Below are 56,575 nucleotides of genomic sequence, written 5' to 3'. Positions count from 1 at the left end.
TCACGCAACTGGATCGCGGCGCCGGCAAAGCGTGAGAGAACCAGCACGCCGGGATCTTCGGGGTCTTGCGCCGCGACATATTCCTTGGCGACCAGGTTCATGCCGTCGCGCAGCGGCGTCACCAGCCCGATCCGGGCGGACCGATAGATGCCGGCAAGCTTGTCGCGCGGATAGCCCTGGTTGACGTAGCGGATCGGCGTCCAGTCGACATCGCTATATTCGCCGTTGATCCGGCCCGCGAGCGAGTCCAGCGTGGCGCGGATCTGCTGATAGCTTTCCACTTCGCCGCGCGAAGGCGGCGCGATCTGGGTCAGCACGACCTTGCGATGATGTTCGGGATGATCTTTCAGGAACCGGGCATAGCCGTTGAACCGCTCTTCCAGCCCCTTGCTGTAATCGAGCCGGTCGACGCCGATGATCAGCGACCGGTCCTGCAAGGATGCGCGGACCTGCGCATACATGCCCGTTGCCGCATCGCTCACGGCGGCGTCGGCGAATTCCTGCGCGCTGATGCCGATCGGGCAGGCAATGGCCTGGATCGTGCGGTCGCCCACGGTGACGAAATCGCCGTCGACCGTCCCCCCCATTTCCTTTTCCACATAGTGGCGGAAGGATTCGAGCCATTCTTCGGTATGAAAGCCGACCACATCATAGGCGAACAGCGAACTGACCAATTTGGTATGATGGGGCAGCGACACCAGCAAGCGGGTCGGCGGCCAGGGGATATGCAGGAAAAAGCCCATCCGGTTCTTGAGACCCCGGTCGCGCAGCATCTCGCCCAGCGGGATCATGTGATAGTCATGGACCCAGATGATGTCGTCAGGCTCGATCAGAGGACTGGTGGTTTCCGCGAAACGCTTGTTGACGCGGTTGTAGCCACCCTCGAAATCGCGGGCATATTCGGCCAGGTCGATGCGGAAATGGAACAGCGGCCAGAGCGTCTTGTTCGCATAGCCATTATAATATTCGTCGACATCCTGTTCTTCCAGGTCGATCGTGGCCGTCTTGACGCCGTCAAATTCGCTAAAGCCTATATGGCCGGTGAAATTGTCGGTGGTCTCGCCGGACCAGCCGACCCAGATGCCACGGCTTTCACGCAGTGCCTGTGACAAGGCGACGGCCAGCCCGCCCTGCGCGCCGGACTTGCTGGGCCGGCTGACCCGGTTGGATATGATGATCAGGCGGCTCATCGCATGGCGCTCCATGGTTTGCTCAACAAGACGGCGCAGTTGATGATGCCGACCAACGAGTAGGTCTGGGGATAGTTTCCCCACAATTCCCCGGTCGCGGGGTCGATATCCTCCGATAGCAGGCCCGCGGCGGTGCGACGCGACAGCATCTCCTCGAACAGTGCGCGCGCCTCCTCCGAACGGCCGGTGCGGTGCAGCGCTTCGATCAGCCAGAAGGTGCAGACGTTGAATGCGGTGACCGGCTCACCGAAATCATCGGGGGTGCTGTAGCGCAGCATGTCATTACCACGTCGCAGGTCGGCTTCGAGCGCGGCGAGCGTGCCGGTGAACTTCGGATCGTCCGCCGTCAGGAAACGCAGGTCCAGCAGTTGCAGCAATGATGCGTCGCGCGCGTCATCCTCGAAATTGGCGGAGATGGCGTTGCTGTCGACGCGCCATGCGGCCTCCAGGATGCGGGCCTTCATGGTCTCGGCGCGGTTTTGCCAATAAGCGGCGCGCAGGTCGAGGCCAAGCGCGGTGGCCGCATGGGCGAGCCGGTCGCATGCGGCCCAGCACATCACCGCGCTATAGCTGTGGACATGGGCGCGGGTGCGCAATTCCCACAGCCCCGCGTCGGGCTGGTCATAGACCTGCCACGCCCGTTCGCCCACCGCTTCCAGCGCCTCGAAATCGGTATGACCCGCCATGCGCAGCAACCGCTGGTCGATGAAGCCCTGCACCGACGACAGCACGATCTGGCCATAGGCGTCATGCTGGATCTGATTATAGGCCGCATTGCCGACGCGCACCGGCCCCATGCCGCGATAGCCGGGCAGGCTGTCCGGCTCCCACTCGGTCAGCGTGGCATTGCCCCGGACATCGTAAAGCGGCTGGATATGCCCGCCCTTGGCGCCATCGACGATGTTGCGCAAATAGACGAGATAGGTTTCCAGAACGTCGAGCGCGCCCAGCCGGTTGAGCGCTTCGACGGTATAATAGGCGTCGCGAATCCAGCAGTAGCGATAATCCCAGTTCCGCCCGCTGTCGGCATGTTCGGGAATGGAGGTGGTGAGCGCGGCGACGATCGCGCCGGTTTCCTCATGCTGGCAAAGCTTGAGGGTGATGGCCGAGCGGATCACCGCTTCCTGCCATTCGGCCGGGATGGCGAGGCCGCGCACCCAGACCTGCCATTCGTGAATGGTGTCGTCCAGCATCCGCTCGATCGCCGGGCGCAGCGCGTCCGAAAAGCCTTCGTCCGGCCCCATGAAGAAATGCATGTCCGCTTCCAGCCGGAACCAGCTTTCCTGCGAAATCAGGCCGATGGGGGCGTTGGTCGACACGCGCATCGCCATGTAGGACAGCACCATGCGAATATGATTGGAGCCATAGCTGATCGGCACTTCGTCCGCGTTCCAGCTCGTCGTCGGGCGCAACCGGACGCGGATGCGCGGTGATCCGGCGACCGGCCGCACGATGCGGACAAAGCCGACCGGCCGGTACATGCGGCCCTTGTGCCGATGGCGCGGGCAGAAATCATAGGTTTCGATCGCATTGCCCTGCGCATCGCGCTGGCGCGTGACCAGGATCGGCGTGTTGCGGATATAATGTTGTTCGACCGCGACCACATTTTCCAGTTCGATCGCCCAGAAGCCGCGCGCTTGCGGATCATCCCAGTCCTGATGGTCGAGCAGCGCGGAAAAGACGGGGTCGCCATCCACCCGCGGGACGCAGGCCCATATGAAACGACCCGCGCGGTCGATCAGCGCGGAAGCCTGGCAATTGCCGATGGGCCAGAGGTCGAGCGTCTGCTCGTTCTGGGATGAAAGCATGTCGTCCTTGGTGCTGATATTCTGCCCCCTTATTGCCTGTCGCCCAAAGGAATGGGCTACCGTTCAGCCAAGCCGGGCAGCCCCCTCGCCGAGATAATGCCTGACAGCGGCCACCTGTTCCAGTCCGAAGGCGGCAAAAGTGGTGCGGGGCGCCCCCACCAATATACCCGCGCCGCCCTGTTGGGCGGCAGCGGCGAAGCCTTCCTCGTCCGTGACGTCGTCACCGATGAAGAGGGGGGTGCCGCCTGCCATCGGCGCCTGGGTCATCAGCCGCCGCACAGCGCTGCCTTTGTCCGCGCCGCCGGGACGCAGTTCGAACAGCATCTTGCCGCGCTGAAGGGCGAGGTCATGATTTTGCGCGAGTTGTGCGGCCAGAACGCCGGCATCCTCCCCCCATTGCGGTGCGCCCCGGAAATGCAGCCCGACGCTGATCGATTTGCGCTCGACCAACAGGCCCGGCTTGCCGTCGATGAACTGTTGAAACGCGTCTTCCACCGCGTCGATGGCTGGCAGTCGGGGCGGCGCGTCCACGCCGGCGCCGGGATGGGCGAACTCCAGGCCATGGGTGCCGGCGAGCAGAAAGTCGCCCAGGCCCAGCTCACGCAACGTCGCGATGGACCGACCGCTGACGATTGCCAGTCGCCCGTCGAGCGCCGTTCGCAGGCGACGCAGCGTCGTGAGCAGGTCATCGTCCACATCGACACCGCAGGGCGTATCGGCGATGGGCGCCAGCGTCCCGTCGAAATCGAGAAACAGCGCCGCGCCTTCCAGCAAGGCGGGCGGCGGCGGCGGCAGCGGGGGAAGAGCAGAATCAGGCACGGGCGCAACGTGGCGTCTTCCCCCAAAATCGCAACCCCTGTTCTGTCTTTTCGCCCCTATCGGCCGGGGCAATTCCGCTGGTCCGCCCAGGGCGCGGCCCAGTGAATCCGGTGCAGGACGCGAAAGGCCTGCATGATCCGGGCCAGCAGGCGGTCGATTCCCGCGCGGGTTTGTTCATGGCTGTCGTTCCACAGCCGGGCGTCATATTGATCGCGCATGACGATCTCCTTTCTGCATGGATGGGCTGGCAGACGCTTTGGTCCGCACCGCCGCTTATCGTCCGTTTCATGGAGAAGGGCCAACAAAAGCATGGACAGATTACATAAGCTCAGCTTATCCATGAAAGATGCAGAACCTCCCGCCCCTGGCCGCCGTCCGCGTGTTCGAGGCGGCCGCGCGCCTCGAAAATTTCACGGCCGCAGCGCAGGAACTCGGCATGACGCAAGCGGCGGTCAGCTATCAGGTGAAATTGCTGGAAGAGCGCCTGGGTCTCAGCCTTTTCCAGCGATCCGGGCGCCGCGTCGCGCTGACCGAAAAGGGGCGGGAGATCGCGCCAGTCATCATCCGCGCTTTCGACCAGATGCGGCAGGGATTTGCAACCTTGCGACAGGATCATGCCAGCGTCCTCACGATAAGCTGCACCAACAGTTTTGCCCATCTCTGGCTGGCGCCCAACATCGGCAAATTCCAGATGCGGCATCCCGGACTGGCGGTGCGCATTCAGGCGGATGATGCCGTGGTGGACCTGGCGCGCGATGGTGTCGATCTTGCGATCCGCGGGGGCAAGGGAGAATGGCCGGACCTTGAGGCCAAGCTGCTAAGCCATAATCGCCTGGCGCCGCTATGCAGCCCGGACTGGCTGGCGGCGCATGGTCCGATCGCGGATGCCGGCGCGCTCCGTGCCGTGCCTCGGCTGTCGCCTGACGATCAGTGGTGGGGCGAATGGTTCTCGTCCATGGGTGTCGAAGGGGAAGCGGCCCTGACGCTGCCTGGCATTGCGCTCGACAGCCAAGTGATGGAGGGGCGCGCAGCTCTCGCCGGGCAGGGGGTGGCCATCGTCAACCTCTTTCTCTGGAAAGCCGAGGTTGAGGCCGGATTGCTGGTCGAGGCGGTGCCTTCTTACGTGCGCGAACAGGCAAGCTACTGGATTGTCTATCCCCTGCACGCCCGCAACGCGCCGAAGGTCAAGGCGTTTCGTGACTGGATCATCGCCGAATTCGCCGCCGCGATCGCCCAGGACGCGGACGCCTATTTTTTACCACGTTGAACTATTCGCCGGCCGGTGGGCGCCTGAGCAATGTCGCCAGGCGTCCACCGAACCGACGATGGAAAAATAGCAGCAGAGCGCCGAGCAAGATCCAGGGGAGGGCGAGGGCGATCAGTTGAATCAGGACGGCCAGGCTGGCGCCGGCGACTTCGCCCATCGTGTGGAGGGACGTGCGCAGCGGCGCGAGAAAGCCGCTGCTGTCGCTGCCGGCATAACGGATTTCGATGCTGCTCATCGCCACGCGCCCGCGCATTTCAGCCAGCCAGCTCTGCGCTTCATCAATCTCCTCCTGAACCGCTGCAACGCTCCTTTCGGCTTCAACCAGTTCGGCGACGCTCCGCTTGCGGCTCTGGAGCAATTCGGTCAGTCGCGTGGCGAGCAACTGTCTGGAGTGCAGTCGCGCCTGCGTATCGACGATTTTCTTCGACAGATCCTCTGCGCTGATGTTGCTGTCGCGCTTTCGAGCAAAGCCGTTTCCGTTTCGTGCTCCTGCTGCTAAGTCGAACGCAATGACTGATTTCCGCGACCCGTTCGACACCATCAAGGATCATCCATTCGACGAAGCGCTCTCGCAGCGCTACCTCGTCTACGCGCTTTCCACCATCACGGCGCGGTCGCTGCCCGACCTGCGCGATGGGTTGAAGCCCGTGCATCGCCGACTGCTCTGGGCGATGCGGTTGCTGCGGATGGAGCCGGGCGGGGCCAGTCCCGACGTGCTGGTCGCCAATCCGGCCCGCAACACCACCTCCTACAAGAAATGCGCGCGCGTCGTCGGCGACGTCATCGGCAAATATCACCCTCATGGCGACTCATCGGTCTATGACGCGATGGTCCGGCTGGCGCAGGATTTCTCGCTGCGCACGCCCTTGGTCGATGGGCAGGGCAATTTCGGCAATATCGACGGCGATAACGCGGCGGCCATGCGCTATACCGAGGCGCGGCTGACCCAGGCGGCGGCTGACCTGATGGCGGGCCTGGACGAAGGCACGGTCGATTTCCGCCCCACCTATAATGGCGAGGATGAGGAGCCGGAGGTTTTTCCGGGCCTTTTCCCCAATTTGCTGGCCAATGGCGCCAGCGGCATCGCGGTCGGCATGGCGACGAGCATTCCGCCGCATAATGTCGCCGAACTGATCGACGCCGCGAACCTGCTGATCGAAAATCCCGATGCGGATCATGCTGCGTTGATGGAGATTGTGAAGGGGCCGGACTTTCCGACCGGCGGCGTGCTGGTCGACAGTCCCTCGATCATCGCCGAAGCCTATGCCACCGGCCGCGGCGCGTTCCGCACGCGGGCGCGCTGGCACAAGGAGGATGGCGGGCGCGGCACCTGGATCGCGGTGGTCACGCAAATTCCCTATCAGGTCCAGAAATCCAAGCTGATCGAGCAGATTGCGGCGCTGATCAACGACAGGAAATTGCCGATCCTGGCCGATGTGCGCGATGAATCCGACACGGAAATCCGCATCGTCCTCGAACCGCGCGCCCGTACGGTCGATGAACAGGTGCTGATGGACAGCCTGTTTCGCCTGACCGACCTCGAAAACCGTTTTCCGCTCAACCTCAATGTGCTGGATGCGACGCATACGCCGCGCGTGCTGGGGTTGAAACCGCTGCTGATCGAATGGTTGCGGCATCAGATCGACGTGTTGGTCCGCCGCGCGCTGCATCGGCTCGACAAGATCGCGGCGCGGGTGGAACTGCTCGACGGCTATATCATCGCCTATCTCAATCTCGATCGGGTGATCGAGATCATCCGCACCGAGGATGAGCCAAAGGCGCTGATGATGGCGGAATTTTCCCTGACCGACCGGCAGGCCGAGGCCATTCTCAACATGCGGCTGCGCTCCCTGCGCAAGCTGGAAGAGATGGAATTGCGGCGCGAACATGCCGAACTGCTCAAGGAAAAGGACGAGCTGGACAAGCTGGTCGAAAGCCCCGCGCGCCAGCGCACCCGCCTCAAGAAGGATCTGGCCGCGCTGCGCAAACGCTATGGGCCGGAAACGGAACTGGGTCGCCGCCGTTCGCTGGTGGAGGAAGCCGCGCCCGCCCGTGAAATCCCGCTGGAGGCGATGATCGAGCGCGAACCGATCACCGTCATCCTGTCCGAACGCGGCTGGATTCGCGCGATGAGCGGGCATCGCGATCTGGCCGCCGCCGATACGCTGAAATTCAAGGAAGGCGACGGGCCGCAATTCGCCTTCCACGCCTATACCACGGACAAGCTGCTGCTGGCGACATCGACCGGGCGCATCTTCACGCTGGCATCGGACAAGCTGCCGGGCGGACGCGGCTTTGGCGATCCGGTCCGTTCTCTGGTCGATATGGACAATGAAGGCGCGATCGTGGCTTTGCTGCCGGCGAAGACGGGCGGCGAACTGCTGCTGGCTTCGTCCGACGGCCGGGGTTTCCTGGCATCGACCGCCGACATCATAGCCGAGACCCGCAAGGGCAAGCAGGTGGTGAATATCCGCACGGGTGCGCGGCTCGCGATCGTGCATCCGGTTGCGGCGGACGCGGACAGCATTGCGGTGATCGGCGAAAATCGGAAATTGCTTGTCTTCGCCATCACCGAAATGCCGAAAATGGCGCGCGGCCAGGGCGTGCAGTTGCAGCGTTATCGCGACGGGGGCTTGTCCGACGCCATCGCTTTTCGTCTGGACGATGGCCTGAGCTGGACAATGGGCGGTGAGTCGAAACGAGTCCGAAACGAGGCCGATATGACGCCGTGGAAAGTCGTGCGCGGCGCCGCCGGTCGGATGCCGCCCAATGGTTTCCCACGCGATAACCGTTTTTAATTCATCGCATTTTCGATCGACGTTTCCAGAAAATTTACTGCTTTGCCCTAGGCGGAAGCTATGGAATCCGTGTCCGTGCGCAATTGGCCGGTCGTAACGACCCGCGGCGAGCCCCTCTGCGGGGACGATGGCGCACATCCCGCATTGAGCTATGATGTGGAGCATTGGCTTGCGGCCTTTCCGCAATCCGCTGCAATCTTGGCGTTCAAGGATGATGTGCTGTCGATCGTGGCCGGCAATGCCCGGTTCCTGGACGGACTCCGTGTGCATAATGGGCGGCTCGACGACTCGAGCGCCTATCATGTATGGCTGGAGCGTATCCGCACGTTCATCGGCTCCGAGCGCGACACCGCCTTTTTCGAAACGCGACGCGACGGTAAGCTCGGCCCCGAATATTTCATGTGCACCATCGGTCGCCTGCCGACCGACGAGTCCGACAGCAGCTTATTCCTGTTCACGGCTACCGACCGGACCAATGAGCGCACGATCGAGAAAAATCTGCGTCGCGAGCTGCTCTCCGACGGCCTGACCGCGCTGCCCAATCGCACCGGTTTCGGCGAGGAGATTGACGATCGGCTGAAGAATAACGTCTGGCCGGAGAAGGCGCAGTTCGGCATCATCGCCATCGACCTCAGCCGCTTCAGCCGGGTCAATGAGTCGCTTGGGCCGATGGCCGGCGACGAATTGCTGATCACGGTGGCCAAGCGCCTCAAATCCAGCCTGCGGCAGGGCGACGTGCTGGCCCGCATCGGGGGCAATGACTTCGCAATATTTGCGTCTCTTAACAATGGCTTATCCGACATTCTTCATATCGTCCAGCGCATCCAGGATGCGCTCGGTTCACCCATTCGCCTCAGCGGCCTTCAGATCCGGGTGGATTGCGCGATCGGCTGCGCCCTGTCGCTCAGCCTGGACGAAGATCCCGACGATGTCGTTCGCAAGGCGCAGGCGGCGGTCAAGATCGCCAAGCGCAGCGGGAAGGTCGAAATCTATCGCAACGGCGTGCTCAAGGAAGCGCAGCGGCGCTTCTCGATTGAGAGCCGGCTGCGTGACGCGCTCACCCAGGGGGGGCTGACCCTGGCCTATCAGCCGCTCATCCACCTTCAGACTGGAGAGGTCACCGGCTTTGAGGCGCTGGCGCGCTGGGACGACCCGGAATTGGGCAATGTGCCCCCGACCGAGTTCATCGCCGTTGCCGAAGAAAGCGGGCTCATCACCACCCTTGGCCGCTGGGCCGCCTATGAAGCGGCACAGGCGCTGTCCCGCTGGGATGTGAAATATGGGCAACCGCTACCCGTCGGCGTCAATGTGAACCTGTCCGCCATTCAGATCGCGCGGGACGATGTTGCCTCGATGTTCGAGGAAGCACTGCGTTATGCCGGCATCGCGGGTGATCGCATGACCGCCGAACTTACCGAAAGCGCCATCGTCGCCGACCCGGACAAGGCGCGCAAATGGCTGTTCGCGCTCAAGGATCTCAAAATGTCGATCGCCATGGACGATTTCGGCACCGGCTTTTCCAACCTGGCCAGTCTGCACAGCCTGCCGATCGACATATTGAAGATCGACCGCAGCTTCGTCTCCTCCATGCTGGAGGATCATGACAAGGCCGTGATCGTCCGCACCATCCTGTCGCTCGCCGAATCCTTGAATCTCAAGGTCACGGCAGAGGGAATCGAGACGCAGGATCTGGCGCTCCAACTGCAAAAGCTGGGTTGCTGGCAGGGGCAGGGCTATTATTTCGCACGGCCGATGAATGAGGCGGACGCCTTCGATTATTGGCGCGCGCGCTGGAATTTCGAGACGATCTGATCGGCGATTTCGCCAACCCGCGCGCCGTCGGGGAAATCCTCCGCGACCCAGAGCTTCTGCACCTCCGCCAGAGCCTTGGCGACATCCGGCCCCGGCTCCAGGCCGCGCGCGATCAACGCGCCGCCGCTGATCGGCAATTTGGGCGGCGTCCATCCCTCCAGCCCGGCAAGCGCCGTCACCTGTCGAAGCGGATCAAGCAGCAGCTGGTCGATGGCGCCTTCGATGCCGATTCGATAGGCCAGCGCGCGCAACGGTTGCGCTTGCTCCCCCCGTTCCAGCGCGACGACCAGCCGCTTGCGCGCCTTGTTCGACAGTTTGAGCCGTGCGCCGATCTGGTCCGCAAGCACCGGATCGGGCGGCAGCAGCGCGGCAAGGCGGCGGAGCGCTGACGGAGCGATGCCGCTTTCCGCTTCACGCGCGATCAGTCGCTCCACGCGATCCACACCGCTCATGTCGACTTCGGGCAGCACCGGTTGCAATATGCCGCCCTCGATCATCAGCCGCAGGCCGGAGATGGGTGCGGCCACCCCCAGCAATTTCATCAGTTCGTCGGCGATCCGCTCGCGCGACAGGGCCATCAGGCTGTTGGCCGCCGCGACGCACGCAGCATAGGCGGAGCTGTCCACTTCGTTGTCGCCGTAACGGGCGAGGAAGCGGAAATAGCGCAGGATGCGCAGATGGTCCTCGGCAATGCGAGCGGCTGCATCGCCGATGAAACGCAGCCGCCGCGCCTCCAGGTCGGCGATGCCGCCGAAGAAATCCGCAATCTCGCCGGTCAGCGGATCGGCGTAGAGCGCATTGATGGTGAAGTCGCGCCGCGCCGCATCCTCCTGCCAGTCGTCCGTATAGGCGATGGTGGCGCGGCGACCATCGGTGCTGACGTCGCGGCGCAGCGTGGTGATCTCCACCGGGCCATCGGGCAGGACAGCGGTGATGGTGCCATGGTCGATGCCGGTCGGCACCGCCTTGATGCCTGCCGCCTTGAGCCGGTCGACCACATCGTGCGGATCAAGCTTGGTCGCGATGTCGAGATCATTGACGGGAAGGCCGAGCAGCGCGTCGCGCACTGCGCCGCCGACATAGCGACTCTCGCCCTCTGCCGCGCCCAGCGCCACGAGCAGATGGTCTAGGCCCGGACGGTGCCGCCACGCGGCGTCAGGCAGCAACATGGTCATGCCCCAGCCTGCGCGACAGATTGGCGAGAATGGCGGCGGTGATGCCCCAGATGCGGCGCTCTTCCCAGAAGATTTCGTAATAATGGCGCGTCGCGCCGGCGAACTCCACCTCCCGCCTTATCCGGTTGGCAGGGTCGAGCGCATAGGCGAGCGGCAGTTCGAACCAGTCGGCCACTTCCCCTTCCTGCGCGCGCAGCGGCAGGTCGGGCGGGATGACGCCCAGCACCGGCACAATGTCGAAGCCTGTAAAAGTATGGTAGCGGTCGGACGTGCCGATCACCTGGACCTGATGAGGGGGCAGGGCGATTTCCTCCTGCGCCTCGCGCAGCGCGCCGGCAATCTCATTGGCATCCGCCTCATCCACGCGCCCGCCGGGAAAGGCGATCTGGCCCGCATGTTTGCGCAGGGCGGACGAACGCTGGGTCAGGATCAGGCCCGGATCGGGCCGGTCCGTGACCGCCACCAGCACCGCTGCGGGGGCAAGCAGGATGTCGCCTTCGATCCGCGGATCGCGCGTATCCGCCAGGGGCAGCGCATCGGTCCCGCGATGACCTTTGTCCAGCGCGACGCGCAGTCGCTCCGCCAGCGTCATTGCTCGCCGTCCAGCGGGAAAAAGGCGCCGTTGCTCCAAAGGCCGACTCGCTCGCCGTTCTCCTCCAGCGCCATATTCATCAGCTCATAATAAACGCTGCGCGCGACCAGCGCTTCCAACCCGCCGCGCACATGCAGATAGGGGTGCGGGCCATCGGGCGTTTCCCTCAGGACCAGGCCATTGTCTGGACCGGCCGCCACAAGGTCGCCTGTGTTCAGCCGGAAGGCGAGGGCGCGGGTCCGGCCTTCGCCCTCGCTCTTGAGTTCGACCGCGACGAAGGGGGCATCCTCAACGGCGATCGTCAGCTTTTCCACCGGCGTCACCAGCACATGGCTGCCGTCGGGTTCGCGCCGCAGGATGCTGGAAAACAGCCGCACCATGGCTTCCCGGCCGATGGGCGATCCCTGATGGAACCAGGTGCCGTCGCGCGCGATCCGCATCTCGCTATCGCCGCAATGATCCGGGTTCCATTGGTCCACTGGCGGCAGCCGTCGTTCCGCCAGCAGGCGCGCAATTTCGGACAGGGACAGGGTGGCGAGATCGGGAAGGGGCTCCATGGGCATGGCCGGGAGATAGGAGCGTCCGGCCCCGAAGGCAAAGGGGGATTCAGGCGGCGACGGCGATCCGCGGCGCCAGCATCCCCACGCCCCCGACCGGGCGGCCATCGACCGACAGGGCCAGCAGGCGGCGCTTCTCGAACGGGCCGGGCGCATCCCAATCGCCGGTGCCCTCATCGGAAAAGCCCCAGAAACGGCCATAATATTCGGGATCGCCAATCATCATCAGCGGTTCGGTGTGCAGCGCGCGGGCGGCCGCGATCACGGCGTCCATCATCGCGCGGCCATGGCCGTCCTGCTGATGCGCCGGCGCGACCGCCACCGGACCGACCATGATGAGCGGCAATTGGCGGCCATCGGCCTGGGTCAGCGCCACCGGCCAGCTTTGCAGCGATCCGATCAGCGTGCCGTCCCCATCCACCACTGCGAAGGAAAGGGCGGGAAGCCATGGCATCCCCTCACGGATGCGATAGGCGGTGCGGCCGTGCCGGTCCGTGCCGAAGGCGGCGTCCAGCAACCGCTCGATCGCGTCGTCAGGCTGGCTGTCCAGGGGAACAATGTGAGACACGTCTTGCCGATCCGCCATCAATGGCGCATGGGGCAGCGCCGGAAGCGGGGGCTTTAGCGCCCGCTTCGCAAAATGAAAGACTAAATAGGCCTCGACGCACGGCAGCTTCGCGGGCCGCATGTGGCGAGCTATGCACACTGGATTTGACGATTTTCTGACGCTGGAGGTCAACAACCTGCACGTCGACGTGCTCACGGGCATCTATTCGGAGGAGACGCATCTCCCCCAGCCGCTGCGCATCTCCATCCGCGCGCGACTCAGGATCGCCGATCATTATGAGCCGGCCACGCCGCTCAACCGGTCCAAAAACTATATGGACCTGAAACATGCCGCCTCGACCGCGCTGCCCGAAGGCGTGCATTTCACACTGATCGAGGCGGTGGCCGACCATATCATCGACACCATCTTCCTTCAGGACGACAAGGTCAGCCATGTCGAAGTGAAGATCGTGAAGCTGGCGCTGTCCGAACGCGGCGAGGAAATCGGCATCACCCTGGGACGCGGGCGCAAATAGCGAGCGATCAGCCTTTCTTGATCAGCCCGATCTCGATCAGCCGTTCCGTCAGATAATCATGCGCCGAAATCGGCGCATCCCGGCGGGGATTGTCCGGCGTCACGCATTGCGGCAGCGCGTCGATCATGAAATCGGGCCGCAGATGCAGGAAAAAGGGCATGGAATAGCGCGACCGGCCGCGCCGTTCGGGTGGCGGGTTGACGACTCGGTGGCTGGTCGATGGCAGCACATGGTTGGTCAGGCGCTGGAGCATGTCGCCGACATTGATCGCCAGTGCGCCGGCCGGCGGGACCACCGGCAGCCAGTTGCCGTCCCGGTCCTTGAGTTCCAGCCCGCCTTCTTCCGCCCCCAGCAACAAGGTGATGAGGTTGATATCCTCATGCGCGCCGGCGCGGATGCCGGGCGCCTGTGGCGATACCGGCGGATAATGGAGCAGGCGCAGGATCGAATTGCCATTTTCGATGGGACCGTCGAACCAGCGCTCGGGCAGCCCCAGATAGAGGGCGATGGCGGACAGCAGCTCCGCGCCGACCCGGTCGAATTCGCGATACAGGTTGGCGAAGACCGGCTGGAATTCCGGCATTTCGCTCGGCCAGATATTGGGTGGCATCGTCGCCGCCAGCGGATCGCCATCGGGCAGGTCGCGGCCGACATGCCAGAATTCCTTGAGGTCATTCTCGCTCGCGCCCTTCGCGATTTCCGTCCCGAAAGCGGTATAGCCGCGCTGGCCGCCATTCACCTTGGCGTCGTAGCGCTGCTTGACGTCTTCGGGCAGTGCGAAGAAACGGCGGGCCAGCGCCCAGCCTTCGTCGGTCAACTGAGGGTCCATGCCATGGTCGCGCACCATGGCGAAGCCGAAGCGTTGAAAGGATTCGCCGAACGCCTGGGCGAAATCCGCCTTGGGCATCTGCGCCATGGACAGGACAGGCACCTGATCAAGCACCGTTTGCGACACGTCTTCATCTCCAAATATCAAAAAATGGGGCTTGGCCCGCCGATGGAGCCGCCCGCGCATGGACGCATCCTTGATCGCGCCGGGCCGCTGTTGCAAGGAGGCAAAATGCACTATTGGCTGATGAAATCGGAACCCGACGCCTTCTCCTATGACGACTTGGTCGCAAAGGGAAAGGCTGAATGGGACGGCGTGCGCAATCACGCGGCGCAGGGTCATATGAAGGCGATGCGCAAGGGCGACCTCGCCTTTTTCTACCACAGCAATATCGGTGTCGAGGCGGTGGGCATCATGACCATCGTCGAGGAAGCAGCCCCCGACAGCACGGACGAGACCGGCAAGTGGATTGCTGTCCATGTCGCGCCCAGGGAAAAGCTGGCCAAACCGGTGACGCTGACGGCGATGAAGGCCGATCCGGCGCTCGCCGACATGGCGATGCTGCGTCAATCGCGCCTTTCCGTCTCCCCGCTGACCAAAGAACAGTTCGACCATATCGTCGCAATGTCAAAGGCTTGACAGCAGCGGTGAGGCGCGGTTGCATCTGATGCAACCGGAATGTCATGCTTTGCGATTGTCGTCTTGCCGCAGTGCAACATATGACGGTCTCAACAAATGAGAAAAATAACAAGAGGTGTTTGATCGGCATTCACAAGGAGAAAACCCATGCGAATGCTGTCCAAGTTCATTGTCGCCGGCGCCCTGAGCGCCATTGCCGCCACCGCCGCCCATGCCCAGGAAGACGCCAAGCAGCGCTTCAGCCATGAAGGCTACACCTATGTCTATCAGGTGAAGGACACCAAGGCTGGCAAGGTGATTTCGGGTCGTCGTTATCCTGACGCCGTCGCGTTCAACCTGTCGGTCAAGAACGGCAAGGTGTCGGGCGTGTCGGGCGGCCAGCTGGTCAACTTCAAGGTCGAAGATGCGCGCGGCGCCGCTTCGAACTGAGGTTTACCGTTCAAAAGCATAAAGGGACGGCATCCGACGGGATGCCGTCCCTTTTTCGTGCGCGGCTGATCTGCTTCGAGCGAAGACGGATCATCCTCTGACGCATGGATCAGCGGCAACGACGCTTGCTGTCGATTTCCTTGCCGAGCAGCGCGCCGCCGGCGGCGCCCAGGATGGTGCCGGTGGCGCGGTCGCCCTTGGTGTCGATCGCCCGGCCCACCAGCGCGCCGCCGACGCCGCCGACGATCAGTCCGGTCGTGCCGTCAGATTTGCGGCAATAGGTGCGGCCGTCACGACCGCGCCATTCCTTGTAGCGATGATTTTTGCGCGCCTGGGCGCCATCGGTCGGCACCGCCATGGACACAGGGATGGCCAACGAAACGGCGGCCAGGGCCAGCAGGACTTTACGCATGAGTATCTCCTCCATTAGCGTGATTTGACGCTTGAACCCCCTACTATTGATCGAGGTTGCATGAACCTGCGGCAACGATCCAAGCCACTGTTTCTCAAGCAATAAAATTTGAGGTGAAGCGATGCGCGCCGACGATGAGCGGGATGGACGGACATTGGTCGAAAGCCTGGGGCTGGCGCCGCACCCCGAAGGCGGATGGTATCGGGAGACATGGCGAGCCGCCGCCGCGCCGGGTGAACGGCCCGCGGGCACGGCGATTCTCTTCCTGCTGGAAGCGCATCAGCGGTCGCACTGGCATCGGGTGGATGCCGACGAACATTGGTTCTGGCACGCAGGCGCGCCATTGCGTCTTTCGATCGCGGCAGAGGGGGACTCGGCGCGCGACATGATGCTCGGCCCGGACGTGGTGGCGGGGCAGACGCCGCAGGGCTGGGTGCCCGCGCATCATTGGCAGGCGGCCGTGCCGCACGGAGGATGGACGCTGGTCAGTTGCACGGTGACGCCGGGCTTTGATTTTGCAGGCTTTATCCTGGCGCCGCCAGATTGGTCGCCGCCCGGCTGACGGCGCGGCCAAACTTATCCACAGTTATCCACAATTTTAGCGACCCGATCGTCAAAAAACCGTCCGATTTCGCTTTGAACGACTCGAAGATGGTGAGACCATCAACTGGTCGAGACGATGGAAGCGGAGCGATCCGGGTCCATAAATGGAAGAGAAATCAACCATTTAAATCGCGTCGATGTTCGCCGGTAGGCAATATCCGCAAGGATGGAGCCGGACTGACGAACAGGCCGTTTGAAACCGTTGCCGAGTGCGCGCGAAAGTGAACGTCGGGTATCGGGGACAATCGACCAGCATCGGGTAGGCGGCCCTTGGCCAAGAACCGATGCACAGCCTGGACGGCGCCCTCGCCTGTGAGGGAGGACGGACAGGATACGCCGGGCCGATGATCGCATCTCGCCAGGGACGCGGATCGACAGACCTGACGGAAATGGGGACCGGCAGCGATGCCGGCCCCCATTTTGCGTTTTGGCGGTGCGCATTGGGGCTGGTGCTGCCGTTTTCGACTGGTGCCGGATGAGGGGATCGAACCCCCGACCTTCGGTTTACAAAACCGCTGCACTACCGCTGTGCTAATCCGGCGCACCGTCTCGGGCGGCCAGCCCTTACTATCAGACTATGCCGAAGGTCCAGCCCTCTGTTCGTGCTATTTCTTCGGTCAGGGACGTCGGCGACCACAGCGCGGGGCGCAGCGCCGCCGTCCGCATCCACGCGGCGGTCACGATGGCGTCGGCGCCATGGTCGTCCGGCATCGGCCCGACATGGGGCGCCGACGCCAATGCCGTGAGCGCGGCTTCGAGCGCCGCTGCATCCCGCATCTTGGTGCGCCCCTTGGGCCGCCCTGCGGCGCGGGCGGCGATGCTGGTATAGATTTCGACCACCAGCGACCCAGTGGTGGGCAGCGGATCGAACGGCCACACCGGGACATGCGGTCGCACATGATGCAACAATCGCATCCCCGCAAAGCTTGCCTTGGCCACCTGCGCCGCGCCGATCGCGTCAAAGACGGTGGAAGCCTTGCCGCCGCCGCTCGCCTTATAATGGGCCTCGCAGGCGCGGTTGTGCATGAAGTCAGCCTTCACGCCGTCAGCCTTGCCGAAATAGAAATGGCGGCGATGCGCGACTTCCAGCAGGCTGGCAGCGCCCAGATCCGCATCATCGCAGATCGCATCGACATAGGCCCAGAAGGCCCGACCATCGCCTGGCACGGTGTCGCCCGGCAGGTAGGCGCCGCGCGCGACGAAGGGCGGCGCGAAGCTGAAATCAAAGCCGAACAGAGTGGGGGCCGTGCGCGCAGCGTCGATCATCCAGTCGGCCACCGCCTGCCGCGACCAAATGCCGCCGGGCGCGGGGACCAGGCGCGGAACGGCTTGGCCCGCATCGCACAGGGCAACCGCAATCCCCTTGTGCCGCGCGCCCTTGGCGCCGGACCAGTCGATCGCGGCGAAGCGCGCGAACCGCGGCGTCACCCGTCCCCGCGCGCCGTGCGCAGCTTGTCCCAATAGGCGATGCGTTCGGCGATGCGCGCCTCATAGCCCCGATCGGTGGGCGCATAGAAAGTCTGCGGACTCATGTCTTCGGGCCAGTAATTTGCGCCGGAAAAGCCCTCGGCCGCGTCATGGTCATATTGATAGTCCTTGCCGTATCCGACCTGCTTCATCAGCTTGGTGGGGGCGTTGACGATGTTCATCGGCGGCATCAACGATCCGGTGTCCCGCGCGGACTTGAACGACGTCTTCATCGCCATATAGGCCGCGTTCGACTTGGGCGCGGTTGCGCAATAAAGGCAGGCCTGCACGATCGCCAGCTCGCCCTCCGGGCTGCCCAGAAAATCATAGGCGTTCTTGGCGGCCAGGCACTGGACCACCGCCTGCGGGTCGGCCAGGCCAATGTCCTCCGTCGCGAATCGCACGAGCCGGCGCAGCACATAAAGCGGCTGTTCGCCCGCCGTCAGCATCCGGGCAAGATAATAAAGTGCGGCCTGCGGGTCCGATCCGCGCAGCGACTTGTGCAGCGCGGATATGAGGTTGTAATGCCCCTCCCGATCCTTGTCATAGACGGCGACGCGGCGGTGGAGCAGGGCGGAAAGACCCGCCGGATCGAGCGGCTGGGGAATATCGATCGCGTAAAGCGTCTCGACCTGGTTGAGCAGGAAGCGGCCATCGCCGTCGGCGCTCGCCAGCAGCGCCTCGCGCGCCGCGGGGTCGAGCGGCAGGGGGCGATCCATCAGCGCTTCGGCGCGGTCGAGCAATTGCTCAAGCGCCGCCGCGTCCAGCCGGCGCAGGATCAGCACCTGCGCGCGGGACAACAGCGCGGCGTTCAGTTCGAAGCTGGGATTCTCCGTGGTCGCACCGACCAGCGTCACCGTGCCATCCTCGACAAAGGGCAGGAAACCGTCCTGCTGGGTACGATTGAAGCGATGAATCTCGTCGACGAAGAGCAGGGTCTTTTCGCCACGCCGGGCATGATCCTTCGCCGCGGCAAAAATCTTCTTGAGGTCGGCGACGCCGGAAAAGACGGCGGAGATCGGCTCGAACCGCATCCCCACCGCATCGGCGAGCAGGCGCGAAATGGTTGTCTTGCCAGTGCCGGGCGGCCCCCAGAAGATGATCGATGACAGACGACCGGCCGCGACCATCCGGCCGATCGCGCCATCAGGGCCGCTCAGATGGTCCTGCCCCACCACATCGGCCAGCGAGCGCGGGCGCAGCCGGTCGGCGAGCGGGGCGGTGTCCGGCGCGCCATCGGCGCCGGAGAGGTCATCGGGTGCGAAAAGATCGGGCATTGCGACCGATATAGGGATGGACCGGCGTTCAGGGAACAGGGCTGGATCGTGGCGCCAGTCCCTGGGCGCGCTGGCGGATGACGCGCAGATAGGTGTCGACCAGCGCCTGGTTGACCTGGTCCCAGCCATTGCGCTCGGTCCGCGCCTGGGCGGCCTGTCCGGCGGCGGCGCGCGCGCGTTCATCCTGGCAATAATATTGCAAGGCGTCAGCGAAATCGCTGATCGCGCCGGGGCGGATCAGCCGCCCGGTGACGCCCTCGGTCACCAGGCTTTCGCTGCCGGTGGCGCGCGCCGCGACGGTCGGCAGGCCGCACGCCATCGCCTCCAGCGTGACATTGCCGAAGGTCTCGGTGATTGACGGGTTGAACAATATATCCATGCCGGCGACCGCACGGCCCAGCTCAGGGCCTTTCTGAAACCCGGTGAACACAGCGCCCGGCAAACGGTTCTGGAACCATTCGCGCGCCGGGCCTTCGCCGACCACCAGAACCTTATGCTGGACCTGCCGGTCGGTCAGCCGATCGACGGTGTCGGAAAACACGTCTAGCCCCTTTTCCATGACCAGCCGGCCGATGAAGCCGATCACGGGCATGTCGTCGCCGATCCCGATCGACCGGCGCCAGGCCATGTCGCGCCGGGCGGGGCTGAAAATCTCCCGGTCGATGCCGCGAGTCCAGATGCCGACATCATAGCTCATCCGCTGTTCACGCAGCAGTTGCGCCATGGATTCCGACGGCGCGACGATGGCGTCGCAACGCCGGTAGAAACGCCGCAGCATCGATTCGATCAGCGGTTCCAGAAACGCCAGACCATAATAGCGCGGATAGGTTTCAAACCGGGTATGCACCGACGCTACCGTCGGCAAGCCGTGGTCACGCGCCCAGCTCACCGCGCGATGGCCCAACGGGTCGGGGCTCGATACATGGATCAGGTTGGGCCGGAATATTTTGAGGTCGCGGCGCAATTCCCGCGACATGCGGTAGGGCACGCGATATTCCTTGCGTCCCGGCACGGCGAAGGACGGGGCGCTCACCAGGTCGCCTGTGGGTTCAAAGGCCGGCTTGTCGACGGTCGGGGAATAGATCCGCACGGCCGCGCCTTGCCGCAGCAGATAGGCCACGAAGCGGTTGAGCGCCTGGTTCGCGCCATCTCGCACATAATTGTAATTGCCGCTGAACAGGGCGACGCGCAGGCCGGTTGCATTCATCGCCGCCCCTTAACTCACCGGAAAGAAAAACCCAAGGGAACCACGTCGGACCTTGGGAATTTTGCCCTTGCATGATGATGAACCGGCTGACGCAGCCAGCGCCCGAACAGGAGAGGATGTCCCGATGACCGATAGCTTCCGTAAGGGAAAGCGGGTCAAGTGGAATTGGGGGCAGGGCGTCGGCCGGGGTCGGATCGCCGAACGGTTTGATCGTCATGTCGAACGGACGATCGAAGGATCATGCATCCGCCGCAACGGCACACCGGACAACCCTGCCTATCTCATCCAGATGGATGATGGCGGCGAGGTGCTGAAACTGCGATCGGAACTGAGCGCGGGCTGACCGCACGGCTGGACGGCCATTTGGCGCCGATCGGCCATCGCATCCGGCCTGCGACCATGGCATGGCGGTGTCATGACCATGCCCCATATGACCATCGACGCGCTGCTCATCGGCACCCCCGTGCCGTTCCGCGGCGATGATTATAGCGCCATCGCCAAGATGCCTGTGGCGGGGCCTGTGCGGATCGGATGGGATGGTTTCACGGGCGACGCGGTGGCGGACCCGATCCATCATGGCGGCTGGGACAAGGCCATCCACCTCTATCCCCAGGATCATTATGACTGGTGGCGGGAACGCAAGCCGGGGCATCCTCTGCTCGACGCGCCCGGCGCCTTTGGCGAAAATATCGCGTCGCGCGGGATGACCGAGGTGGAACTGTGCCTGGGCGACCGCTTTTCGCTGGGCAGCGCGATCGTTGAGGTCAGCCACGGGCGCCAGCCCTGCTGGAAGCTCGACCATCGTTTCGGCGCGCGCGATGTCATGGCGACCATCGTCAAGACGGGGCGCTGCGGCATCTACTTCCGCGTCATCCGCGAAGGGGAAGCGCAGGCCGGCACGCGGATGGATCTGCTGGATCGGCCCTTGCCCGGCTGGCCCATCGAACGGGTGTTCCGCCTGCTCATCGGCGGCGGGCACAAGCGCGAACCGGAGGCGGTGCGGGCGTTGGCGGGGATAGGCGTACTGGCGGAAAGCTGGCGCGAGCGCGCACGAAAGCTGGGCGGATAGATCGGCCGGAGACTGCCCCCCATTTTTGACCGGCCTCTGCGCATCCGTCTAACATGCGGCTGGACAAGGCGGAGTGCATCATGCCCGACGATTTTCTCCATGGAACGGTCCATGACGCTGCGGACGACTTGCAGGCCGCGATACGATCGAACCCCACAACCCTTGATCTGTGGGAAAGCCTGACGCCGCTCGGCCGGAACGAATTCATCTGCTGGGTTGAGGACGCCAAACAGCCCGCGACCCGCGCGCGCCGCATCGTGCGAACCCTGGATGAACTGCGCGAAGGCAAGAAGCGGCCCTGCTGCTGGGCGGGCTGTATCCACCGCACCGACAAAGCGCCCGGCCGATGGCAACAGGCGGTGTTGATCGACGGGAAGCCGAAGCGGGTTTCCTGATCGGTCGGCAGGTGGTTCGCACGCCCGCGAACAGGCGCTAGAACGACGCCATGACCGACATTGACAATATCGTGATTCTCACCGGCGCGGGGATTTCGGCGGAAAGCGGCCTTGCCACTTTTCGCGGCCCGGACGGATTGTGGGAAGGGCATCGGGTGGAGGATGTCTGCACGCCCGAGGCGTTGGCGCGCGATCCCGTGCTCGTCCATCGTTTCTACGATGAACGCCGTGCCACGCTTGGCGCGGTGGCGCCCAATGCCGCGCATCAGGCGCTGGCCGCGCTCGACCGGGCCTGGGGCGGCGACCTGCTGATCGTCACCCAGAATGTCGATGATCTGCACGAGCGGGCCGGCGCGACCCGGCTGATCCATATGCATGGCGAACTGAAATCGGCGTTGTGCGCGGCGTGCGGCAAGGCGGTGGCCTGGTCCGATCCGCTGCCTCCCGCTTCGGTCTGCGATGGCTGTGCGCGCCCCGCTCTACGGCCGGACATCGTCTTCTTCGGTGAAATGCCCTATCATATGGATCGGATCGAAGCCGCGTTGCAGCAAGCCGACCTGTTCGTGTCGGTCGGCACGTCGGGCGCGGTCTACCCGGCGGCTGGCTTCGTCCAGAGCGCGCGCCATTATGGCGCCCGGACGCTGGAGCTTAATCTGGAGCCTTCTGCGGGCAGCGTCTATTTCGATGAGAGCCGGCTGGGTCCGGCGAGCCTGCTCGTGCCTGCATTGGTGCAGGACTTGCTCGGCTGATCAGTCGGTGTCGGACTCGGCCGGCCCGGCGTCGCGATAGAGCAGCATCACCGACCCGTCCTCTCCCCTGACCACGCGCACCGGCAGGCTGAGTTGCAGGGCGGACAGGAACTCCCGGCTGTCAGTAGTGCGGAACCGGCCGCCGATGCGCAGCGCCGACACCCGCGTATCGCCGATCAGGATCGGCGCCTTGCGGTAGCGGTTGAATTCGCCCGTTGCCTGCTCGATCGTCTCGCCGTCCAGCTCCACCATTTGCTCGCGCCAGGCGGTCCGCTGTTCGATCAGCTTGGGACCGAGGCGGGTAAGGGCGATGCTGCGCGGCTGGATCACCGCGCCGCTGCCGGCGCTGACCTGCTGTTGCAGGCTGTTGCCGGAATGGACGGTGACGGACCCGTGGGTGACGGTCAGTTCGACCAGGGACGGGCGCAGCCGCACGTTGAAGGCGGTGCCGACCGCGCGGATCAGCGCGGCGCGCGCTTCCACGTCAAATGGGCGCTCTGGATCATGGTTGATTTCGAAGGACGCCTCACCCTTGAGGATACGGACCTTGCGGCCATTGCTGGTGAAGCGGGCTTCGACTTCGCTGTCGCTGTTGAGGTGCAGGGCCGAACCGTCTTCCAGCGCGATGTCGCGCATCTGGCCGATCCCGGTCTCATAGCGTTCGACGCCGCTGAAGGTGCGGACCGTCACGATGGCCGCGACAATGAACAGCAGCACGGCGACTGCGGCGGCGGCCATGATGTTGCGGGACAGGCGGCGCTGCTGTTCCTCGCTGATAATCTGTTGAAGCGGTGGCAGCGTTACGTCGGCTGCGGCGCTTTTCAATCGCTCGGCGGCCTCCCAAGCGGCTTCGGCGCGGGCGAAGGCGACGGCATGGCGCGGATCGGCTTCGATCCAGGCGCAGATTTCCGCTTCGTCCTCGGCCGTCGGTTCGGCGTTAAGCCTGGCCAGCAGGCGCGCGGCTTCCGCCTCGATCGCGTCCCTGTTCCCGCAGCTTGAAGTTGGTCCCGACGCCCGCACGTTCGAAGTCCGTTTCCTCACGTTCCGCCCAGGCCCGCATAACTATTGCGATCGCTTTGGCCAGATGTTTTTCAACTGTAGAAACGGACAGGGACATCTCCTCCGCTATTTCCAGCATCGATTTTTCGTGGATGCGGCGAAGGATGAACACGCGGCGGCATTGCGGCGGCAGCGACTCGACGATCGTCTCAACCTGGCGCAGCGCCTCGCGCGCGTGCAATTGCGCTTCGATATTATTCTCGCCGCCCAGCAATTCCAGATCGGCGATGGTCTCGAAGCTCACCACCTTGTTGCGGCGGGCGGTGTCGATCACCAGGTTGCGGGCTATGGTGAAGAGATAGGCCCGACCGGTGGTGACATTTTCCCAATTTTCGGTCGCATAGGCGCGCGTCATGACTTCCGCGACCATATCGTCCAGTTCATGGGTGGATGGCAATATCCTGCGGAGCCGGCCGCGAAGCGCGGCTTCCTGCGGCAGGATGACAGTCTTGAACCATTCTAATTTGGCGCGAACCCTTTGCACGTTGACCCCCTATTTTGTCAGCCGCGCCTCTCCCGATTTCTTTTATCTGTCATAGTTCAATCATGGATGCAGGGGGCTGTCCAGTCGAAGCGGGGCCAAATTTTAAGGATCGACCGTAAATCCTCCATCACGGGAAAATAAATTATGGATATGTGGCTTCCCGCGCACAGTTTCTGTCGCGGCTTGCCACTCAGTCGGGCGGCGGCGGCAATTCTTCGGGCGCCCGGTCTGGCTGGTCATAGTCCGGGCCGACGGGGCTGATCTCGTCGGGCTGCCGCATCGGCGCTTCCTGCGGGATCGACGGAACGGGGGTTTCGTCGGGCGATTGCGGATCGATCCGGTCGGGCGGGGGGACGCCGTCGGGTGCGGTGGCGGGACGGGTGGCCATGAGGCTTTCCTTTCATGCTATAGGGGCGTTACGCATGGTGGCGTGGCGTGGTTCCTCGACCGAACCGACTATCCCTTGCCTCTGCCCGCGCTTTTCTCTATGCCGCGCCGACCGGCGACCGATGCGGGCGTGGCGAAACTGGTAGACGCGCCAGATTTAGGTTCTGGTATCGCAAGATGTGGGGGTTCGAGTCCCTTCGCCCGCACCAGTGCGCCAGGCCCAGGCCCATCGCAGGCGCCACCGCAATTCAGCTGAAGAAAGCGTTTGAGAGAAGAGATGCAGACTGTCGAGACGTTGAACGAGGGCCTGAAGCGCGCCTATACCCTGACCATCACTTCGAAGGATATCGACGCGCGCGTCGAGAAGGAAGTGATGACGATCGCTCCGCAGGTGCGGATGCCCGGCTTCCGCCCCGGCAAGGTGCCTGCCAACCTCGTCAAGAAGATGCACGGGGAATCATTGCAGCGCGACGCGCTCAATAATTCGATCCAGGAAGGCGTTCAGAAGCTGATCGCCGACCAGAAGCTGCGTCCCGCGATGCAGCCGTCGGTCGAACTGGATGAAGGCTTTGAATTCGGCCAGGACGCCGAAGTGAAGGTCGAACTGGAAGTGCTGCCGGAAATCGCGGCGCCCAGCATCGAGGGTCTGAAGCTGGAACGCCTCACTGTCGAGGTCAGCGACGCGCAGGTGGCCGAGTCCGCCGGCCGCATCGCCTCCCAGCAGGGTGCGCTGGCGGAACATGCGGACGATCACGCCGCTGCCGAAGGCGACACGCTGGTCGTGGATTTCGTCGGCAAGGTCGATGGTGAGGAATTTGAGGGCGGTGCGGCGCAGGACATCCGTCTCACGCTTGGCTCGGGCCAGTTCATCCCTGGTTTCGAAGATCAACTGACCGGCGTCAAAAAGGGTGAGGATAAGACCATCGAGGTCACTTTCCCCGAAGATTATGGCGCCGAGCATCTGGCCGGCAAGGCAGCGACCTTCGACGTGACCGTCAAGTCGGTGCTGGACGCCGACAAGCCCAAGCTGGACGATGAATTCGCCAAGTCGCTGGGCCTGGAAGGGCTGGACAAGCTGAACGAACTGCTCAAGGGGCAGATCGAGCAGGAACATAATGGCCTGACCCGCACCCATATGAAGCGCAAGCTGCTCGATCAGCTCGCCGCCGCGCATGATTTCGACGTGCCGCCCAGCATGGTGGAGGCCGAGTTCGACCAGATCTGGGCGCAGCTCCAGCATGAAGCGAGCCATGAGGAAGATCCCGAAGCGGCTCTCAAGGAAATGGAATCTGAAAAGGACGATTATCGCGCCATCGCGGTGCGTCGCGTTCGTCTGGGCCTGCTGCTGTCCGAAATCGGCCAGGCCAATGGCGTGACCGTTTCCGACCAGGAAATGAACCGCTTGGTCATGCAGGCCGCGCAGCAATATAGCCCGCAGGATCGCGAGCGGTTCGTGCAATATGTCCGCCAGGATCCGATGGCCGCCGCCCAGCTGCGTGCGCCCCTGTATGAGGACAAGGTCGTCGACTTCCTGTTCGAAAAGGCGGAAGTCACCGGCCGCGCCGTGACGCGCGAGGAACTGGAAGCCGCAATCGAGGCGGAAGATGGCGACCTGAAGCCGCATGTCCACGGCCCCGATTGCGGTCATGACCATGACCATGATCATGACGACAAGCCCAAGGCCAAGAAGGCGGCGCCCAAGAAGAAGGCGGAGCCGGCCGACGCGGCGGGGGATGCGGAAGCCGCTCCTGCGGCGGAGGAAGCGCCTGCCGCCAAGAAGCCTGCCGCCAAGAAGGCTGCGGCCAAGAAGGACGAGGCTGTAGTCGAAGATGCAGCCGCTGACGACGCTGCCGCCGATGACAAGCCGAAGAAGAAGGCCGCTCCCAAAAAGGCCGCTGCCAAGGCCGAATAAGATCGCCTGAATCGATATGAACAGCGCCCGGCTTCCTTCCGAAGCACGGGCGCTTTTCATTGCGCCGGCGGCATGGCAGATGAAATCTTAATCATGATGCGCCATGTCGGCACGACGGATTGGGCAGGGGCTTAGCGCGACGATGAAGGAATTTCCGCCAGTGATGGGCGAAAGCGTGGAGAATGGGCCTGCCATGGCAACGCCGCGCGTGGCGGTGATCCTGCCCTGTTATAATGAGGCGGAAGCGATCGTGCAGACGGTGGAGGATTTTCGCCGGGTGCTGCCTGCCGCCGACATCTACGTGTTCGACAATAACAGCATTGACGCCAGCCGCGACCTGGCGGCCGGCGCGGGCGCGATCGTCCGCCGCGTGAGCCAGCAGGGCAAGGGCCATGTCGTGCGGCGCATGTTCGCTGACATCGACGCCGACATCTATGTGATGGCGGACGGCGACGCCACCTATGAGGCCGCGGCCGCGCCCGCCATGATCGGCGCGATGCTGGCGGATAATCTGGACATGGTCGTCGGTTGTCGCCGTGACGCGGTGGAGGCCGCCTATCGGCGCGGCCATCGCTTCGGCAACTGGGCGCTGACGACGTTGCTCAAGCAGCTTTTCGGCCGCAGCTTCACCGACATATTGTCGGGCTATCGCGTTTTTTCGCGCCGCTTCGTAAAAAGCTTCCCGGTCCTTTCGGCCGGTTTCGAGATCGAGACCGAAATCAGCGTGCACGCGCTGGAACTCGCCATGCCGGTGGCGGAGGTCGTTACCGCCTATGGCGCGCGGCCGGAGGGATCGGTCAGCAAGCTCAGCACCTATCGTGACGGCTTTCGCATCCTGCGCACCATCATCACCCTCTATCGCATCGAACGGCCCGTCCTCTTCTTCGGTCTGATCGCCGCCGCGCTGGCGCTGCTGGGGCTGGTGCTTGCCGCGCCGCTGATCGTCACCTATATGCATACCGGCCTCGTGCCGCGCTTTCCCACGGCGATTCTGGTGACGGGGCTGATGATCCTCGCCACCTTGTCCGCGATGTGCGGTCTCATCCTCGACACCGTGGTGCGCGGCCGGCGCGAAGTGCGGCGGCTTGCCTATCTTGCCTTTCGCGCACCCGCCGATTTCGCGCGCCGCGACTGATCGGACCCTCCCTGGTCCAAGCCCCTTGAACCATCCGCCATTTGTGCCGATGTAGGGGCTGGGCAAAAAGCAACTACCCGGAAAAGAGCACAATGACCGATATCATGTCCGATCCCATGGCCGCGTTGGTCCCTATCGTCATCGAACAGTCGAACCGCGGCGAACGCAGCTTCGACATCTATTCGCGGCTGCTGCGCGAGCGGATCATCTTCATCACCGGTCAGGTCGAAGACCATATGGCGTCGCTGATCGTCGCCCAGCTCCTGTTCCTGGAATCGGAAAATCCGAAAAAGGACATCTGGATGTATATCAACTCGCCCGGTGGCGTCGTGACGTCCGGCATGGCGATCCATGACACGATGAAATATATTCGTCCCCAGGTCGGCACCGTGTGCATCGGCCAGGCCGCGTCGATGGGCAGCTTCCTGCTCGCCGCGGGCGAACCGGGCAAGCGCATCGCCCTGTCGAACGCGCGCATCATGGTGCATCAGCCTTCGGGCGGGGCGCAGGGCATGGCGTCCGACATCGAAATCCAGGCCAAGGAAATCCTGCGCATCCGTCGTCGCCTGAACGATCTTTATGTTCAATATACCGGCCAGACGCTGGAAGCTGTGGAGCGGGCGATGGACCGCGACACCTTCCTCGAAGCGGACGAGGCCAAGACCTTCGGCCTGGTCGACGAAGTCTTTGATCGCCGCCCGATGGCGGAAACAACCGAGGGATAAAGCCTATCTTTACGCCGCTGCGTCACTTTCACCTCTTGTGAAAAGGGCGCGCGGCGGGCTAGGATGGCCTTTGGACCAGAAAATCCCTCGCCGGACGCAGCTCTGGTGACTGCCAGCCGGGAGGGAAGAGAGAATGGCGAATGACTAAGCTTACCGGTTCGGATTCGAAAAGCACGCTCTACTGCTCCTTCTGCGGCAAGTCGCAGCATGAGGTGCGGAAGCTGATCGCGGGACCGACCGTGTTCATCTGCGACGAATGCGTGGAACTGTGCAACGACATCATCCGGGAGGAGACCAAGGGCGGTCTCGTCGGCCGGAAAGATGGCGGCGTGCCCACCCCGCAGGAAATCTGCGATGTGCTCGACGATTATGTGATCGGCCAGAACCGCGCCAAGCGCGTGCTGTCGGTGGCGGTCCATAATCATTACAAGCGCCTCAATCACGGTTCGAAGCCGGGCGAGGTGGAACTGGCCAAGTCCAACATCCTGCTCGTTGGCCCGACCGGCTGTGGCAAGACGCTGCTGGCCCAGACGCTGGCCAAGACGTTCGACGTGCCCTTCACCATGGCGGACGCGACGACGCTGACCGAAGCCGGCTATGTCGGCGAGGATGTGGAAAACATCATCCTCAAACTGTTGCAGGCGTCCGACTATAATGTCGAAAAGGCGCAGCGCGGCATCGTCTACATCGACGAGATCGACAAGATCAGCCGCAAGGCGGAAAATCCCTCCATCACCCGCGACGTGTCGGGCGAAGGCGTGCAGCAGGCGCTGCTCAAGCTGATGGAAGGCACCACCGCCAGCGTTCCGCCCCAGGGCGGCCGCAAACATCCGCAGCAGGAGTTTCTTCAGGTCGATACGACCAACATCCTGTTCATCTGCGGCGGCGCCTTTGCGGGCCTAGAAAAGATCATCGGCGATCGTCTGGAAGCCAAGTCGATCGGTTTCGGCGCGCATGTCGCCGCGCCCGAAGAGCGCAAGACCGGCGAATTGCTGCGTCAGTCGGAGCCGGAAGATCTGCTCAAATTCGGTCTGATCCCTGAATTTGTGGGCCGGCTGCCGGTCATCGCCACGCTGGAAGACCTCGATGTGTCGGCGCTGGTCAAGATCCTGGTCGAACCGAAAAACGCCCTGGTGAAGCAGTATCAAAAGCTGTTCGACATGGAGAATGTCGAGCTTAGCTTCACGGACGATGCCCTGACGGCGATCGCAAAGAAGGCAATCGAACGCAAAACCGGCGCGCGCGGCCTGCGGTCGATCCTCGAATCGATCCTGCTCGACACCATGTTCGACCTGCCGTCGATGGAAGGTGTCGGCGAAGTGGTGGTGGACAAGGATGTCGTCGCCGGCACGAAGGAGCCGATCCGGGTGTTCAGCGAGAGCAAGAAACGGGCAGAAGACGCGGCCTGATTTCGATCGGTCCTGCTTGATAGAATGACGAGGGGCCGGCGGCGATCGCCGGCCCCTTTTTCACGCCTTCGCGCGACGCACAAAAATTCCTGCTGCGTTGCAAAATTGCACCAGTGCCGAACTGGTCCGCGCGTCGGAAAATATGTCATGAAATCTCAACATATTATACCCATAGGCGCGCTGTCTGGTCCCACCGTGGATCGGGCTGCGGGGAGTTTGCGACAATCCTGATGATGCGCTGTAACAAAAGCGCAACGACAGCATCACAGGGGCGTCGCCAGTTGCCGCGACAGGCGGCTCCAGCTTGAAAGAGCAGGACGATAGTGGGTGCGATCGCCCCCACTCTTGGAAAGGGACAAGGGTCTAATGAAACAGTTTCTCATGGGCAGCGCGGCAGTCATCGCCGTAGCCATCCCGGGCGCCGCCTTCGCGCAGTCGACCGGTTCGAATGACTTCGACACCATCGTCGTGACGGGCGCGCGCGCTGATCAGAGCGTCGGCGGCGTCAAGATTCCCGATTCGCCCAAGGCGAGGGTCGTGCTTGACCAGGAATTGATCAAGGCGCAGCGTCCCGGCCAGTCGGTCAACGAAATCATCAACCTGGTGCCGGGCGTCAGCTTCACCAACAACGATCCCTGGGGTTCCAGCGGTGGTTCCTTCACCATCCGCGGTTTCAGTTCGGACCGTATTTCGCAGACCTTCGACGGCATCCCGCTCAACGACTCCGGTAACTATGCGGTCTATACTAATCAGCAGGTAGACCCTGAACTGATCGAGAACGTCAACGTCAACCTGGGTTCCACCGACGTCGACAGCCCGACCGCGGCGGCTGTCGGCGGTACCGTCAACATCAACACGCTTGAACCCAGCGACGAATATGGCGTCCTCGCCAGCGTCAGCTACGGCAACATTGTGGCTGACGGTTCGGGCGATCGTCCCTTCTTCCGCATGTTCGGCGTGGTCAATACCGGCGATCTGACTGGTCACGGAACCAAGGCCTGGATTTCGGCATCGCGTGCGCGCAACGACGCGGCCTTCTCCAACTATGGCAAGGTCTACAAGCAGCAGTATAACGCCAAGATCTGGCAGGACATCGGGTCTAACGGCGATTTTATCTCGCTGGCTGCTCATTATAACCAGAACCGCAACAATTTTGGTGGTTCTCCGCTCCGCGCCAACGCCTTCACCGGAAACAAGGATGGTCGTTTCTACGACATCGCCGGCGGCTATCCCTGCAACGTAAGCCAGACCAGCACGCCCAATTCCTGCGGCACTGACTTTGAGCGCCGGTACAATCCTTCGAATACTGGCAACGTCCGTTTGGCGTCGAAGTTCACCTTGGCCGAGCGCCTCACGCTGACGGTCGATGGCGCCTATCAGTGGGTGAAGGCCAATGGCGGCGGCACGACCAGCGCCAATGAAACCCTGTTCACCGACGCCAAGGCTGGCTACACCGGCACAGGCAACTATAACGGTTCCTTCTACTTCGGGCAGGACTTGAACGGTGACGGCGTTCTCGGTCGGGTCACGCTGCTTCAGCCGAGCCAGACCAACACCCGTCGTTGGGTTGGCATCGCCAACCTGGCCTACGAGATTGACGATAATAACCGCGTTCGCCTGTCCTACAGCTACGATCGTGCGCGTCACCGCCAGACCGGTTATGCCGGCTATGTGGACCTGGGCGGCGAGCCTTTGGACGTGTTCCCGATCAACGACCCGCTGACCGATGCAGCCGGCAATGCGCTGACCAAGCGCGATCGTTTGTCCTATGCCACGCTGCACCAGATTGCCGGTGAATATCGCGGCACCTTCTTTGACGACCAACTGACCGTTCTGCTTGGAGGCCGTCTGCCCTTCTTCAAGCGCGACCTGAATCAGTATTGCTTCACTACCAGTTCGGGCGGTTTCGTCGATTGTGTGCCGGCAGATCAGCAGGCCGATTATATCGCGACCCATCCTTACAGCTTCAACGACGCCACGGGCAAGGCGAGCGGTTCGGCTGCACCGCAGGGCCGCACGCTGAAATATGACAAGTTCCTGCCCAACGTTGGTGCGGTCTTCAAAATCACGCCGCAGATCAGCATTGCCGGCAGCTATGCCAAGAACATTTCGGTTCCCGGCACGGACGCGCTGTATAACTCCTTCTACTTCCCCGACGGTAGCGATGCCGCTTACCGTTCGCCGGAAACGTCGGACAGCTTCGACGCGAGCCTGCGCTACACGTCGGGCCAAGTCCAGGCCGCGATCACCGGTTGGTACTCCAAGTATAAGAACCGTCTGGTCACCGCCTATGACATCGACGGCAACGGCACCGACACCAACCTCGGCCCGGTCAAGAAATACGGTGTTGACGGCAGCATCTCGTACAGCCCGATCAAGGAAGTGACGGCTTATCTGTTCGGTTCCTACATCAAGTCGGAAATTGAGAACGATGCGGTGACGGCCAGCTGCTCGGCCACCAGCGACATCGCGCTGGCAGGGCTGTGCTACGTTCAGGACGGCGTCGCCTATCTGCGCACGTCAGGCAAGCGTGAACGTGGCGCACCGAAATTCCTGTTCGGTGGCCGTCTCCAGGGCAATGTCGGCGACTTCACCATGGGCGTTCAGGCGAAGCGCACCAGCTCGCGCTATCTGAACGACATCAACGGTGAAATTCAGACGGCGACCTTGGCTGATGGTTCGACCAAGCTGATCTTCCCCGGCGCCAAGTTCGGCGGCTACACCGTCGTCGACCTCGACCTGCGTTACTCGCTGGCGAGCCTGGGCATGGAAAAGGGTGCGATCCAGCTCAACGTTTCGAACCTGTTCGACAAATTCTATGTCGGCTCGTTTAGTGGCGGCCTGGACACGCTGTCCAGCTCGTCCTCGGCATTCGTGAACTTTGGGTCGCCGCGCGCGATCAGCGCCTCGCTGATCGTCGGCTTCTAAGCAACTTCAGGACGGCTATCTAACGGAAAGGGCGGGGAGCGATCCCCGCCCTTTTTCTTTGTGCATCGCCTTTACCCGAGACCAGCCCGAACCTGGATGCGGAGCGGGGCGCGTTCCACTGGCGATGTAGGATTTATTCTGATCTACCCTGCCGGATGGACCAGCTTGCGGCCCTCCTTCGACCCCATGGCGCCCTGACGATCGGGACCGTTGCCTTTCGCGCGCGTCTGCGGCGCGTGGTTGTCGCGCGCCCGGCGCGCTACTGGCGCTTCGCCGTCGCGTCGCAGGGGCGCTTATGTGGCTTTGAAGGGGCTTCGCTGTGGCGTCCCCGTGACTTTCCTGTAGCGTTACAGGTACAATTGGCCGGAAAAGGCCGACAACGGTGTGAACTTTGGCTGTCGCCGCCGTTATCGCAGGCAGCCGTCCAATCCATCCCGCTGCACGACGCCGATCCGCGCTGCGATCTTGTTGCCGTAACGGCGGGTGAAGCCGCTGGGCGCGACGGCGGCGCGCTTCTTGGGAAGCGGCAGGACGGCGGCGATCCGGGCGGCCTCGGCCCGGCTCAACTTGCCCGCGCCATGGTGGAAATAGCGCATTGCCCCGGCCTCCACGCCATAGGTGCCGATGCCGGTTTCGGCGACGTTCAGATAGACCTCCATGATCCGCCGCTTGCCCCAGATCGCCTCGATCAGCATGGTGAACCAAGCCTCCAGCCCCTTGCGCACGAAACCGCCGCCCTGCCACAGAAAGACATTCTTGGCGGTCTGCTGACTGATGGTGGAGCCCCCACGCACCCGGCCGCCGCTTGCATTATGGATCGCCGCCTTGGCGATTGCGTCAACGTCGAAGCCATGATGGGTGCAGAATTTGCCGTCCTCCGCCGCAATCGCCGCCCGCGCCATGTCGGGATCGATCGCGTCCAGCCTGGTCCAGTCCTTGGTGATGCCGTTGGGATCAAGGACCATGGTCATCGTCACGGGCGGCGGCACGAAGCGATAGAGCGCCACCAGCAGCAGCGAGATGACGAGGAAGCTGAGGATGATCTTGAGCGGAATGCTGATCCAGCGGGAGCGGCGGCGGACGGAAACGGGCTTTGCGGTCATGGCGACGACGTTAGCGCGCAGCCAAGGCAGGGTTCAAGCCATAGCCTCTTGCCCGGCTTGATCGGCACCTCGGCCGCGCCTACACCGGCGTTCATGACCCACGCACAATATCCGGCGCTGCGCCTGCGCCGCACCCGCGCCTCGGCCTGGAGCCGGGCAATGCACGCCGAAAATCGCCTCTCGCCCAGCGATTTCCTCTGGCCGCTGTTCGTGACCGAAGGGGAGGGAGTCGAGGAACCGATCGCCGCCTTGCCCGGCGTTTCGCGCTGGTCGGTGGACCTGATGGTGGCGCGGGCCAGGGACGCGCGCGATGCCGGCATTCCCTGCCTTGCCCTCTTCCCCAACACCCAGGTGGATCGGCGCAGCGACGATGGCGCCGAAGCGCTCAATCCCGACAATCTCATGTGCCGGGCGATCCGGGCGATCAAGGATGCGGTGCCCGACATCGGCGTGCTGACCGACGTGGCGCTCGATCCCTACACCGCCCATGGCCAGGACGGACTGCTCGACGAAGCGGGCTATGTCGTCAATGATGCGACCATCGACGTGCTGATCGGTCAGTCGCTGAACCAGGCGGCGGCGGGCGCCGACATCATCGCGCCCAGCGACATGATGGACGGCCGCGTCGGCGCGATCCGCGAGGCGCTGGAGGAAACCGGCCACGCCAATGTCCAGATCATGGCTTATGCGGCCAAATATGCCAGCGCTTTCTACGGCCCGTTCCGCGACGCGGTCGGATCGCGCGGGCTGCTCAAGGGCGACAAGAAAAACTATCAGATGGACCCCGCCAATGGCGAGGAAGCGTTGCGCGAAGTCGCGCTCGACCTGGCAGAAGGCGCCGACAGCGTGATGGTGAAGCCGGGGTTACCCTATCTCGACATCGTTGCGCGTGTCCGGGACCGTTTCGCCGTCCCGGTCTTCGCCTATCAAGTGTCGGGCGAATATGCGATGATCGAACATGCCGCCGCGGCGGGCGCGGGGGACCGGGACGCACTGATCCTCGAAACGCTGCTGGCGTTCAAGCGCGCCGGCTGTTCGGGCGTACTCACCTACCACGCCCTCCACGCCGCGCGATTGTTGGGGGGCTGAAGTGATGGATCATCCCGACGTCAGCATCATCCCCTTCAACGGCAAGACGCCGGTCATCCATCCCGGCGCCTTCATCGCGCCGGGGTGCCGGATCGTCGGCGACGTCGAAATCGGCGAGGATGCCAGCATCTGGTATAATTGCGTGATACGCGGCGACGTCAACCGCGTCACCATCGGCGCACGCACCAACGTGCAGGACGGCACCGTCATTCACTGCGACAGCCCCGGCGATGGCGCTGATCGTCCGGCCGAGGGTTGGCCGACGATCATCGGTGACGATGTGCTGATCGGCCATATGGCGATGATCCATGGCTGCGTCCTGCATGATCGCGCCTTTGTCGGGCTCGGCGCGGTCGTGATGAGCGGCTCCGTGGTGGAAAGCGACGCCATGCTGGCGGCGGGCGCATTGCTCTCGCCGGGCAAGCGGGTGCTGCATCGTCAGCTATGGGCTGGTCGCCCGGCCAAATATATGCGCGACCTGACCGACGAAGCGTTGATCGCCATGCGGGAAGGGGTGGACCATTATGTCCATAATGCCAAGGCGCATAAGGGCGCCGTCAAGGCAGCGTTCGAATAGGTTGCGGATTTCAGGGCTGGGGCAGGCGCGCCTTCATCGCGTCGATACGGTCATTCTGCTGATCGACCAGCGCCAGCGCCGCGCTGCGGGCCGCGTCGATATCCGCCAGACCGCCTGCGGACTTGCCGTCGGCCACCGCGTTGCTGCGCTGAACATAGAGGGTATCCAGGCTGGCGAGCGCCGACACGCTGTCGTTGCGCGCAGCCTCCAGCGTGCTGATCGACACTTGCGCGCCGACCCAGGCATCGCTGGAAACTGCGGCCCGCGCCGCTGCGTTCACGGCTTTGTCTGCCTCGGCATAGGCAGCCTCGAAGGCGGCGGCGCCCTTGTCGGCCTGCTCGACATAGCGGGCGATCTCAGCCGACAATTCGGCGTCGGCCGGGATCGACGCAGGCGGCGGCGACACCTCGGCGATCGGCGCGCTTTCGATCGGCCGCTTGGCGAGCGACGGATAATTTTGCGGCGCCCCGGCGCAGCCCGACAGCATCAGGGCGAGGGCGGTGAGAAGGCGGCGCGGAGTCATGGCTCGCATCTAGGACGGGCGGCGGGCGGGCGCAACCGCCTCAGCGCGCCAGCGCCGCGGCTTCGCGCGCCAATGCCTCGATCTTTGCGGCATCGACCGGCCCCTTGGGCACGACCCAACTGCCGCCGACGCATTTGATGAAGGATTGGGCCAGCCATTCGGGGGCGCTCTGCCCCGTGATGCCGCCGGTCGGGCAGAAACGGGCGGTGTGGAGCGGTGCGGCCAGCGCCTTGAGCGCGGGCAGGCCGCCAGAAGTTTCGGCGGGAAAGAATTTGAAGTGCGACAGGCCCATGTCCATGCCGCGCATGACGTCGCCCGCAGTCGCGGTGCCGGGCAGGAAAGGGACTTCCGCCGCGATGGCCGCCTTACCCAGCGGCTCGGTCAGGCCGGGGCTGACGATGAAGCGTGCGCCCGCTTCCATCGCGGCGTCGAGCTGGGCCGGGTTCAGCACCGTGCCAGCGCCCACTACGGCGCCTTCGACCTTCGCCATTTCGCGGATGACATCCAGCGCGGCCGGCGTGCGCAGCGTCACTTCCAGCGCGGGCAGGCCGCCCTTTACCAGCGCCTGTGCGATCGGCAGGGCGTCCTCGACCCGTTCCACCACCAATACGGGGATAACCGGAGCCAAATCCATCACTTGTTCGACGGTCAGACGCATTTTCATTTCTCCCTGAAGGCTGCGGCAGCGCCGAACAAGCCGATTTCATCATGGACGGCGCAGCGGATCGGTACCGTCGCCATCAGGCTTTCGAACCGGCCCTTGGCCGTGAAACGTGTGTGGAACCCACTATGCGGCAGGAAATCGCGCATCCGTTGGGTCAAACCACCGGCCAGCACAACCGCATGGGGGCCGTGCGCCAGCGCCAAGTCGCCCGCGACCGATCCGTAGCAGAGGCAAAAGCGTTCCAGCGCCGCCCGCGCGAAAGGATCGCTGCCGTCGAGCGCCGCCTGCCACAGTTCCGGGTCTTCCATCAGCACAACGCGGTCATGGCCGATCGTCGCGAGCGCCTTGTAAATATAGTTGAGGCCTGGCCCGGATACGATCCGCTCGGTCGATACGCGCAGAAACTTGTCGCGCAGATAAGACAGCACCCGCTCTTCGATATGATCGAGCGGCGCGAAATCCAGATGACCGCCTTCGGTCGCGATGACATGCGGTTGCCCGTTGTCATAAGCGATCATGGCGACGCCCAGGCCCGTGCCGGGGCCAAGGATGGTGACGCCGCCGTCGCGCGGGAAAGGCCGGTCTTTGCCGAAAAGAAGCGGCAGATTTTCTTGCGGAAGGCGCGATACGGCATGGGCCACGGCTTCGAAATCATTGACAAGCCGCACCGTGCGCACGCCCAGATCGGCGGCGAGCGTGTCCGAACGGATCACCCAATTGCTGTTGGTCAGCTTGATGACGTCGCGCCCGATTGCGGTGGCGAAAGCGATGGAGGCGGCATCAGGCAGTTCGCTCGCGCCGTCCTTCTTCTCATCCTCGGCAAAGGCGTTCCAGCAGGCGATGAGGCTAGGATAGTCCTCCACCTTATATTTGCGGACGGTGCGGAGCGTGGGCACGCCCTTGTCGTCCAGCGACGCCCGCGCGAAGCGGGCGTTGGTTCCGCCGATGTCGGCGGCGATGATGTCGGTCATCAAAGGCATCCCAATGTTATTGCGGCATCCCGGCGAAAGCGGGGGCTTCACTCGCATCTGCAAGGCGCAGAGCGAATGATGGGCAATTAAAACTCGCTCTCCATCGCTGCCAGGATGGGCGATGCCCCCTGTTCGGCGAGATCGCTGTGATGACGGAAGAGCGCGAAGAGTTCCCGACCCGTGTCATAGGGCGGCGGCGGCGCTTCGGGCATCTCGCGCGCCTCCCATTCCGCGGTATCGACCAGCGCTTCGACTTGCCCGGTCAGCGCGCAGAGCCGCACCATGTCGCCGTTGCGCAGCTTGCCGATCGGGCCGCCGCCTAGCGCTTCAGGGGACAGATGAATGGCGGCGGGCACCTTGCCGCTCGCCCCGGACATGCGCCCGTCGGTGAGCAGCGCCACCTTGAAGCCGCGATCCTGAAGCACGCCCAGCGCGGGGGTCAGCTTATGCAGTTCGGGCATCCCGTTGGCGCGGGGCCCCTGGAAGCGAACCACCACCACGGCGTCGCGCTCCAGCTCGCCGGCCTTGAAAGCACGCAGCACATCGTCCTGTTCGTGGAAGACAGCAGCGGGCGCCTCGATCGTCCAGCGCTCCTCGTCCACTGCGCTCACTTTCATGACGCAGCGGCCCAGATTGCCCTGAAGCAGCTTCATGCCGCCGTCGGACTGGAACGGATTGGCGACGGGGCGCAATATGGTCTCGTCGCGGGACGCAGGCACGTCGCGCCACATCAGCGCATCGTCTTCCAGCACCGGTTCCTTGCCATAGTCGGTGAGGTCCGTGCGCGCGACGGTCAATATGTCGCGATGGAGCAGCCCGGCGTCGAGCAATTCGCGGATGACGACGCTGATGCCGCCGGCCGCATGGAAATGGTTCACGTCACCCGATCCGTTCGGATAAACGCGGGCCAGCAGCGGAACGACATCGGACAGTTCGGCGAAGTCGGTCCAGTCGATGCTGATCCCCGCGGCCCGCGCGATGGCGGGCAGGTGGATGGCATGGTTGGTGGAGCCGCCCGTCGCCATCAAGCCGATGATGGCGTTGACGATCGCCTTTTCATCGACGCAATGACCCAGCGGCCGGTAGTCGTCGCCGTCCCAGCCTATTCCCGCCAGCCGATGGGTCGCGGCGCGCGTCAGTTCGGTCCGCAGCTTCGTGCCGGGATTCACAAAGGAGGCGGCGGGCATGTGCAGCCCCATCATCTCCATCATCATCTGGTTCGAATTGGCGGTGCCATAAAAGGTGCAGGTGCCCGCGCCATGATAGCTGGCGCTTTCCGATTCGAGCAGTTCGTCGCGGCCCACCTTGCCTTCGGCATAGAGCTGGCGAATGCGGACCTTTTCCTTGTTGGCCAGGCCCGATGGCATGGGGCCGGCGGGAACGAGAATGGTCGGCAGATGCCCGAACCGCAATGCCCCGATGAGCAGGCCGGGGACGATCTTGTCGCAAATACCCAGCAGCAACGCCCCTTCGAACATCGCATGGCTGAGCGCCACGGCGGTCCCGAGCGCGATGGTGTCACGGGAAAAGAGCGACAGGTCCATGCCGGCCTGTCCCTGGGTTACGCCGTCGCACATTGCGGGCACGCCGCCCGCCACCTGCGCCGTCGCGCCGACTTCGCGCGCGGCGATCTTGATCTGTTCGGGATAGCGGCCATAGGGCTGATGCGCCGACAACATATCATTATAGGCCGTGACGATGCCGATGTTCATCGCACGACCAGTGCGGATCGCGGGCTTGTCCTCGCCGCTCGCGGCGAAGCCATGGGCCAGATTGCCGCAGGAAAGTTGATCGCGGTTCGTGCCCGCGTCGCGGCCGCGCTCGATCAGATCGAGATATTGGCGGCGGCGTGGCGCACTGCGCGTAACGATGCGCTCGGTCACCTTGGCGATTACGGGGTGAAGGTCAGTCATGCCAGCTAGCTCCGTCGCGTTCGATCAAGGCAATGGCCGAGGACGGCCCCCAGTTCCCCGAAGAATAGGGGGCGACCTTCATATTGGCCTGTTTCCAACCCTCGATGATCGAATCGATCCAGGTCCATTGCGCCTCCACTTCGTCGCGGCGTACGAACAGGGTCTGGTCGCCCGCCAGCAGGTCGAGGATCAGCCGTTCATAGGCAATCCGACGGCGCTGCCCGGCAAAGGCGGCGGTCAGCGACACGTCAAGCGTCACTTCTTCCAGATGCACCTGCCGTTCTAGGCCCGGCCTTTTGCTCATGATGAGCAGACGGATATATTCTTCGGGTTGCAGCCGGATGATCAACGTATTGGGTTCCAGCCCCGTGCCATAACCGTCGCGCCAGAAGATGGAATGGCGAACGGGCTTGAACTGGATCAGAATCTCGGACTGGCGCTGCGGCATCCGCTTGCCGGTGCGCAGGTAGAAGGGGACGCCCTGCCACCGCCAATTATCGATATTGGCCTTGAGCGCCACGAAGGTTTCGGTGTCGGACGGCTTGCCCAGTTCATCTGCATAGCCGGTCACGATCTGACCCTGCACCGCGCCGGGCGTATATTGGCCGCGCACGCTGTGGCTCTTGACCATTTCCGCCGTCATCGGGCGCAGCGAACGCAGCACTTTTACCTTCTCGTCGCGCACGGCGGTCGGGTCCATCCGTGCGGGCGGCTCCATCGTCAGGATGGAGAGAATTTGCAGGATATGATTCTGCACCATGTCGCGCAGCGCGCCCACGCCGTCATAATAGGAAACGCGCCCTTCAAGGCCGACGGTTTCGCCAACGGTAATCTGGACATGGTCGATTGCCGCCGCGTTCCAGAGCGGTTCGAACATGACGTTGCCGAAGCGCAGGGCGAGCAGGTTCTGGACCGTTTCCTTGCCCAGATAATGGTCCACGCGGAAAATCTGTTCTTCAGCGAAGAGCGCCCCGATCCCGTCATTCACTTGCCGGGAGGAGGCGAGATCCTTGCCGATCGGCTTTTCCATCGCGATCCGGGTCGTCGGCGTGATGAGGCCGGCGTCTGCCAGTCCCTGCGCGGTAGGCGCGAAAAGCGATGGCGGGGTGGAAAGATAGACCGACAGGCCGCGTTCCAGCCGCCCGTCGATCCGCTCGGCCAGCGCGGCGAATTGCGCGGCATTGCCGGCCTCGACCGACTGATAGCGGATCAACTCCCGCAGGCGCGTCGCGACCTCTGCGTCATAGCGGTCGGCGGGCAGAAATTGCTGCAACGCTGCGCAAACATCGTCGCGAAACGCGTCATCCGACATGTCCGATCGAGCCGAGGCGACGATCAGGAAATCGTCCGGCAGCAAGCCATCGGACAGGAGGTTGTAGAGCGAAGGGAAGATCATGCGGCGGGCCAGGTCGCCCGTGGCGCCGAATAACAGGAACGTGGCAGACGGTTCGGCCAAAGGAATATCCTTCTCCGTTTGAAGTTGTCTAAGTCTGCACGATGGCGCTCTTATAGCGAGCGCGTATCGTTACGCAAGAAGGCTATCGCCCAAGCCGTCCTCCCGCAACATATTGTCAGCCGTGGCTGCTCGCGCCGATCGGAACCTGACGCGTAGCGGCGCAGTTAAGCCTTGGGTTTCCGTCAAAGGAGAGAGAGATGCTCAAGGTCCAGCCGCTCAACTGCACGCTCAAGCGTGATCCGACCAAGGCGAGTTCCACCGATGCGATGATCGCTGTGCTCGCCGGCGAATTCCAGGCGCTCGGCGTTGAGGTCGCCGACACGATTCGCGTTGCCGCGCACCATGTCTCTGCTGGAGTGACGTCGGACGAAGGCGATGGTGACGAATGGCCAGCGATCCGCCGCAAGATACTCTCTGCCGACATCCTCATTCTCGGTACGCCGATTTGGATGGGGCAGGCCGGCAGCGTCGCCAAGCGCGCGTTGGAGCGCATGGATGCCTTTCTATCCGAAACCGACGGGCAGGGGCGGATGCCGAGCTATTCGAAGGTGGCGGTCGCCGCCATCGTGGGCAATGAAGATGGCGCCCATTTTGCCTCAGCCCAGATTTTCCAGGCGCTCAACGATGTCGGCTGGACCATTCCGGCTGTCGCGGCCTGTTATTGGGTGGGTGAAGCGATGGGCTCGACCGATTTCAAGGATCTTGACGAAACGCCGGAGATGGTCGCCCAGGCCGCCAAGATGGTGGCGGGCAACGCGACTCATCTCGCGCAATTGCTGAAAGCTACGCCCTTTCCTGGCCATACCGATGCTGGTCATACGGACAACTGAGCGGAGGAACCTGAAAGGGAGGTGGTCGTTTTCAACCCGACATGAAAAAATGGCTGCTCAGTTCCTGCCTTTTGCTGATGGCATGTGGCGCTTTGCCGCGCGATCCAGAGGGCAGCTATCAGTCGATTACGCGGAATCACGTCATGCGCATAGGGGTCGTCGCGCCCGAGAGTGATTTTGGCCGACGCCCGGCTGCCCTGTTGCTGAATCGCCTATCGCAAGTCACCGGTGCGCGGCCTCGCATCGTGACCGGTGCCACTGAACCCCTGTTTCAGGCGCTGGAACGGGGCGACCTCGACCTTGTTCTTACGCCGCTCGATCCCAAGACGCCATGGGCGGCGCAGGTGGCGTTGAGTCCGGCCATCGCCGCGCGGGGAGAGGGCGAGCGGCGGATGCAATATCATGCGGCCATGCGCAACGGAGAAAATCGCTGGATTATGGAGGTGGAAGCGGCCGCGCGCGACGTCGCCGAACCGGGGGCTGCATCATGAAAGGCGCGGAGCGACTTCCGCCGGACGTCATGGACGCGCTACAGCGCGCCGAACGGCTGGAATATTGGAACCTGTTCTGGACCAGCACCATCATCGTCGCAATGGGCCTGGCCATGGGACAGAGCCAGACGATGAAGACCGCATGGGTTGAAGATACGCTGGGACTGGTGCCGCCGATCGCGTTCCTGGTCGCCGCTCATATGGAACGGCATGGCCAGCGCTCGCGACGCTTTCCGTTCGGATTTGGGCGGGTGAACGGGCTGGGCTTCTTCCTGGCGGCCGTCGCGCTTGCAGCGACCGGCGCCCTGTTGCTGTGGGATTCGGCGATGACCCTCATTCGCGCTGAACATGCCACAGTCGGATCGGTGCGCCTGTTTGGCTATGATATCTGGCTGGGATGGGTGATGCTGACGGCGCAAATCTACTCGCTCATTCCGCCGCTCATCATCGGTCGCAAGGAACTGCCGCTGTCGGAAACATTGTCCGACAAGCTGCTTCACACCGACGCCCTGATGAACAAGGCCAACTGGATGACCGGCGCGGCCGGCATCGGAGGTGTCATCGGGTTGGGCCTCGGTTGGTGGTGGGCGGACTCCGTGGCCGCTGCGATCATTTCGATCGACATCATCAATGATGGGGTAAGGGCGCTGCGATCATCGACCGCGGAACTGGTCGATGGCGCGCCGCGCGCACTGTCCGGCCCCGACTTGTCGGACGATGGAGAGCGGCTGCAACGACTGCTGGAGGAGCGCTACCCCGGTTCCACCGTTCGCCTCCGTGAGACCGGGCGCTGGATCCGGGCCGAGATATTGGGCCATGCCGGACCGCAAGAGCCGCTCGATGCCAGCGCCCATTGGCCTCATGGAGAAGAGCGGCTATGGCGACTGGCGCAGATCAGTTTCGTTCCGCCGCGCAAGAGCGATCAGAAGCCACCGCCCGCCGCCAGTTGAGAATATGGGCGGTCGCCAGCGCAGCACTGCCCGACACGGTCCAGGCGGCCTCTGCCCAGGCGCCACGAACAGCGAACGCGCCAATCGCCATCAATAAGAGGCCGAGAAGTCCTAGGCCTAGCGGCGCGCCGCCGCCGCCACGCCGCCTGCCGGCTATTAGGGCGAAAAGACTTGTCGGCACGGCCATGGCAAGCATGATGAGGTGAAAGGATTCGCCAGGATCAATGCGGCTGGCGAAAGCCGGTAAAATCGCCAGCAGCAAGGGTAGACCCAGGCAATGCAGGGTGCACAGCGATGAGGCGCAAAGCGCGAAGCCATCGAGCCATTTTACTGCCCTTGGTCGGCATTGCAGCGGAATGGCATTGTCATTATGCATCGCAGGGCCTTAAACTATGATATAAAGTATCATTGAAATGGGAAGGCTATGCGGCTCTGTCAAGGATGATGCCGAGAGGGCGGGACGGCACCGCATGATTTTCGACTGGACGGCCGCGACGGATTTTGCCATCTGGCGGACCCGACCTGATGGGCAGTGATTTCGATCATGCGTCCATCCTGTGTCGAAAGGCGCATTTTGCAGGCCGATTGGCGCGGCCTTGAAATGCTCCCGTGCGGGTGTGGTGAAACTGGTAGACGCGCCGGACTCAAAATCCGGTTCCGAAAGGAGTGTCGGTTCGATTCCGACCACCCGCACCATTTATTTCCGACGAAGGATGCAGCCCGCAGTTCCGCCGGTATCCAAGTCATGACATTTTCAGTCGTAAATGTTTGACAGCATCACCAAGCTCCGATCTGCGTTGCGCACTATTGTCACATGGGGCATATATGGCCCCGCCGCACTCGCACATAATGTCTTGCCGGATCAGACAAGAATATGTGGGGAGGACATAGTGCGGTTTTGGGGTGTCAGGCATTTTGTTCAGGATAGAACGGCCTTGGGGAAGGCTGGCAATTCGTGCCGGCTGGGCGTCAGGCGCTGCTGCGTCGGCGGCGCTTTTGTGCGTGCCGTCCTTCTCACGTGCTGCGGTTACCGAACAGGATTTGCTGTTACCGCCCAATTCCGAGCCTTTTTCGCATCCTGTTCAGTCTGATCCGCTGCTCGACATGTCGAAGCGGGTGGGGCCGATCACATTGTTCCGCACCGAAGTGGAAACTGCCGTCCAGACCAACATGCTGGTGGAAGAAGCCCGCGCCGGTGAGCGAGAAGCGGAAGCTGCCCGCGTTCAGGCGCGGTCGGCGCTGTTTCCCTCGCTGGACTTGACGGTCGACGCCAACCGGTCCTTCGCCCGCAACTTCTCCAACGATCCAGGTAACATCATCGAACGGTCCCGGCCCCAGGGCCGGACCGATGCGACCGCTTCGATGCGCCAGCGCCTGCTGGACTTCGGTGCAACGTCGAGTCGCATTAACGCCGGCAACGCCAGGGTTGCAGCAGCGCGCACGGGCAAGTTGGCCTATGGCACGGACGTCGCGATACGTCTTGTGACAGCCTGGTATTCCATACTTGCCCAACGACTGATGGAGCAGGCGGCGCTGGAATATACCGACCGTCAGATGCAACTGCGTGGAGCGGTGGATCGCCGGATCACGCAGGGATTTTCGGCGACGGGCGATCTGCCGCGGATCGATAGTTCGATCGCGACCGTCCGCACCCGGTTGGCGACGTTTCGCCGTGATCGGGCCAACGCGGAGGCGCAATATCGCGCGATCGCCGGCCATGACGCGCCGGACGATCTCCAGCGCGTTCCGCTACCGGGCGTGGAAGGCTTCAGCCGGGAAGCGATCGAGGCTTTGGTCCTGCGCGCGCCAGCGGTGCAGAAGGCGGAGGCCGAGGCGCGCGCTGCGCGACAGGATGCACGGGCGGCGCGGTCTGAACGATTGCCCACGATCGCGGCCGGCGTCGATGCGGGACGCTATGGCGTATTTGAAAATTCAGGCGATTATGACGTGCGCGGCCGCATCATCGTGCGCGCGCAGATTGGTGCCGGTTTCAACGCCCGCGCCGATCAGGCGACAGCGCGCGCCGATGCGGCCGAAGCTTATGCGGCGCGAGTGCGGCAGGAAGCGGTACGCGACGCGGAAATGGCCTGGAGCGACGTTCAGGGACTAGAGGCTCAACTTGCCGCAGCCGAAGCAGGCTATATCGCCAGCCGCAACAATCGCGACGTTTATGCGACGCGGTTCGAAACATCGGGCGGAACGCTGTTCGACCTCGTCGCGTCCGAAGACAATTATTTCTACGCCATAGCCACCTATGTTCAAACCCTGGCGGAACGCGATCTCTCGCGCTTCGTGCTGCTCGCCAAGGCTGGAGAATTGCTGGACGAACTGTCGATCCGGGTGGACCCCGCCGGCGGGCGCGATGAGGGGAGTCCAATGCCATGAGTGAAGAGACTTTGCTGGCGGCCGCGAAACCCCGTTTCGCGCCTTGGTTGATCGAACCGATGCTGCGCAACCGTTCCACCTATGTGAAGGTCGCCGTGGCGGCGGCGTTGATCAACATCTTCGGCCTGGTGTCCTCGCTCTTCACCATGACCGTTTACGATCGCATCGTGCCCAATGATGGTTCGTCCTCCTTGATCGGCCTGAGCATCGGCCTGGTTTTCGTGATCCTCTTCGATTTCGTGCTGCGTTTGCTGCGCGTGTATTTCGTGGATGTCGCGGGGGCCAATATCGACCATGATGTGGGCGAAACTCTGTTCGCGCGATTGCTTGCGCTGCGCCTGGACAAGCGGCGGGGGTCCACCGGGACTCTGACGGGTCTGATGCGCGAACTGGAGACGCTCCGGGACTTTTTCGCATCGGTCACTCTCACTGCGATCATCGATGTGCCTTTTATCATCATCACCTTGTCGGTGATCGCCATGCTGGGCGGCGTGCTGGTGCTGCCGCCGCTGGCGATGATCCCGTTCGTGATCGGTGCGGGCCTGCTGACCACGCCTTCGCTTGATCGACTGTCGGCGCGCAGCCTGGGCGATGGCTTGGTCAAGCAGTCGGTGCTGGTCGAAACCATCGGCAGTCTGGAAACGGTGAAGGCGATCGGCGCCGGACCGATGCTGTCCCGGCGTTGGCAGGCCGCGCTGATCAGCCATTCGGAAAGCTCGCTGGGTCAGAGGCTGGCCGCGGCCGTACCGATGACGGTCGCCAACAGCGCATCTACGATCGCTTATTGCGGCATCATCATTGTGGGCGTGGGCCTGCTTCGCGGTCATGAAATTACCACGGGCGCTCTGCTGGCCTGCTCGATCCTGTGCGGCCGCGCGCTAGCGCCGCTGGCGCAGATCGCCACGCTGCTGTCCCGTCTGTCGGCGACGCGGGTCGCCTATCGCCAGATCAACGCGCTGATGGATACGCCGACGGAGGGGCCGCAGGGGGATGCGCTGCATCCCGCGCGGTTGGATGGCGCGATTGAGATGCGGGGCGTCGGTTTCCGCTATCCGGGCGCGCCGGAACGGGCGTTGGACGGGGTCAATCTGGTCATCAAGCCCGGCGAGCGGGTCGGGTTTCTCGGTCGGGTAGGATCTGGCAAGTCTACGCTGGCACGGTTGGTTCTGGGTCTTTACGAACCGGAAGAGGGCGTCGTCATGATCGACGGCATCGACGTGCGCCAATATGCCACCGCCGAATTGCGCGCTTTGATCGGTGCAGGGATGCAGGACAATGTGCTGATTGCGGGATCGGTGCGCCAGAATATCTGCCTCGACCGCTCGGCGGTAGACCAGGACGAAATGATCCGCGCGGCCGAGATCAGCGGTACGCACGGTTTCATGGGTCGGATCGCCAATGGCTATGACCTGCGCTTGGCTGATCGGGGCGACGGCCTGTCGGGCGGGCAGCGTCAATCCATCGCCATTGCCCGCGCTCTCGCCGGGCGTCCGCCGGTGCTCATCTTCGATGAGCCGAGCAGTTCTATGGATGCCCAGACGGAGGCAGAACTTATCAAACGGCTGCAGCCGGAGGTCGCGGGGCGGACGATGTTGCTCATCACGCACCGCACTTCGCTTCTCACCCTTGTGGATCGGATTATCGTCATGGATCGCGGCAAGATCGTTGCCGACGGACCGCGCGATGCAGTGCTGCAGCGCTTGGCTCGGGGGAAAGCCGCATGACCGCTCAACTTGAGTTTCAGCGGTCGACCACGATCAAGCCGAAAGTCCCGGCGAACATCATCTTGTGGATCATCCTCGCCTTTGTACTCGTCTTTCTTGTCTGGGCTTGGTTGACGGAGATTGATCGAACAGTGCGGGCGAACGGCCGGGTCATTCCCAGCTCGCAGCTCCAGGTTGTATCCAACCTTGAGGGCGGCATCGTCCAGAGGATCATGGTGCGGGTCGGTCAGGACGTGAAGCGCGGCACGCCGCTGGTGCGGCTCAGCCCGATCCAGCCCGGTGCCGAGTTGGAAAGCAACCTTGCCAGCAGCGACGCATTGAATTTCAAGGTCATTCGCCTGGAGGCGGAGATTGCCGGTCGCACGCCCTATTTCCCACAGGCGCGCAACGCATTGATGGCCAGTCAGATTGCAGTTGAACAGGGCCTCCACCGCTCGCGCATGGCGGAACTTGCCAGCCTGTCCAACGTGGCATCAGCGCGCATCGATCAGGCGCGAAGGGCGATCGCCGAGGCGAGCGCGGCGGAGGAAGCGCGGATATCAGCGCGAGAGACGGCGCGTGCCGACCTCAATCTGATGCGTCCGCTGGTCCAGGAAGGCATTGAGCCCCGCCGTTCACTGCTACAGGCGCAAAACGCATTTGCGGTCTCCAGTAGCGAGGCGGCTGGCGCTGCTGCGGCGCTGGGACGCGCCCGTTCCGTGCTGGTGGAGGCGCAGGCGAGCGCGCAGCAACAAAAACGTGATTGGCTCGCGCGAGCCGCCGACGAACTGACCGCTGCACGCGCCGATATGTCGGTACGACAGGCGGCCATGCCGGCTTATGAAAGCAAACTCGACCGCACCGTGGTCCGTGCGCCGCTCGATGGTCGGATCAATCGCGTCTTCGTAACGACCGTGGGCGGTAGTGTGCGGCCGGGCGACCCACTGCTGGAAATGGTCGCGATCAATGACAGCCTGCTGGTGGAGGCAGCCGTCGCCGCCAAAGACATCGCATCGGTCAAGCTAGACCAGAAGGCCAAGGTTCTTATTTCGGCCTATGACAGCGCCGTCTATGGTTCGATGGAAGGCCGGGTCGTGGCGGTTTCGCCCGATGCAGTCGTTAATGAGCGGACCGGGGAAAGTCATTATCTGGTGCGAGTACGCACGACGACGAATGCGATCACCGATGATGCCGGACGACGCCTGCCGATCGGGCCGGGCATGGGGGCAGACGTCAATCTGCTTGGGGACAAGCGATCTGTGCTCGCCTATATTCTTACGCCTCTGACACGGCTGAGCGAAACGGCCTTCCGGGAATAATCGATGGGGTATCTTGCTTGAGAGGAGGGTGGTCCTGTGATAGAACTGCTTACCGTTCGTGTGAGGGCATGACATGTCTGGCCGCGTCCATTGCTTCGGTTCAGCTCTTGCCATCACCGCTGTCTTTTGTGGTGCGGCCTGTTCGCCTGCTGGCCGTGCCGAACGAAGCAAGTCTGTACCAGTGGTCCCGATGAATGCGCCGCCCGGCACCGGAGGCGTGATGCTTCCTCCCGGTGACGCGGAAAAAGCCATTCGCGATCAATTTGCCGAAGCGGAAAAGCAAAACACGCAAGCGGCCTATCAGCTTTTCATCGACCGTTATCCCGATCATCCGCTGGCCAGGGAAGCCACTCATCGGATCGTTCGTCTTGGGAAATCGCAAAGCCAGAACTGAATAATGACGCTGGAGTCGCCGAATTTTGGTAATCGGCATTGCGTCCTATTCAACTCGCTATTTGCAAGTGCCTAAATTGTAATGGGAAATTTATATAAATTTCTTTTTAAATTCTCAAAATTATATGTGTTTCGTTTCAATTGTTTAGCACCTAATTAATTTCAAAGCCTTGAAAACTATAATAAAACTAGTTGTTGGCGGAAAGTAAAAATACGGCCTATAGAATTGTGAGCCAAGGTCGCCAAAAGGCACAATGAACGTGTCATCCAACTCATCTAGCAGGAGGATGTATGCTCAAGCTCACAGGGGCTGGACCGGCGAAGGTCCTGTTTAACCAGGACGAGGATAGCGCATCTGCTTTCCCATCCACATTTTCGATTAGCAGCACGGCCGACCTCTGGTCGATGCTGGGCAACAGCGCAGTCCGCAGCGAAGTCTTGCTGCTCTACCCGCAGGACGTGATGGCCGATCCGGGTGATCCGGTTGGTGCGCCCGCTGGACTGGACGAACCCCAGTTTAATGGCAACGGCAATACAACGCTGGCGCAGGCCGCGACCGGCAGCCAGATCATCGACGGCATATTGAGCGGCATCAAATGGGATCCCGGCCAGACTGTTTACTACAGCGATACCGATTCCGCTGCCGACTATCAGGCCGGATATAATTCGGATTCGAACGGCAACGGGATCAGCGCGCAGAATGAAGGCTTTTCTCAGTTTACTGCGATGCAGATGGTTACCTTCCACACCGCGCTCAATTCCACCGCCTACACGCAGACCAGTGCTGCGACCGCGTTCGCTGTAGAGTCCTTCACCAACCTGAGCCTGACCTATGATGGCGCCGGTTCGGCGATCGCAACGATCCGCGGCGCCAATTCCAGCGATCCGGGTACGGCTTATGCCTATTATCCGAGTAACAGCATCTATGGCGGCGATACCTTCTTTGGCAACGGCTATGATGGCACCATCTATTCGCTGAAGACTCCTGTCGCGGGCAATTATGCCTGGCACACCATGTTCCATGAACTGGGTCATTCGCTCGGCCTGAAACATGGACAGGAAACCAATGTTTATGGCGCCCTGCCGACGGCCTGGGACTCGATCGAATTTACGGTCATGACCTATCGCAGCTATGTGGGCGCGCCCCTGAGCGGCTATTCCTATGAGCAATGGGGTGCGCCGCAGACCTATATGATGCTCGACATCGCTGCGCTTCAGGCGATGTATGGCGCCGATTATACCGTCAATTCCGGGAACACCACTTACAGTTGGAACCCGACCACGGGCGAGACCTACATCAATGGCGCGATCGCCATTGATCCAGGCGGCAACCGCATCTTCGCCACTATCTGGGACGGCGGCGGCGTCGATACCTATGATCTGTCGAACTATAGCACCAACCTGTCCCTGGACCTCAACCCCGGCGGCTATTCGGTCTTCAGCCAGGCGCAACTTGCCTATTTGGGCAATAACGGCAGCAGTGTTTACGCCCGTGGCAACATCTTCAACGCCATGCTGTATCAGAACAATGTCGCGTCGATGATCGAAAACGCCAATGGCGGTTCGGGCAATGACTATATGAACGGCAATAGCGTTGCCAATGTTCTGCGCGGCAATGCCGGCAATGACAGCATCTATGGCAATGGCGGCAACGACACGCTCTATGGGGACGGCGGCAACGACTATCTCGAAGGTGGCGCCGGCGATGACACGCTTTACGGCGGTGATGGCGACGATATTCTCGACGGCGGCGACGGCACCGATGTCATCTATGGCGGCAATGGCAATGACATCATCTATGGCGGCTGGTTCGCGGACGCTGTCTATGGCGAAGCCGGCAATGACGTGTTCATCATCCGGCAGAGCGTTGCGGGCACCGAATTTGGCGACAATATCGATGGCGGAACCGGGGTCGATCGGCTCGATCTCAGCCAGATTACGACGAGTTATAGTGCGATCGTCAACCTGACGACTGGGACGTGGCAATATGACCCGCTCTATGGTGGTCCCTGGACAATCACGAGCGTTGAGAATGTTGATGGCACGCAACTGGGCGACACCATCACCGGCAATAGCGTCGCGAACGTGCTGAACGGCAATGGCGGCAACGACACAATTTATGGCGGGGGCGGCAATGACATAATTAACGGGGGTGACGGCGACGATTTGTTGATCGGCGGCGATGGCAACGACATCTTCGACGGCGGCAGCGGCAGAGACCTGATCTATGGTGAGGCCGGCGACGATACTTTCCGCGTCTTCAATGGTTGGACCGGCAGCTACGGAGAAATTTTTGCCGGTGGATCGGGATCGGACACGCTCGACCTCACAGGCGTTGTTGGTACAACCTCTACCACAGTCAATTTGGCGGATGGCACGTTCACATATACGCCGGGCGGGACCGGGCCGATCACGCTTTCCAGCATCGAAAACGTCATCGGCACGGCCTCTACCGATGCCCTCACCGGGTCGGGCGAGGTCAATAGCCTCTGGGGCCGGAACGGTGATGACGTGCTGTTTGGCTTGGGTAGCAATGACTTTCTCTACGGCGAGGACGGCAATGACGTGATCGACGGCGGTGAAGGTATTGATACTATGGCCGGCGGCGCTGGCAACGACATCTATTATGTCGATAATGCCAGCGATGTCGTTATCGAGGGATCCAATGCAGGTACTGACTTAGTCTATACAACATTGACCTATTCAGTGCAGACCACCAATGTCGAAAATGTGACTCTCTTGGGAACCTCTAATTCCAGTGTCAACGGCAATGGACTGGCCAATATCCTCACCGGTAACAGCGGCAATAACAAGCTGGTGGGCGGCGGCGGTAGTGACACGCTGCTCGGCAACGATGGCGATGATATTTTGGATGGCGGCGCTGGCGATGATATATTGAATGGCGGCAATGGGATCGATACGGCGGATTATCGCACCGCCACTTCGGGCGTAACTGTCAATTTGTCCGTTGGTGCCGCGCAAAACACTGTCGGCTCGGGAACAGACACGCTCGTAAATCTGGAAAATATCTTTGGTTCGGCCTATGCCGATACCCTGACGGGCAATTCTGGTTCAAATAGGATTGTCTCAGGCGCTGGTAATGATGATCTCTTCGGCGGAGCGGGCGATGACGTGCTCGAAGCTGGCGGAGGCAACGATTATCTCAACGGTGGGTCGGGTAGCGATATCCTGACCGGAGGGGGGGGCAATGATGTGTTCGCTTTCCTGAACGGCTTTGGTCCGACCAACGTGGACACCATAACCGACTATTCCGTGGCAGCTGACACCATCAATATCCTATCGGCTGCCGTTGGCGGCCTTCCCACCGGGACGCTGGCGGCGGCCGCGTTCCGCATCGGCGCGGCGGCGGCGGATGCGAGCGACCGGATCATTTACAACAGCGCCACAGGTGATCTGTTCTATGATTCCGATGGCAATGGTGCCGCGGCAGCGGTGCTGTTCGCCCACCTCTCGACCGGTCTGGCTATGACCAATGCCGAGTTCGTGATCGTCTGACGAACGGTCCCGGATGTGAAGCAGAAGCGGCGCCCGGGTAACCGGGCGCCGTTTTCTATGCCTGACGCAGCGCCACTTCGTTCATGAAGCGCGCGTCGTCATTCTTCGCCAGCCATTCCGCTTCCGCGCCGATCGCACCCAGCATGTCGGTCAGTGCGTCCATCTCGCTCTTGGCGTAATTGCCCAGCGCATAGCCGTGGACCTTGTCCTTGTGGCCCGGATGACCGATGCCGATCCGCACCCGGCGAAATTCATTGCCGATATGGGCGTCGGTCGATCGCAGCCCGTTATGCCCGGCATTGCCGCCGCCGCGCTTCACCTTGACCTTCATCGGGACCAGGTCGAGTTCGTCGTGAAAGACGGTCACGTCCTGGGGCGTGAGCTTGTAGAAGCGCATCGCCTCCCCGATCGCGCGGCCGCTCTCGTTCATGAAAGTCGCGGGTTTCAGGATCAGGATCTTTTCCGGGCCGATCCGGCCTTCCTGAACCCAGCCCTGAAACTGCTTTCTGGGGGGCGAGAAGCGATACATGTCGGCGATCAGGTCCGCGACCATGAAGCCGACATTATGCCGGTGCATCGCATATTGCGGCCCCGGATTGCCCAGCCCAGCCCAGATCTGCATCACATGCGCTCCAAAGAAAAATCCCGCTCTCGCCGACGGACGCGCCATAAAAAGCTAAGGGGCGACCCGCTTCGTCAGAAGCAGATCACCCCTTAGCGGACGGGATCGGTATTTCCAGCACCTACCTGAAGGCAGGCGCCAAAGGCAGAAGGCTTATTCGCCCTCGGCCGGGGTCTCGGTCTCGCTGTCGCCTTCGGCGCTCTTGAGAGCGGAGGGCGCAACGATGGTGGCGATGGTGAAGTCGCGGTCGTCGATCGCAGTCTTCGCGCCCTTGGGCAGCGTGACCGAGCTGATGTGGATCGAATCGCCGACTTCGAAGCCCTTGAGGTCAACGACGACATCGTCGGGGATCTCGGACGCATCGACGACCAGTTCGATCTCGTGACGGACGATGTTGAGCACGCCACCCTTCTTGAGGCCCGGCGAGGCGTCTTCATTGTCGAAACGCACGGGAACCGCGACGGTCACGGTGGCATGTTCCGAAACGCGCAGGAAATCGGCGTGCAGCGGACGGTCGGACACGGGATGGAAAGCGACATCCTTGGGCAGGGTGCGCACGGCCTTGCCGTTCACCTCGACCATGACGACCGAATTGAAGAAGTGACCGGTGCCGAGCAGCTTGTTGAGGAGCTTTTCCTCGACGTGGATCGACTGGGGTTCTTCATTATTACCATAAATGACGGCGGGAACGCGGCCCTCGCGGCGGAGAGCACGGGAGGCTCCCTTGCCTGCCCGATCGCGTGCCTCGGCCGACAGCGTAAGCTGCTCGCTCATTGCGTGTCTCCAAAAGCTGGTTGATACAATTTACCCGCCACGCCTCCAGGGATGACCATCGCGGGAAGGCGGGCCTTTAGCAGAATGGCGAAGAAAGGCAAGGGGGCGGACGCCTGTCCGGTGCAGTAAAACCGACAGCGAAAGCGACAGCTGCACGGCATGTCGCGCCGGGGCCGATCAGGATGGCAAGCCCGCGGACTATTGGACGCGCGTGACCGTGAACCCCTTGGCCTTGAGCAGGGCGATCAGATTCTCCCGCCCGGTCAGGTGCCCGGCGCCCACGGCGATGAAGGGCCGGCCCGTCATCGGTTCGATCGCTTTGGCCCAGTCGCGGTTGCGCGCCACCAGCACAGCCTCCTCGACGATCGGGTCGGGCTGCTCGCCTGTTTCATCTTCCCTGGCGATCGCCGCCATGTCGCCTTTCAGCCAGGCGGCGAGGATGCGGTCGTAGAGCGCCTTCATGCCCTTGGCCTCATGCACCGTCTGTACCAACAGTTTGTTCTGCGCGGTTTCGGGCAAGGTGTCGAAGGCGGCGAACTGGCGTTCCACCGTCTCCAGTCCGCCAATCGGCTTGCCGGCATTTTTGAAGGTGGCGATCAGCACCGGCTCCACGCCGTCATCCTGGCTGACATGGAGCGCCTGCTGGCTGGCCGCCGACAAAAGCATCGCGGCCGCCCAGCTTTCATAACCCGACAGCAACCCGGTCGATGTGCTGCCTTCGCTGACAGCCTGGACCAGCGCCGCCTTTTCTTCAGGGGGAACTCGCGCTTCCAGCGGCGGCAGTCCCGGACTGCGGCCCATCTGCTCGAACAGGGCGAGCGTCTTCTGCTCGTCCTGCAAGTCCGCCGCCTCCAGCACCAGCCGGTCGGCCTTGGCCATGGCATCCTTGATCGCCGGCGTCTCCCACGCAATTCCCCGGGGCAGGACATGGATGGTCCCGAACAGCCAGCCCTTCAATGCGCCGCGCTCCACCTGCCACAGCGCGGGGCCGTTCTGGGCGGTGGGCTGGGGCGCCGGATCCTTGCCGCAGGCGGCGACCAGGGTGAGGGCGAAAAGGGCGAGAAAGCGGAGGCGCAGGCGGGTCATCGGGTCATTCCTTCACACGGGTCGTGCGTACGCCCAGCGCATCCAGTTGGTCCTGCACGCTGCCCTTGCCGGCCAGATGGCCCGCGCCGACCGCGACGAAGATGGTGCCGGGCTGGTCCAATCGCGCCTTGATCCATTTGGCCCAATTGGCATTGCGATCCGTCAGCAGGACGCGCGCCAGTTCCGGCGTCGCTTCCAGCGACTCGTTCATTTCGCGCGCCAGCTTGTCGGGTTGCCCCGCCTTCCAATAGCGCAGAAGATCATCGAAACTCTTTTCCAGATCGGGCAGGCCATCCACCGTGGCGGTGAGGAAATTGACCTGCTGATCCATCGGCAGTCCGGCGAAGAAGCCGACCTGCTGCTCCACCGTTTCCAGTGCATCCACCTTCTTGCCCGCGGCCTTCGCTGCGGCGCGCAATATCTTCTCGGCGCCGATCTGGCTTTGATAACCGGCTCGCTCCAGCGGCGCGACCGACAACGCCATTCCCGCCATCCAGGGATTGAACAGGTCGAATGTCTGCCAGCGCAGGCCGTTGGCCGCCATCGCAGCCTTATAGGCCGTCCGCGCATCCGGGGAGAGGCGATCGGACAGCTTCACCCCGTCTTTCGCCAGCGCCATGCCCGCCATGGTCGCGCCCAGCGCGTTGGGATCGTCCGGCTCGATAATCTCCAGCACCAGTTCGTCCGCCCCGTCGAACGCGCGCTTCACCTTGCCGTCGAACCAGTTGACGCCCGGTTTCATCACATGAACCGTGCCGAACAGATAGATAGTGGTATCGGCGTCCTGCACCCGCCACAGAGCGGGGGTAACGGTAGCGGCCGGGCGGGCTTGCGCGGCGGCGCTGGCTAGCAACAATGTTGCGCTCAGCGCGCGCAGCAGGGCGGGGATCATATTCATGTCCCTTCCATGGGCAGCGCGCGGCCGAAGGGCAAGCGCCTTAACCCTGTTTGCGGCCGCTTTCCCTTGACCCTATCGGTGCCATGCGCCAATGCGCGGGCCACGTAAAACAGTCATATTCTCGAAGGACCCTCCGTGGCCGAAGGCAAAGCGCTTTCCTTCCAGGACCTGATCCTGACCCTCCATGCCTATTGGGGGAAACAGGGCTGTGTCATCCTCCAACCCTATGACATGGAGGTGGGCGCGGGCACATTCCACCCGGCGACCACGTTGCGCAGCCTTGGCCCCGACGCCTGGAACGCCGCCTATGTCCAGCCCAGCCGCCGCCCGACCGACGGCCGCTATGGCGACAACCCGAACCGGCTCCAGCATTATTATCAATATCAGGTCATCATGAAGCCCAGCCCGGCGAACCTTCAGGAGCTTTACCTGGGGTCGCTGAAGGAAATCGGGATCGATCCGCTGGTCCATGATATCCGCTTTGTCGAGGATGACTGGGAAAGCCCGACGCTGGGCGCCTGGGGTCTGGGCTGGGAAGTCTGGTGCGACGGCATGGAAGTTACCCAGTTCACCTATTTCCAGCAGATGGGCGGCTATGACTGCAAGCCGGTCGCGGGCGAACTCACCTACGGCCTTGAGCGGCTCGCCATGTATATCCAGGGCGTCGATAGCGTCTATGACCTGAAGTTCAACGATGCCGGCGTCACCTATGGCGACGTGTTTCTCGAGAACGAGAAGCAGATGTCGAAATGGAATTTCGAGGTCGCCGACACGGAAAAGCTGCTGCGCTGGTTCAAGGATTGCCAGAGCGAATGGCGCCAGTGCATCGACGCGAATGTGCCGCTGGCGGCCTTTGAGCAGGCGATCAAGGCCAGCCATGTTTTCAACCTGCTCCAGGCGCGCGGCGTGATCTCCGTACAGGAACGCGCCAGCTATATGGGCCAGGTCCGCGACATGGCGAAGGGCAGCTGCGAAGCCTGGATGGAATCCAACGGATGGGCCGCATGAATCCGGCACTTCAAATCCTCCCCTCTAAGGGGAGGTGGCGCGCCGAAGGCGTGACGGAGGGGTGTCACCCTCACGATAGGGCGAACCCC

Annotated in this window: 55 protein-coding genes and 3 tRNA genes (1 of these 58 cut by a window edge); 29 read left to right on the top strand and 29 right to left on the bottom strand. The window is 62.8% G+C overall.

The window, feature by feature from the left end:
- The 4 genes from otsA to C100_RS48905 all read right to left on the bottom strand — a co-directional run.
- Positions 1–1,190, bottom strand: the 5' portion of a protein-coding gene (otsA, locus tag C100_RS45245; RefSeq protein WP_084625521.1) for an alpha,alpha-trehalose-phosphate synthase (UDP-forming). 217 nt of this gene lie to the left of the window's left edge; the window shows 1,190 of its 1,407 coding nt (coding positions 1–1,190); the start codon lies at positions 1,188–1,190; its stop codon lies beyond the left edge, outside the window.
- On the bottom strand, positions 1,187–2,998 hold the full coding sequence (locus tag C100_RS45240) for a glycoside hydrolase family 15 protein (protein ID WP_024021789.1): 1,812 nt from the start codon (positions 2,996–2,998) through the stop codon (positions 1,187–1,189). The genes otsA and C100_RS45240 overlap by 4 nt, the downstream gene beginning before the upstream one ends.
- 63 nt (positions 2,999–3,061) lie before the next feature.
- Entirely contained in the window at positions 3,062–3,817 is a 756-nt protein-coding gene (gene otsB, locus C100_RS45235) for a trehalose-phosphatase (protein ID WP_031310255.1), read from the bottom strand.
- A 56-nt stretch (positions 3,818–3,873) separates the two neighbouring features.
- Positions 3,874–4,035 (bottom strand): hypothetical protein, encoded by a 162-nt coding sequence (locus tag C100_RS48905; RefSeq protein ID WP_024021787.1) that lies wholly within the window; start codon positions 4,033–4,035, stop codon positions 3,874–3,876.
- A gap of 128 nt (positions 4,036–4,163) precedes the next feature.
- Between C100_RS48905 and C100_RS45230 the strand changes: the two genes are divergently transcribed.
- Positions 4,164–5,084, top strand: a complete 921-nt coding sequence (locus tag C100_RS45230; protein WP_024021786.1) for a LysR substrate-binding domain-containing protein — start codon at positions 4,164–4,166, stop codon at positions 5,082–5,084.
- Position 5,085: 1 nt separating this feature from the next.
- Here the strand turns inward: C100_RS45230 and C100_RS0125415 are convergent, their stop codons facing one another.
- The gene (locus C100_RS0125415; protein ID WP_084625519.1) at positions 5,086–5,625 is read right to left on the bottom strand and encodes a DUF4349 domain-containing protein; all 540 of its coding nucleotides are present in this window, start codon (positions 5,623–5,625) and stop codon (positions 5,086–5,088) included.
- On the opposite strand from C100_RS0125415, the gene parC reads away from it, so the two are divergent.
- Together parC and C100_RS45220 are read left to right on the top strand one after the other, a co-directional pair.
- Positions 5,594–7,882, top strand: coding sequence for a DNA topoisomerase IV subunit A (gene parC, locus C100_RS45225; RefSeq protein ID WP_024021784.1), 2,289 nt, complete (start codon positions 5,594–5,596; stop codon positions 7,880–7,882). The two genes, C100_RS0125415 and parC, sit on opposite strands and share 32 nt — an antisense overlap.
- Positions 7,883–7,942: 60 nt before the next feature.
- Complete coding sequence (locus C100_RS45220; protein WP_024021783.1) at positions 7,943–9,694, top strand: putative bifunctional diguanylate cyclase/phosphodiesterase; 1,752 nt, start codon at positions 7,943–7,945, stop codon at positions 9,692–9,694.
- Here the strand turns inward: C100_RS45220 and C100_RS45215 are convergent.
- From C100_RS45215 to C100_RS45200, 4 genes are read right to left on the bottom strand one after another with little or no spacing between them, the layout of a single operon-like run.
- On the bottom strand, positions 9,658–10,869 hold the full coding sequence (locus C100_RS45215; protein WP_024021782.1) for a CCA tRNA nucleotidyltransferase: 1,212 nt from the start codon (positions 10,867–10,869) through the stop codon (positions 9,658–9,660). The genes C100_RS45220 and C100_RS45215 overlap by 37 nt on opposite strands.
- Positions 10,850–11,461, bottom strand: a complete 612-nt coding sequence (locus C100_RS45210; RefSeq protein WP_024021781.1) for a CoA pyrophosphatase — start codon at positions 11,459–11,461, stop codon at positions 10,850–10,852. Before C100_RS45210 ends, C100_RS45215 begins: the two co-directional genes overlap by 20 nt.
- Positions 11,458–12,024: a DUF1285 domain-containing protein gene (locus tag C100_RS45205; RefSeq protein ID WP_024021780.1), complete on the bottom strand. Its 567-nt coding sequence runs from the start codon at positions 12,022–12,024 to the stop codon at positions 11,458–11,460. The genes C100_RS45210 and C100_RS45205 overlap by 4 nt, the downstream gene beginning before the upstream one ends.
- 43 nt (positions 12,025–12,067) lie before the next feature.
- A complete protein-coding gene (locus C100_RS45200; protein WP_031310254.1) occupies positions 12,068–12,604 on the bottom strand; it encodes a GNAT family N-acetyltransferase in 537 nt (178 codons plus the stop codon).
- 112 nt (positions 12,605–12,716) lie between these two features.
- Between C100_RS45200 and C100_RS45195 the strand changes: the two genes are divergently transcribed.
- Entirely contained in the window at positions 12,717–13,100 is a 384-nt protein-coding gene (locus C100_RS45195) for a dihydroneopterin aldolase (RefSeq protein ID WP_024021778.1), read from the top strand.
- A 7-nt stretch (positions 13,101–13,107) separates the two neighbouring features.
- Here the strand turns inward: C100_RS45195 and C100_RS45190 are convergent, their stop codons facing one another.
- Positions 13,108–14,055: an isopenicillin N synthase family dioxygenase gene (locus C100_RS45190; RefSeq protein ID WP_031310253.1), complete on the bottom strand. Its 948-nt coding sequence runs from the start codon at positions 14,053–14,055 to the stop codon at positions 13,108–13,110.
- Between the two features lie 105 nt (positions 14,056–14,160).
- On the opposite strand from C100_RS45190, the gene C100_RS45185 reads away from it, so the two are divergent.
- Together C100_RS45185 and C100_RS45180 are read left to right on the top strand one after the other, a co-directional pair.
- Complete coding sequence (locus C100_RS45185; protein ID WP_024021776.1) at positions 14,161–14,568, top strand: EVE domain-containing protein; 408 nt, start codon at positions 14,161–14,163, stop codon at positions 14,566–14,568.
- Positions 14,569–14,721: 153 nt separating this feature from the next.
- Positions 14,722–14,997: a hypothetical protein gene (locus tag C100_RS45180; RefSeq protein ID WP_024021775.1), complete on the top strand. Its 276-nt coding sequence runs from the start codon at positions 14,722–14,724 to the stop codon at positions 14,995–14,997.
- Between the two features lie 109 nt (positions 14,998–15,106).
- Here C100_RS45180 and C100_RS45175 read toward each other — a convergent pair whose 3' ends face one another.
- Entirely contained in the window at positions 15,107–15,409 is a 303-nt protein-coding gene (locus C100_RS45175) for a glycine zipper 2TM domain-containing protein (RefSeq protein ID WP_031310252.1), read from the bottom strand.
- A gap of 121 nt (positions 15,410–15,530) precedes the next feature.
- Here C100_RS45175 and C100_RS45170 point away from each other — a divergent pair, with 121 nt between their 5' ends.
- Complete coding sequence (locus C100_RS45170; protein ID WP_024021773.1) at positions 15,531–15,971, top strand: cupin domain-containing protein; 441 nt, start codon at positions 15,531–15,533, stop codon at positions 15,969–15,971.
- 507 nt (positions 15,972–16,478) lie between these two features.
- Here C100_RS45170 and C100_RS45165 read toward each other — a convergent pair.
- The 4 genes from C100_RS45165 to C100_RS45150 form a co-directional block, all read right to left on the bottom strand.
- Positions 16,479–16,553, bottom strand: a tRNA-Thr gene (locus C100_RS45165).
- A gap of 29 nt (positions 16,554–16,582) precedes the next feature.
- Positions 16,583–17,440, bottom strand: coding sequence for a hypothetical protein (locus tag C100_RS45160; RefSeq protein WP_024021772.1), 858 nt, complete (start codon positions 17,438–17,440; stop codon positions 16,583–16,585).
- Positions 17,437–18,756 carry a replication-associated recombination protein A gene (locus C100_RS45155; protein ID WP_024021771.1) on the bottom strand — a complete coding sequence of 440 codons (1,320 nt, stop codon included), beginning with the start codon at positions 18,754–18,756 and terminating at the stop codon, positions 17,437–17,439. The genes C100_RS45160 and C100_RS45155 overlap by 4 nt, the downstream gene beginning before the upstream one ends.
- A gap of 28 nt (positions 18,757–18,784) precedes the next feature.
- Positions 18,785–19,963, bottom strand: coding sequence for a glycosyltransferase family 4 protein (locus C100_RS45150; RefSeq protein WP_024021770.1), 1,179 nt, complete (start codon positions 19,961–19,963; stop codon positions 18,785–18,787).
- A gap of 124 nt (positions 19,964–20,087) precedes the next feature.
- Here C100_RS45150 and C100_RS45145 point away from each other — a divergent pair, with 124 nt between their 5' ends.
- From C100_RS45145 to C100_RS45130, 4 genes are all read left to right on the top strand, one after another.
- A complete protein-coding gene (locus C100_RS45145) occupies positions 20,088–20,306 on the top strand; it encodes a DUF2945 domain-containing protein (RefSeq protein WP_024021769.1) in 219 nt (72 codons plus the stop codon).
- Between the two features lie 72 nt (positions 20,307–20,378).
- A complete protein-coding gene (locus C100_RS45140) occupies positions 20,379–21,032 on the top strand; it encodes an MOSC domain-containing protein (RefSeq protein WP_024021768.1) in 654 nt (217 codons plus the stop codon).
- Positions 21,033–21,112: 80 nt separating this feature from the next.
- Entirely contained in the window at positions 21,113–21,427 is a 315-nt protein-coding gene (locus tag C100_RS45135) for a YdeI/OmpD-associated family protein (protein WP_031310250.1), read from the top strand.
- Positions 21,428–21,477: 50 nt separating this feature from the next.
- On the top strand, positions 21,478–22,176 hold the full coding sequence (locus C100_RS45130) for an NAD-dependent deacylase (RefSeq protein ID WP_024021766.1): 699 nt from the start codon (positions 21,478–21,480) through the stop codon (positions 22,174–22,176).
- On the opposite strand, the gene C100_RS45125 is transcribed toward C100_RS45130, so the two are convergent.
- The 3 genes from C100_RS45125 to C100_RS45115 form a co-directional block, all read right to left on the bottom strand.
- The gene (locus tag C100_RS45125; protein WP_024021765.1) at positions 22,177–23,196 is read right to left on the bottom strand and encodes a FecR family protein; all 1,020 of its coding nucleotides are present in this window, start codon (positions 23,194–23,196) and stop codon (positions 22,177–22,179) included.
- A complete protein-coding gene (locus C100_RS45120; RefSeq protein ID WP_024021764.1) occupies positions 23,114–23,719 on the bottom strand; it encodes an RNA polymerase sigma factor in 606 nt (201 codons plus the stop codon). Before C100_RS45120 ends, C100_RS45125 begins: the two co-directional genes overlap by 83 nt.
- 190 nt (positions 23,720–23,909) lie before the next feature.
- Entirely contained in the window at positions 23,910–24,107 is a 198-nt protein-coding gene (locus C100_RS45115) for a hypothetical protein (RefSeq protein ID WP_024021763.1), read from the bottom strand.
- Positions 24,108–24,230: 123 nt separating this feature from the next.
- On the opposite strand from C100_RS45115, the gene C100_RS45110 reads away from it, so the two are divergent.
- From C100_RS45110 to C100_RS45085, 6 genes are all read left to right on the top strand, one after another.
- A tRNA-Leu gene (locus C100_RS45110) sits at positions 24,231–24,315 on the top strand.
- 68 nt (positions 24,316–24,383) lie between these two features.
- Entirely contained in the window at positions 24,384–26,018 is a 1,635-nt protein-coding gene (gene tig, locus C100_RS45105; RefSeq protein WP_024021762.1) for a trigger factor, read from the top strand.
- A gap of 142 nt (positions 26,019–26,160) precedes the next feature.
- The gene (locus C100_RS45100; RefSeq protein WP_024021761.1) at positions 26,161–27,153 is read left to right on the top strand and encodes a glycosyltransferase family 2 protein; all 993 of its coding nucleotides are present in this window, start codon (positions 26,161–26,163) and stop codon (positions 27,151–27,153) included.
- 92 nt (positions 27,154–27,245) lie between these two features.
- Positions 27,246–27,878, top strand: coding sequence for an ATP-dependent Clp endopeptidase proteolytic subunit ClpP (clpP, locus tag C100_RS45095; RefSeq protein ID WP_031310249.1), 633 nt, complete (start codon positions 27,246–27,248; stop codon positions 27,876–27,878).
- 140 nt (positions 27,879–28,018) lie between these two features.
- Positions 28,019–29,287: an ATP-dependent Clp protease ATP-binding subunit ClpX gene (clpX, locus tag C100_RS45090; protein ID WP_024021759.1), complete on the top strand. Its 1,269-nt coding sequence runs from the start codon at positions 28,019–28,021 to the stop codon at positions 29,285–29,287.
- Positions 29,288–29,653: 366 nt separating this feature from the next.
- Positions 29,654–32,215: a TonB-dependent receptor gene (locus tag C100_RS45085; protein ID WP_024021758.1), complete on the top strand. Its 2,562-nt coding sequence runs from the start codon at positions 29,654–29,656 to the stop codon at positions 32,213–32,215.
- A 407-nt stretch (positions 32,216–32,622) separates the two neighbouring features.
- On the opposite strand, the gene mtgA is transcribed toward C100_RS45085, so the two are convergent.
- The gene (mtgA, locus tag C100_RS45080; RefSeq protein ID WP_024021757.1) at positions 32,623–33,318 is read right to left on the bottom strand and encodes a monofunctional biosynthetic peptidoglycan transglycosylase; all 696 of its coding nucleotides are present in this window, start codon (positions 33,316–33,318) and stop codon (positions 32,623–32,625) included.
- A gap of 93 nt (positions 33,319–33,411) precedes the next feature.
- Here mtgA and hemB point away from each other — a divergent pair, with 93 nt between their 5' ends.
- Positions 33,412–34,407 (top strand): porphobilinogen synthase, encoded by a 996-nt coding sequence (gene hemB / locus C100_RS45075; RefSeq protein ID WP_024021756.1) that lies wholly within the window; start codon positions 33,412–33,414, stop codon positions 34,405–34,407.
- A 4-nt stretch (positions 34,408–34,411) separates the two neighbouring features.
- Positions 34,412–34,984 carry a gamma carbonic anhydrase family protein gene (locus tag C100_RS45070; protein WP_024021755.1) on the top strand — a complete coding sequence of 191 codons (573 nt, stop codon included), beginning with the start codon at positions 34,412–34,414 and terminating at the stop codon, positions 34,982–34,984.
- 10 nt (positions 34,985–34,994) lie between these two features.
- Here the strand turns inward: C100_RS45070 and C100_RS45065 are convergent, their stop codons facing one another.
- From C100_RS45065 to zwf, 5 genes are all read right to left on the bottom strand, one after another.
- A complete protein-coding gene (locus tag C100_RS45065) occupies positions 34,995–35,507 on the bottom strand; it encodes a hypothetical protein (RefSeq protein WP_024021754.1) in 513 nt (170 codons plus the stop codon).
- A gap of 40 nt (positions 35,508–35,547) precedes the next feature.
- Positions 35,548–36,165 carry a bifunctional 4-hydroxy-2-oxoglutarate aldolase/2-dehydro-3-deoxy-phosphogluconate aldolase gene (gene eda, locus C100_RS45060; protein ID WP_031310248.1) on the bottom strand — a complete coding sequence of 206 codons (618 nt, stop codon included), beginning with the start codon at positions 36,163–36,165 and terminating at the stop codon, positions 35,548–35,550.
- Between the two features lie 2 nt (positions 36,166–36,167).
- Entirely contained in the window at positions 36,168–37,142 is a 975-nt protein-coding gene (gene glk / locus C100_RS45055; RefSeq protein ID WP_031310247.1) for a glucokinase, read from the bottom strand.
- A gap of 86 nt (positions 37,143–37,228) precedes the next feature.
- Positions 37,229–39,055, bottom strand: a complete 1,827-nt coding sequence (edd, locus tag C100_RS45050; protein ID WP_024021751.1) for a phosphogluconate dehydratase — start codon at positions 39,053–39,055, stop codon at positions 37,229–37,231.
- Complete coding sequence (gene zwf, locus C100_RS45045; protein ID WP_024021750.1) at positions 39,048–40,511, bottom strand: glucose-6-phosphate dehydrogenase; 1,464 nt, start codon at positions 40,509–40,511, stop codon at positions 39,048–39,050. Before zwf ends, edd begins: the two co-directional genes overlap by 8 nt.
- Before the next feature lie 197 nt (positions 40,512–40,708).
- On the opposite strand from zwf, the gene C100_RS45040 reads away from it, so the two are divergent.
- The 3 genes from C100_RS45040 (at position 40,709) to C100_RS45030 (ending at position 42,782) form a co-directional block, all read left to right on the top strand.
- A complete protein-coding gene (locus C100_RS45040) occupies positions 40,709–41,341 on the top strand; it encodes a flavodoxin family protein (protein WP_024021749.1) in 633 nt (210 codons plus the stop codon).
- Between the two features lie 245 nt (positions 41,342–41,586).
- Positions 41,587–41,832 (top strand): hypothetical protein, encoded by a 246-nt coding sequence (locus tag C100_RS48465; protein WP_152536537.1) that lies wholly within the window; start codon positions 41,587–41,589, stop codon positions 41,830–41,832.
- Positions 41,829–42,782, top strand: coding sequence for a cation transporter (locus C100_RS45030; RefSeq protein WP_024021747.1), 954 nt, complete (start codon positions 41,829–41,831; stop codon positions 42,780–42,782). The genes C100_RS48465 and C100_RS45030 overlap by 4 nt, the downstream gene beginning before the upstream one ends.
- Here C100_RS45030 and C100_RS48080 read toward each other — a convergent pair.
- The gene (locus C100_RS48080) at positions 42,727–43,044 is read right to left on the bottom strand and encodes a MerC family mercury resistance protein (protein WP_235219141.1); all 318 of its coding nucleotides are present in this window, start codon (positions 43,042–43,044) and stop codon (positions 42,727–42,729) included. The genes C100_RS45030 and C100_RS48080 overlap by 56 nt on opposite strands.
- Positions 43,045–43,393: 349 nt before the next feature.
- Between C100_RS48080 and C100_RS45025 the strand changes: the two genes are divergently transcribed.
- The 6 genes from C100_RS45025 (at position 43,394) to C100_RS45000 (ending at position 52,098) form a co-directional block, all read left to right on the top strand.
- Positions 43,394–43,478, top strand: a tRNA-Leu gene (locus C100_RS45025).
- Between the two features lie 306 nt (positions 43,479–43,784).
- Entirely contained in the window at positions 43,785–45,167 is a 1,383-nt protein-coding gene (locus tag C100_RS45020; protein WP_235219140.1) for a TolC family protein, read from the top strand.
- Entirely contained in the window at positions 45,164–46,891 is a 1,728-nt protein-coding gene (locus tag C100_RS45015) for an ATP-binding cassette domain-containing protein (RefSeq protein WP_024021745.1), read from the top strand. Before C100_RS45020 ends, C100_RS45015 begins: the two co-directional genes overlap by 4 nt.
- Positions 46,888–48,189 carry an HlyD family type I secretion periplasmic adaptor subunit gene (locus C100_RS45010; protein WP_024021744.1) on the top strand — a complete coding sequence of 434 codons (1,302 nt, stop codon included), beginning with the start codon at positions 46,888–46,890 and terminating at the stop codon, positions 48,187–48,189. Before C100_RS45015 ends, C100_RS45010 begins: the two co-directional genes overlap by 4 nt.
- 73 nt (positions 48,190–48,262) lie before the next feature.
- A complete protein-coding gene (locus C100_RS48460; RefSeq protein WP_152536536.1) occupies positions 48,263–48,583 on the top strand; it encodes a hypothetical protein in 321 nt (106 codons plus the stop codon).
- A 290-nt stretch (positions 48,584–48,873) separates the two neighbouring features.
- Positions 48,874–52,098, top strand: coding sequence for a M10 family metallopeptidase (locus C100_RS45000; RefSeq protein ID WP_031310246.1), 3,225 nt, complete (start codon positions 48,874–48,876; stop codon positions 52,096–52,098).
- A gap of 55 nt (positions 52,099–52,153) precedes the next feature.
- On the opposite strand, the gene pth is transcribed toward C100_RS45000, so the two are convergent.
- The 4 genes from pth to C100_RS44980 form a co-directional block, all read right to left on the bottom strand.
- A complete protein-coding gene (pth, locus tag C100_RS44995) occupies positions 52,154–52,720 on the bottom strand; it encodes an aminoacyl-tRNA hydrolase (RefSeq protein WP_024021741.1) in 567 nt (188 codons plus the stop codon).
- A gap of 153 nt (positions 52,721–52,873) precedes the next feature.
- Positions 52,874–53,494, bottom strand: a complete 621-nt coding sequence (locus tag C100_RS44990; protein ID WP_024021740.1) for a 50S ribosomal protein L25/general stress protein Ctc — start codon at positions 53,492–53,494, stop codon at positions 52,874–52,876.
- Positions 53,495–53,692: 198 nt separating this feature from the next.
- A complete protein-coding gene (locus tag C100_RS44985; RefSeq protein ID WP_024021739.1) occupies positions 53,693–54,580 on the bottom strand; it encodes a TraB/GumN family protein in 888 nt (295 codons plus the stop codon).
- A gap of 4 nt (positions 54,581–54,584) precedes the next feature.
- A complete protein-coding gene (locus C100_RS44980; protein WP_024021738.1) occupies positions 54,585–55,478 on the bottom strand; it encodes a TraB/GumN family protein in 894 nt (297 codons plus the stop codon).
- A gap of 135 nt (positions 55,479–55,613) precedes the next feature.
- Between C100_RS44980 and C100_RS44975 the strand changes: the two genes are divergently transcribed.
- Positions 55,614–56,486, top strand: a complete 873-nt coding sequence (locus C100_RS44975) for a glycine--tRNA ligase subunit alpha (protein WP_024021737.1) — start codon at positions 55,614–55,616, stop codon at positions 56,484–56,486.
- Positions 56,487–56,575 lie beyond the last annotated feature (89 nt).

It is taken from the genome of Sphingobium sp. C100 (assembly GCF_000508185.1).
In the GTDB taxonomy this organism is placed as follows: domain Bacteria; phylum Pseudomonadota; class Alphaproteobacteria; order Sphingomonadales; family Sphingomonadaceae; genus Sphingobium.
The sequence above is the reverse complement of the archived record's forward strand: the minus strand, read 5'-3'. Positions and strand labels throughout refer to the sequence as shown.

Bases quoted from the DNA above. Each gene is read 5' to 3' on its own strand.
- C100_RS45240 (WP_024021789.1), bottom strand. From the start codon at position 2,998: ATGCTTTCATCCCAGAACGAGCAGACGCTCGACCTCTGGCCCATCGGC.
- C100_RS48905 (WP_024021787.1), bottom strand. From the start codon at position 4,035: ATGCGCGATCAATATGACGCCCGGCTGTGGAACGACAGCCATGAACAA.
- C100_RS45230 (WP_024021786.1), top strand. From the start codon at position 4,164: ATGCAGAACCTCCCGCCCCTGGCCGCCGTCCGCGTGTTCGAGGCGGCC.
- parC (WP_024021784.1), top strand. From the start codon at position 5,594: ATGACTGATTTCCGCGACCCGTTCGACACCATCAAGGATCATCCATTC.
- C100_RS0125415 (WP_084625519.1), bottom strand. From the start codon at position 5,625: ATGGTGTCGAACGGGTCGCGGAAATCAGTCATTGCGTTCGACTTAGCA.
- C100_RS45220 (WP_024021783.1), top strand. From the start codon at position 7,943: ATGGAATCCGTGTCCGTGCGCAATTGGCCGGTCGTAACGACCCGCGGC.
- C100_RS45215 (WP_024021782.1), bottom strand. From the start codon at position 10,869: ATGACCATGTTGCTGCCTGACGCCGCGTGGCGGCACCGTCCGGGCCTA.
- C100_RS45210 (WP_024021781.1), bottom strand. From the start codon at position 11,461: ATGACGCTGGCGGAGCGACTGCGCGTCGCGCTGGACAAAGGTCATCGC.
- C100_RS45205 (WP_024021780.1), bottom strand. From the start codon at position 12,024: ATGCCCATGGAGCCCCTTCCCGATCTCGCCACCCTGTCCCTGTCCGAA.
- C100_RS45200 (WP_031310254.1), bottom strand. From the start codon at position 12,604: ATGGCGGATCGGCAAGACGTGTCTCACATTGTTCCCCTGGACAGCCAG.
- C100_RS45195 (WP_024021778.1), top strand. From the start codon at position 12,717: ATGCACACTGGATTTGACGATTTTCTGACGCTGGAGGTCAACAACCTG.
- C100_RS45185 (WP_024021776.1), top strand. From the start codon at position 14,161: ATGCACTATTGGCTGATGAAATCGGAACCCGACGCCTTCTCCTATGAC.
- C100_RS45180 (WP_024021775.1), top strand. From the start codon at position 14,722: ATGCTGTCCAAGTTCATTGTCGCCGGCGCCCTGAGCGCCATTGCCGCC.
- C100_RS45175 (WP_031310252.1), bottom strand. From the start codon at position 15,409: ATGCGTAAAGTCCTGCTGGCCCTGGCCGCCGTTTCGTTGGCCATCCCT.
- C100_RS45170 (WP_024021773.1), top strand. From the start codon at position 15,531: ATGCGCGCCGACGATGAGCGGGATGGACGGACATTGGTCGAAAGCCTG.
- C100_RS45155 (WP_024021771.1), bottom strand. From the start codon at position 18,756: ATGCCCGATCTTTTCGCACCCGATGACCTCTCCGGCGCCGATGGCGCG.
- C100_RS45150 (WP_024021770.1), bottom strand. From the start codon at position 19,963: ATGAATGCAACCGGCCTGCGCGTCGCCCTGTTCAGCGGCAATTACAAT.
- C100_RS45145 (WP_024021769.1), top strand. From the start codon at position 20,088: ATGACCGATAGCTTCCGTAAGGGAAAGCGGGTCAAGTGGAATTGGGGG.
- C100_RS45140 (WP_024021768.1), top strand. From the start codon at position 20,379: ATGACCATGCCCCATATGACCATCGACGCGCTGCTCATCGGCACCCCC.
- C100_RS45135 (WP_031310250.1), top strand. From the start codon at position 21,113: ATGCCCGACGATTTTCTCCATGGAACGGTCCATGACGCTGCGGACGAC.
- C100_RS45130 (WP_024021766.1), top strand. From the start codon at position 21,478: ATGACCGACATTGACAATATCGTGATTCTCACCGGCGCGGGGATTTCG.
- C100_RS45115 (WP_024021763.1), bottom strand. From the start codon at position 24,107: ATGGCCACCCGTCCCGCCACCGCACCCGACGGCGTCCCCCCGCCCGAC.
- tig (WP_024021762.1), top strand. From the start codon at position 24,384: ATGCAGACTGTCGAGACGTTGAACGAGGGCCTGAAGCGCGCCTATACC.
- C100_RS45100 (WP_024021761.1), top strand. From the start codon at position 26,161: ATGAAGGAATTTCCGCCAGTGATGGGCGAAAGCGTGGAGAATGGGCCT.
- clpP (WP_031310249.1), top strand. From the start codon at position 27,246: ATGACCGATATCATGTCCGATCCCATGGCCGCGTTGGTCCCTATCGTC.
- clpX (WP_024021759.1), top strand. From the start codon at position 28,019: ATGACTAAGCTTACCGGTTCGGATTCGAAAAGCACGCTCTACTGCTCC.
- C100_RS45085 (WP_024021758.1), top strand. From the start codon at position 29,654: ATGAAACAGTTTCTCATGGGCAGCGCGGCAGTCATCGCCGTAGCCATC.
- mtgA (WP_024021757.1), bottom strand. From the start codon at position 33,318: ATGACCGCAAAGCCCGTTTCCGTCCGCCGCCGCTCCCGCTGGATCAGC.
- hemB (WP_024021756.1), top strand. From the start codon at position 33,412: ATGACCCACGCACAATATCCGGCGCTGCGCCTGCGCCGCACCCGCGCC.
- C100_RS45070 (WP_024021755.1), top strand. From the start codon at position 34,412: ATGGATCATCCCGACGTCAGCATCATCCCCTTCAACGGCAAGACGCCG.
- C100_RS45065 (WP_024021754.1), bottom strand. From the start codon at position 35,507: ATGACTCCGCGCCGCCTTCTCACCGCCCTCGCCCTGATGCTGTCGGGC.
- eda (WP_031310248.1), bottom strand. From the start codon at position 36,165: ATGCGTCTGACCGTCGAACAAGTGATGGATTTGGCTCCGGTTATCCCC.
- glk (WP_031310247.1), bottom strand. From the start codon at position 37,142: ATGACCGACATCATCGCCGCCGACATCGGCGGAACCAACGCCCGCTTC.
- edd (WP_024021751.1), bottom strand. From the start codon at position 39,055: ATGACTGACCTTCACCCCGTAATCGCCAAGGTGACCGAGCGCATCGTT.
- C100_RS45040 (WP_024021749.1), top strand. From the start codon at position 40,709: ATGCTCAAGGTCCAGCCGCTCAACTGCACGCTCAAGCGTGATCCGACC.
- C100_RS45030 (WP_024021747.1), top strand. From the start codon at position 41,829: ATGAAAGGCGCGGAGCGACTTCCGCCGGACGTCATGGACGCGCTACAG.
- C100_RS45015 (WP_024021745.1), top strand. From the start codon at position 45,164: ATGAGTGAAGAGACTTTGCTGGCGGCCGCGAAACCCCGTTTCGCGCCT.
- C100_RS45010 (WP_024021744.1), top strand. From the start codon at position 46,888: ATGACCGCTCAACTTGAGTTTCAGCGGTCGACCACGATCAAGCCGAAA.
- C100_RS48460 (WP_152536536.1), top strand. From the start codon at position 48,263: ATGTCTGGCCGCGTCCATTGCTTCGGTTCAGCTCTTGCCATCACCGCT.
- C100_RS45000 (WP_031310246.1), top strand. From the start codon at position 48,874: ATGCTCAAGCTCACAGGGGCTGGACCGGCGAAGGTCCTGTTTAACCAG.
- pth (WP_024021741.1), bottom strand. From the start codon at position 52,720: ATGCAGATCTGGGCTGGGCTGGGCAATCCGGGGCCGCAATATGCGATG.
- C100_RS44990 (WP_024021740.1), bottom strand. From the start codon at position 53,494: ATGAGCGAGCAGCTTACGCTGTCGGCCGAGGCACGCGATCGGGCAGGC.
- C100_RS44985 (WP_024021739.1), bottom strand. From the start codon at position 54,580: ATGACCCGCCTGCGCCTCCGCTTTCTCGCCCTTTTCGCCCTCACCCTG.
- C100_RS44980 (WP_024021738.1), bottom strand. From the start codon at position 55,478: ATGAATATGATCCCCGCCCTGCTGCGCGCGCTGAGCGCAACATTGTTG.